The sequence below is a fragment of the Arthrobacter sp. ZBG10 genome (genome assembly GCF_001238605.1).
Taxonomy (GTDB): Bacteria; Actinomycetota; Actinomycetes; order Actinomycetales; family Micrococcaceae; genus Arthrobacter.
In genome coordinates this window covers 1-57,671 of sequence record NZ_LFQH01000039.1, presented here as the reverse complement: position 1 = coordinate 57,671, position 57,671 = coordinate 1, and the positions used below count along the sequence as shown (strand labels likewise).

44 protein-coding genes and 2 riboswitches (1 of these 46 running past the window's edge) are annotated in these 57,671 nt (G+C 68.7%); of the genes, 9 read left to right on the top strand and 35 right to left on the bottom strand.

Features of this window, described 5'->3' with window-relative positions; translation table 11 throughout:
• Both dusB and ACU18_RS10220 read right to left on the bottom strand, forming a co-directional pair.
• Positions 1-611, bottom strand: the 5' portion of a protein-coding gene (dusB, locus tag ACU18_RS10225) for a tRNA dihydrouridine synthase DusB (RefSeq protein WP_050685446.1). Its footprint begins 568 nt before the window's first position; the window shows 611 of its 1,179 coding nt (coding positions 1-611); its start codon is at positions 609-611; its stop codon lies beyond the left edge, outside the window.
• A gap of 71 nt (positions 612-682) precedes the next feature.
• Entirely contained in the window at positions 683-2,116 is a 1,434-nt protein-coding gene (locus ACU18_RS10220; protein ID WP_050685445.1) for a YibE/F family protein, read from the bottom strand.
• Between the two features lie 111 nt (positions 2,117-2,227).
• On the opposite strand from ACU18_RS10220, the gene ACU18_RS10215 reads away from it, so the two are divergent.
• Together ACU18_RS10215 and ACU18_RS10210 are read left to right on the top strand one after the other, a co-directional pair.
• Positions 2,228-3,013 (top strand): alpha/beta hydrolase, encoded by a 786-nt coding sequence (locus ACU18_RS10215; RefSeq protein ID WP_082178276.1) that lies wholly within the window; start codon positions 2,228-2,230, stop codon positions 3,011-3,013.
• 2 nt (positions 3,014-3,015) lie between these two features.
• On the top strand, positions 3,016-3,834 hold the full coding sequence (locus tag ACU18_RS10210; RefSeq protein WP_050685443.1) for a lysophospholipid acyltransferase family protein: 819 nt from the start codon (positions 3,016-3,018) through the stop codon (positions 3,832-3,834).
• A gap of 112 nt (positions 3,835-3,946) precedes the next feature.
• Here the strand turns inward: ACU18_RS10210 and ACU18_RS10205 are convergent, their stop codons facing one another.
• The 3 genes from ACU18_RS10205 to ACU18_RS10195 all read right to left on the bottom strand — a co-directional run bounded on the left by ACU18_RS10205 (position 3,947) and on the right by ACU18_RS10195 (position 7,473).
• Positions 3,947-4,966 carry a GNAT family N-acetyltransferase gene (locus tag ACU18_RS10205; RefSeq protein ID WP_050685442.1) on the bottom strand — a complete coding sequence of 340 codons (1,020 nt, stop codon included), beginning with the start codon at positions 4,964-4,966 and terminating at the stop codon, positions 3,947-3,949.
• Positions 4,967-4,968: 2 nt separating this feature from the next.
• Complete coding sequence (locus ACU18_RS10200; RefSeq protein WP_050685441.1) at positions 4,969-6,354, bottom strand: glycine--tRNA ligase; 1,386 nt, start codon at positions 6,352-6,354, stop codon at positions 4,969-4,971.
• 135 nt (positions 6,355-6,489) lie between these two features.
• Positions 6,490-7,473 (bottom strand): DMT family transporter, encoded by a 984-nt coding sequence (locus tag ACU18_RS10195; protein ID WP_050685440.1) that lies wholly within the window; start codon positions 7,471-7,473, stop codon positions 6,490-6,492.
• A gap of 32 nt (positions 7,474-7,505) precedes the next feature.
• Here ACU18_RS10195 and ACU18_RS10190 point away from each other — a divergent pair, with 32 nt between their 5' ends.
• Positions 7,506-7,739, top strand: coding sequence for an RNA-binding S4 domain-containing protein (locus ACU18_RS10190; RefSeq protein ID WP_050685439.1), 234 nt, complete (start codon positions 7,506-7,508; stop codon positions 7,737-7,739).
• A 92-nt stretch (positions 7,740-7,831) separates the two neighbouring features.
• Here the strand turns inward: ACU18_RS10190 and ACU18_RS10185 are convergent, their stop codons facing one another.
• The gene (locus ACU18_RS10185; RefSeq protein ID WP_050685438.1) at positions 7,832-8,488 is read right to left on the bottom strand and encodes an alpha/beta hydrolase; all 657 of its coding nucleotides are present in this window, start codon (positions 8,486-8,488) and stop codon (positions 7,832-7,834) included.
• A gap of 77 nt (positions 8,489-8,565) precedes the next feature.
• On the opposite strand from ACU18_RS10185, the gene ACU18_RS10180 reads away from it, so the two are divergent.
• Together ACU18_RS10180 and ACU18_RS10175 are read left to right on the top strand one after the other, a co-directional pair.
• Complete coding sequence (locus tag ACU18_RS10180; protein WP_050685437.1) at positions 8,566-9,435, top strand: SGNH/GDSL hydrolase family protein; 870 nt, start codon at positions 8,566-8,568, stop codon at positions 9,433-9,435.
• A 108-nt stretch (positions 9,436-9,543) separates the two neighbouring features.
• Positions 9,544-10,062, top strand: coding sequence for a hypothetical protein (locus tag ACU18_RS10175; protein ID WP_050685436.1), 519 nt, complete (start codon positions 9,544-9,546; stop codon positions 10,060-10,062).
• A gap of 21 nt (positions 10,063-10,083) precedes the next feature.
• Here ACU18_RS10175 and metX read toward each other — a convergent pair whose 3' ends face one another.
• Positions 10,084-11,199, bottom strand: coding sequence for a homoserine O-acetyltransferase MetX (gene metX, locus ACU18_RS10170; protein WP_050685435.1), 1,116 nt, complete (start codon positions 11,197-11,199; stop codon positions 10,084-10,086).
• 12 nt (positions 11,200-11,211) lie between these two features.
• Positions 11,212-11,327: riboswitch (SAM riboswitch) on the bottom strand.
• Between the two features lie 96 nt (positions 11,328-11,423).
• Positions 11,424-12,749 (bottom strand): bifunctional o-acetylhomoserine/o-acetylserine sulfhydrylase, encoded by a 1,326-nt coding sequence (locus tag ACU18_RS10165; RefSeq protein ID WP_050685468.1) that lies wholly within the window; start codon positions 12,747-12,749, stop codon positions 11,424-11,426.
• A gap of 44 nt (positions 12,750-12,793) precedes the next feature.
• Positions 12,794-12,909: riboswitch (SAM riboswitch) on the bottom strand.
• Positions 12,910-13,070: 161 nt separating this feature from the next.
• Here ACU18_RS10165 and ACU18_RS10160 point away from each other — a divergent pair.
• Positions 13,071-13,709, top strand: a complete 639-nt coding sequence (locus ACU18_RS10160) for a VOC family protein (RefSeq protein WP_050685434.1) — start codon at positions 13,071-13,073, stop codon at positions 13,707-13,709.
• Between the two features lie 194 nt (positions 13,710-13,903).
• Here ACU18_RS10160 and ACU18_RS10155 read toward each other — a convergent pair whose 3' ends face one another.
• The 6 genes from ACU18_RS10155 to tdh all read right to left on the bottom strand — a co-directional run bounded on the left by ACU18_RS10155 (position 13,904) and on the right by tdh (position 20,313).
• Positions 13,904-14,719: a CPBP family intramembrane glutamic endopeptidase gene (locus ACU18_RS10155; RefSeq protein ID WP_050685433.1), complete on the bottom strand. Its 816-nt coding sequence runs from the start codon at positions 14,717-14,719 to the stop codon at positions 13,904-13,906.
• 87 nt (positions 14,720-14,806) lie between these two features.
• Positions 14,807-15,595 carry a DeoR/GlpR family DNA-binding transcription regulator gene (locus ACU18_RS10150; RefSeq protein ID WP_050685432.1) on the bottom strand — a complete coding sequence of 263 codons (789 nt, stop codon included), beginning with the start codon at positions 15,593-15,595 and terminating at the stop codon, positions 14,807-14,809.
• 98 nt (positions 15,596-15,693) lie between these two features.
• Entirely contained in the window at positions 15,694-16,905 is a 1,212-nt protein-coding gene (locus ACU18_RS10145; protein WP_050685431.1) for an amidohydrolase family protein, read from the bottom strand.
• A gap of 11 nt (positions 16,906-16,916) precedes the next feature.
• Complete coding sequence (locus tag ACU18_RS10140; RefSeq protein WP_050685430.1) at positions 16,917-18,017, bottom strand: NAD(P)/FAD-dependent oxidoreductase; 1,101 nt, start codon at positions 18,015-18,017, stop codon at positions 16,917-16,919.
• A gap of 43 nt (positions 18,018-18,060) precedes the next feature.
• Positions 18,061-19,257, bottom strand: coding sequence for a glycine C-acetyltransferase (locus tag ACU18_RS10135; protein WP_050685429.1), 1,197 nt, complete (start codon positions 19,255-19,257; stop codon positions 18,061-18,063).
• 9 nt (positions 19,258-19,266) lie between these two features.
• Positions 19,267-20,313 carry an L-threonine 3-dehydrogenase gene (gene tdh / locus ACU18_RS10130; RefSeq protein WP_050685428.1) on the bottom strand — a complete coding sequence of 349 codons (1,047 nt, stop codon included), beginning with the start codon at positions 20,311-20,313 and terminating at the stop codon, positions 19,267-19,269.
• A 132-nt stretch (positions 20,314-20,445) separates the two neighbouring features.
• On the opposite strand from tdh, the gene ACU18_RS10125 reads away from it, so the two are divergent.
• Positions 20,446-21,357: a LysR family transcriptional regulator gene (locus ACU18_RS10125; RefSeq protein ID WP_050685427.1), complete on the top strand. Its 912-nt coding sequence runs from the start codon at positions 20,446-20,448 to the stop codon at positions 21,355-21,357.
• An 11-nt stretch (positions 21,358-21,368) separates the two neighbouring features.
• On the opposite strand, the gene ACU18_RS10120 is transcribed toward ACU18_RS10125, so the two are convergent.
• From ACU18_RS10120 to ACU18_RS10100, 5 genes are all read right to left on the bottom strand, one after another.
• A complete protein-coding gene (locus tag ACU18_RS10120; RefSeq protein ID WP_050685467.1) occupies positions 21,369-22,019 on the bottom strand; it encodes a hypothetical protein in 651 nt (216 codons plus the stop codon).
• Positions 22,020-22,216: 197 nt separating this feature from the next.
• Positions 22,217-23,725: an Asp-tRNA(Asn)/Glu-tRNA(Gln) amidotransferase subunit GatB gene (gene gatB / locus ACU18_RS10115; protein WP_050685426.1), complete on the bottom strand. Its 1,509-nt coding sequence runs from the start codon at positions 23,723-23,725 to the stop codon at positions 22,217-22,219.
• Positions 23,725-25,308 carry an Asp-tRNA(Asn)/Glu-tRNA(Gln) amidotransferase subunit GatA gene (gatA, locus tag ACU18_RS10110; RefSeq protein ID WP_050685425.1) on the bottom strand — a complete coding sequence of 528 codons (1,584 nt, stop codon included), beginning with the start codon at positions 25,306-25,308 and terminating at the stop codon, positions 23,725-23,727. The genes gatB and gatA overlap by 1 nt, the downstream gene beginning before the upstream one ends.
• A 3-nt stretch (positions 25,309-25,311) precedes the next feature.
• Positions 25,312-25,608: an Asp-tRNA(Asn)/Glu-tRNA(Gln) amidotransferase subunit GatC gene (gene gatC, locus ACU18_RS10105; RefSeq protein ID WP_050685424.1), complete on the bottom strand. Its 297-nt coding sequence runs from the start codon at positions 25,606-25,608 to the stop codon at positions 25,312-25,314.
• Between the two features lie 210 nt (positions 25,609-25,818).
• Complete coding sequence (locus ACU18_RS10100; protein ID WP_050685423.1) at positions 25,819-27,276, bottom strand: CitMHS family transporter; 1,458 nt, start codon at positions 27,274-27,276, stop codon at positions 25,819-25,821.
• Between the two features lie 193 nt (positions 27,277-27,469).
• On the opposite strand from ACU18_RS10100, the gene ACU18_RS10095 reads away from it, so the two are divergent.
• Complete coding sequence (locus ACU18_RS10095; protein WP_197273556.1) at positions 27,470-29,194, top strand: sensor histidine kinase; 1,725 nt, start codon at positions 27,470-27,472, stop codon at positions 29,192-29,194.
• Complete coding sequence (locus tag ACU18_RS10090; protein WP_050685422.1) at positions 29,187-29,852, top strand: response regulator; 666 nt, start codon at positions 29,187-29,189, stop codon at positions 29,850-29,852. The genes ACU18_RS10095 and ACU18_RS10090 overlap by 8 nt, the downstream gene beginning before the upstream one ends.
• A 32-nt stretch (positions 29,853-29,884) precedes the next feature.
• Here the strand turns inward: ACU18_RS10090 and ACU18_RS10085 are convergent, their stop codons facing one another.
• The 16 genes from ACU18_RS10085 to ACU18_RS10010 form a co-directional block, all read right to left on the bottom strand.
• Positions 29,885-30,268 carry a RidA family protein gene (locus tag ACU18_RS10085; RefSeq protein WP_050685421.1) on the bottom strand — a complete coding sequence of 128 codons (384 nt, stop codon included), beginning with the start codon at positions 30,266-30,268 and terminating at the stop codon, positions 29,885-29,887.
• A gap of 47 nt (positions 30,269-30,315) precedes the next feature.
• Positions 30,316-30,819, bottom strand: a complete 504-nt coding sequence (locus tag ACU18_RS10080) for a GNAT family N-acetyltransferase (RefSeq protein ID WP_050685420.1) — start codon at positions 30,817-30,819, stop codon at positions 30,316-30,318.
• A 62-nt stretch (positions 30,820-30,881) separates the two neighbouring features.
• Positions 30,882-32,090 carry an AAA family ATPase gene (locus tag ACU18_RS10075; protein WP_050685419.1) on the bottom strand — a complete coding sequence of 403 codons (1,209 nt, stop codon included), beginning with the start codon at positions 32,088-32,090 and terminating at the stop codon, positions 30,882-30,884.
• Positions 32,091-32,094: 4 nt separating this feature from the next.
• Entirely contained in the window at positions 32,095-32,946 is an 852-nt protein-coding gene (locus ACU18_RS10070) for an inositol monophosphatase family protein (RefSeq protein ID WP_050685418.1), read from the bottom strand.
• On the bottom strand, positions 32,943-35,267 hold the full coding sequence (gene ligA, locus ACU18_RS10065; protein ID WP_050685417.1) for an NAD-dependent DNA ligase LigA: 2,325 nt from the start codon (positions 35,265-35,267) through the stop codon (positions 32,943-32,945). The genes ACU18_RS10070 and ligA overlap by 4 nt, the downstream gene beginning before the upstream one ends.
• Positions 35,268-35,331: 64 nt before the next feature.
• Positions 35,332-35,901: a hypothetical protein gene (locus ACU18_RS10060; protein WP_050685416.1), complete on the bottom strand. Its 570-nt coding sequence runs from the start codon at positions 35,899-35,901 to the stop codon at positions 35,332-35,334.
• A gap of 132 nt (positions 35,902-36,033) precedes the next feature.
• Positions 36,034-40,479 (bottom strand): FtsK/SpoIIIE domain-containing protein, encoded by a 4,446-nt coding sequence (locus ACU18_RS10055; protein ID WP_050685415.1) that lies wholly within the window; start codon positions 40,477-40,479, stop codon positions 36,034-36,036.
• Entirely contained in the window at positions 40,476-41,180 is a 705-nt protein-coding gene (locus tag ACU18_RS10050) for a hypothetical protein (protein ID WP_050685414.1), read from the bottom strand. The genes ACU18_RS10055 and ACU18_RS10050 overlap by 4 nt, the downstream gene beginning before the upstream one ends.
• Positions 41,181-41,243: 63 nt before the next feature.
• Positions 41,244-42,989 (bottom strand): serine/threonine-protein kinase, encoded by a 1,746-nt coding sequence (locus ACU18_RS10045; RefSeq protein WP_050685413.1) that lies wholly within the window; start codon positions 42,987-42,989, stop codon positions 41,244-41,246.
• Complete coding sequence (locus ACU18_RS10040) at positions 42,986-45,031, bottom strand: FHA domain-containing protein (RefSeq protein ID WP_050685412.1); 2,046 nt, start codon at positions 45,029-45,031, stop codon at positions 42,986-42,988. Before ACU18_RS10040 ends, ACU18_RS10045 begins: the two co-directional genes overlap by 4 nt.
• Positions 45,018-45,947, bottom strand: a complete 930-nt coding sequence (locus ACU18_RS10035) for a PP2C family protein-serine/threonine phosphatase (RefSeq protein WP_050685411.1) — start codon at positions 45,945-45,947, stop codon at positions 45,018-45,020. Before ACU18_RS10035 ends, ACU18_RS10040 begins: the two co-directional genes overlap by 14 nt.
• A complete protein-coding gene (locus tag ACU18_RS10030; protein WP_050685410.1) occupies positions 45,944-47,254 on the bottom strand; it encodes an RDD family protein in 1,311 nt (436 codons plus the stop codon). The genes ACU18_RS10035 and ACU18_RS10030 overlap by 4 nt, the downstream gene beginning before the upstream one ends.
• 311 nt (positions 47,255-47,565) lie before the next feature.
• Complete coding sequence (locus tag ACU18_RS10025; RefSeq protein ID WP_050685409.1) at positions 47,566-50,157, bottom strand: transglutaminase family protein; 2,592 nt, start codon at positions 50,155-50,157, stop codon at positions 47,566-47,568.
• On the bottom strand, positions 50,154-51,485 hold the full coding sequence (locus ACU18_RS10020; RefSeq protein ID WP_050685408.1) for a DUF58 domain-containing protein: 1,332 nt from the start codon (positions 51,483-51,485) through the stop codon (positions 50,154-50,156). Before ACU18_RS10020 ends, ACU18_RS10025 begins: the two co-directional genes overlap by 4 nt.
• Before the next feature lie 57 nt (positions 51,486-51,542).
• Positions 51,543-52,514: an AAA family ATPase gene (locus tag ACU18_RS10015; RefSeq protein WP_050685407.1), complete on the bottom strand. Its 972-nt coding sequence runs from the start codon at positions 52,512-52,514 to the stop codon at positions 51,543-51,545.
• Between the two features lie 75 nt (positions 52,515-52,589).
• Positions 52,590-57,671: Ig-like domain-containing protein (locus tag ACU18_RS10010; protein ID WP_050685406.1), on the bottom strand; the 5,082-nt coding region annotated here is incomplete at its 5' end.

The following is a 57,671-nucleotide window of genomic DNA, read 5'->3' as shown; positions in this document are numbered from 1 at the left end:
GACCAGTCAGCCTGGCCGGAGTAGAACTGGGCGGCAGTGCGGCCGTGGAGGGCGACGGCGGCCACCCCGGAATCACGGGCGATCCGGCCGGCCTCGAGGTACGTCAGGTGGTCATCGTCGATGCCTTTGCGCATCTTGATGGTCAGCGGGACGTTGCCTTTGCCCGCTTCCCGGACGGCGGTCTGCACGATCGAGGTGAACAGGTCCGTTTTCCAGGGCAGGGCCGAGCCGCCGCCGCGGCGGGTGACCTTGGGCACCGGGCAGCCGAAGTTCAGGTCGATGTGGTCTGCGCGGTCCTCTTCCACCAGCATCCTGACGGCTGCGCCCACGGTGACGGGGTCCACGCCGTACAGCTGGACCGAGCGGACCTTTTCATCGTCGTCGTGGGAGATGATGCGCAGCGATTCGGGGGTCCGCTCCACCAGGGCGCGGGAGGTCACCATTTCGGCCACGTACATGCCGCCGCCGTACTCGCGGCAGAGGCGGCGGAACGCGGAATTGGTAATGCCGGCCATGGGCGCCAGGATCACCGGCGTGTCCACGGTGAGGGGTCCCAGCTTCAGGGGCGGGAGTTCCAGCTTGGGAGCGGGCGGGGTTGCTACAACAGTCACCTGTCCATTGTTGCAAAGCCGGGCAAATCGTGCCGGAAGGGTCAGGGCGGCCAGCGGCCCCGGGGCCTGCCTCAGCCCCGGTCTGCCCGCCGGCCCCGCCGGGTGGCCGCCGCTTCGTCCCCCGCTGCCGTTGCGGCTGCGGCGAGGCTCCCGGTATCCAGCCGCCGGCTGTCCCTGGCTGCGCCGCCGTCGGCAGTTCCGCCGTCCGTTCCGCCGCCGTCGGCCGTTCCATTGGCCGCTGTTGCGCCTGCCGAAACGCCGGCTTTTGCGCCGGAACCGCCGGCGTGGCGGATGCTGGTGGCCTTGACCACCAGGACGGCGATCAGGGTGGTCACGGGGATGGCCAGGACCAGGCCGATGGATCCGACGAGGGTCCTGATAACTTCCTCGGACAGTTCGGCGCTGGTGAGGGTCTCGCCCAGGGGCCGGTCGTACAGCATCACGATGATGAGGATGGGCAGGGCGGCGCCGGCATAGGCGAAGGCGATGGTGTAGACCGTGGAGGCGATGTGGTCCCGGCCAATCCGCATCGCGGAGGTGAAGAGCTTCCGGGCGCTGCTCTCCGGGGCCAGCTCGTAGAGCTCCCACACGGCCGAGGACTGCGTGATGGTCACGTCGTTGAGGACGCCGAGCCCGGAGATGATGAGGCCGCACAGGATCACCCCGGAGATGGAGATGTTGGCCGAGGTGTTGATAAGGGTACTGGCGTCGTGATTACCAACACCGGCAAGGTTGGCGGCGTCGGTGGCCCAGGCAGCCAGCAGTGCCGTAATGCCCAGCCCGAACATGGTGCCCAACAGCGCCGTGGACGTCCGGGCCGAGAAACCATGGGCAAAGTACAGGACCCCGATCATGATCACCGTGGATCCCACCAGCGCCAGGAGCAGCGGCGGTTTGCCCTCCACCAGGCCGGGCAGCATAAAGCCGGCCAGCACAAAGTAGGCGCCCACCAGCCCCACCAGAGCACGCAGGCCACGCCAGCGGGCCACGGCGATCACCACTGCCGCGTACAGCAGGGCCAGCAGCACAATGGGAAGGGTCCTGACGAAGTCCACAAAGATGTAGGCGGGTGATGTCTGCGTGGCGGAGGCGCCCTGGGCGTTGGACAGGTTCAGGTACCTGATCTGGTCGCCGGGTTTCACGCCGTGCGAGGCTGCAACGTCCGGGTTGATGACCACCTTGACCGGGTTGCCGCCCTTGTCCGGCTCGGTCGAGGCGAAGGTGCAGTCGGAGCCTTGATTGGCCCCCTGGGCTGCGTCCGGGCCCGCCTGCTGCCCGGCCGCCCCGGGCGCCGCCGTAGAACCCTGCATACAGCTTTCGACGCTCACACTCTGGATGGTGCCGGTATCAAACGTCACACCGGGTGCCGCAGCGTACGGATTGGCCAGCGAGATGCCCTCCTTGCTGCCGGAGGGCCAGAGCATCGCCATCCCCGCGAGCGTCAGCAGGGTGAGGGGAATCAGGATGGCCGCGAGGATGCGGTTGGCTTTGCGCCGTGCGGCCATCGCTTCCGGGGTTGGCTCCGAATGACCTTGTGAAGCGTGGGAGTGGCCGGCTCCCATCAGCAGAAAAACCTCATGCGTTGAACTCTACTTCCGGCACCTTAGGGTTGATAAATGGATGACCGGGACTGGGAGGTACCAAGCGTGGCCAACCGAAGTACTGACAGCAGTGGGCAGCAGGCCGCCCAGGGAACACCGGGCCACAGCCACCAGGCGGTCCTCACCGTCCTGCCGGCATCCGGTGCCACCAAGGGCGTGGTGCTGGTGCTGCACGGCGGCAAGTCCCGCAGCCGCGAGCCCGTGGAGGCACGCCATCTGAGCCCGGCCCGGATGATTCCCTTTGCCCGCCAGCTGCACCGTGCGGGCGGGCGCAGCGGCCTGGCCGTCTGGTCCCTGCGGAACAGCGTCCGGGGCTGGAACGGACCCGACATGTCACCCCTGCGTGATGCCCGCTGGGCGCTGGCGCAGATCACCGAAAGACATCCCGGCGTGCCCATCTACCTGCTGGGCCACTCGATGGGCGGCCTGACCGCCGTCTGCGCCGCCGACCACCCCCAGGTCGAGGCAGTGGTGGCCCTTGCGCCGTGGCTAAGCCCGGAAACGCCTGCCACAGGGGTGGCTGGCCGGAAAGTGCTGATTGTGCACGGCACCGTGGACCACTGGACCAGCGCCGCCCAGTCGCTGGCTTTCGCCCGCCGGGCCTCCAGATCCGCAGCCAGCATGCAGTACGTGACCCTGAACGGGGCCGGGCACTTTATGCTCCGCAAGCTCCGGCTCTGGCAGGGACTGGCCACCGGCTTTGTCCTGAGCGCCTTCAACGAGTCCACGCGTGCTGGCGCCCCGGTCCCCCGCTCGTATGCCCAACTGCTGCCGGAATCAGCAGTCCAGGTCACCTTGTGAGGATGCCGTGGCGCCCGGCGCCGAGTGACCGCTTCTACCGCCTGGTGGTGCGGACCGGGCTGGCGCTGCGGGCCGCGTTCAGGGTCCGCATCATCACCACGGGCCAGGAGAACCTGCCGGCACCTGCCCCGCGGCTGGGTGCGTCCCGGCCGGTCCGGCCCGGGACCGGCGCGGTGTTTGCCGTGACGCATTTCGGCTACCTGGACTTCGCGGTGGCTGAGCTGCTGCTGTGGAAGCACGCCCGGGCGCAGCTCCGGTTCCTCATCCACCAGGGCGCCGCCGACCACTGGTTCGCCGGACCGGCCATCAGCGCGTCCGGGCACGTGGTGGTGGGATACACGGAGCGTAAGGACGCCTACGACGCCGCCGTGGCCAAACTCCGCGCCGGCGAATACCTGGCGGTTTTCCCGGAGGCCGGCGTGAGCCGCAGTTTCACCGTCCGGGAGTGCAGGACGGGTGTGGTCCGGATGGCGGCGGAGGCCGGGGTTCCCGTGATCCCGGTGTCCGTGTGGGGTGCGCACCGGCTACTCACCCGCGGGCACGGTTTTTCGGCCCGGCGTACCTGGCGGGCTCCGGTCCGGGTCCAGGTGGGCGAACCCGTACGGTATGCGCCGGGGGTGGACGCCGAGGCGGCGACTGCTGCGCTCCGGGAGGAGCTGCAGGCCGGCATCGACCGCTGCACTGACGACTTTCCGTTGCCGGCCCGCCCTGGTGCGTGGTGGCAGCCCGCCCATCTTGGCGGCGGAGCACCGTCCGACGCCGAGCGGGCCCTGCTGGACGCCGAGGACGCAGCCAGGGGCCGCCGTCGTGGTCCCCGCTGACGGTCCACGCTGAGGTGCCCTGCTGACGTGCCCTGCTGATACGCAAGGGGCCGCGGAAATTTCTTTCCGCGGCCCCTTGGCTTCGACCGGTTGGCCGGGGCAGCAGGGCAGATCAGTCCGAGACCACCAGGGTTTCCGGTCCGGCCAGCCGGGCTTTTCCGCCCGCCAGGAGCGGCTCGACGGCGGCCCGCAGGGCGGTCATCGAATCGTCCAGTTCCAGCATCACGGGGTGCTGGTAGGCGATCAGCGACAGCATGTCCCGGACCGCTTCGGCAGCATCCGCGGCCTCCAGCGCCGGGTCGTGGCCAACAAAAACGTCGGTTGCCGCGCCGGTGTCGCCGAGCGGCCGGCCGTCCGGGTCCTGGGTGGGTGCCGCGTAACTGACGGCGAAGGCCCGGATTTTGCCCTTCCGGGTGGGTGCCACGCCCGGCCCGAAGGCCGAGCCCGGCTCAGCGCGCAGCACAATGGCGCCGTGCGCACCGGTGAGGTCGTCCAGGAACAGCTTCTGCACCTGGCCCACTGACAACTCGCCCGGGGAGTCCCAGCTGTGGATGGCCGTGTAGTAGCGTCCCACCACGTCGGTGAGCTCCACCGAGCCCGTGGCCAGGTCCATCACCACGTCCGAACCCGCGTTTTCGCCGGCCGCGCCGTTGTCGGATTCAGGGAACACCGGAAGCCGCAGCGCGCCGGGTTCCACCACCACCAGGCGGGACCGCTGGATGGAGGCCAGCCCGAAGGCTGCCGCGAATTCGGCACCGGGGGTGCCGGGCTCCACTTTGGCGCGCAGCTTTGAAACGCCCGACGGCGACTGCTCCGCTTCGCGGCGGAGCATGGTCAGGAGCGTGGCGCCGATGCCGGAGCGGCGATGGTCGCGCGCCACCTCGACGTACGTCCACAGCCGTTCCGGGTGCAGGGACGCTTCATAGACCACGCCGGCGGCCACGGGGATCCCGACGCCGTCCAGCACGTCCTCGGCGACGATGCAGCGCCGCCACGGGGTGCCGTTGGTCCCGGCCGAGGACTCGGCCAGGGCGCCACGGAACTGCCGGGCCTGGTGGGTCTCGGGCCCGCCCCAGAGTTCCAGGAGCGCCAGGTCGTCGCCTTCGCGCCAGCTGCGGTATTCGATGGCCATGCTCAGGCGCCGATCAGGCGGGCGGCCAGGTAGCCTTCCACCTTGTCCAGGGACACACGTTCCTGGCTCATGGTGTCCCGCTCGCGGATGGTCACGGCCTGGTCCTCGAGGGTGTCGAAGTCCACGGTGATGCAGAACGGGGTGCCGATCTCGTCCTGGCGGCGGTAGCGGCGGCCGATTGCGCCGGCGTCGTCGAAATCGATGTTCCAGTTCTTCCGCAGCTGCGCACCCAGGGCCTTGGCCTTCGGGGACAGATCCTCGTTGCGGCTCAGCGGCAGCACGGCGGCCTTGACCGGCGCCAGGCGCGGGTCGAGCTTCAGCACGGTGCGCACGTCCACGCCGCCCTTGGCGTTGGGGGCCTCGTCCTCCGTGTAGGCATCCACCAGGAACGCCATGAAGGACCGGGTCAGGCCGGCGGCCGGCTCGATCACAAACGGCGTGTAACGCTCATTGGTGGCCTGGTTGAAGTAGCTCAGGTCCGTGCCGGAGGCCTTGGCATGGGTGGACAGGTCGAAGTCGGTGCGGTTGGCGATGCCTTCAAGCTCGCCCCACTCCGAGCCCTGGAACCCGAACCGGTATTCAATGTCGGTGGTGCCCTTGGAGTAGTGGCTGAGCTTTTCCAGCGGGTGCTCGAAGAAGCGCAGGTTCTCTTCCTTGATGCCCAGGCCGGTGTACCAGGACATCCGCTCCGTCATCCAGTAGCGGTGCCATTCCTCGTCAGTGCCGGGCTCAACAAAGAACTCCATTTCCATCTGCTCGAACTCGCGGGTGCGGAAGATGAAGTTGCCGGGCGTGATCTCGTTGCGGAAGGACTTGCCGATCTGGCCGATGCCGAACGGCGGCTTCTTCCGGGCGGTGGTGAGCACGTTGTTGAAGTTCACAAAGATGCCCTGCGCGGTTTCGGGGCGCAGGTAGTGCATGCCCTCTTCGCTGGCGACGGGCCCCAGGAAGGTTTTGAGCAGGCCGGAGAATTCCTGCGGGGCGGTCCATTCCCCGCGGGTGCCGCAGTTTGCGCACGCAATGTCCTTGAGGCCGTTTTCCGCCGGCCGGCCCTTCTTCTCCTCGTACTCTTCCTCGAGGTGGTCTGCGCGGTAGCGCTTGTGGCAGGAAAGGCACTCCACCAGCGGATCGGAGAAGACGTCCACGTGGCCTGAGGCTTCCCAGACCTGGCGGGGCAGGATGACGGAGGAATCGAGTCCCACCACATCCTCGCGGCCGCGGACCATCGACTGCCACCACTGGCGCTTGATGTTTTCCTTCAGTTCGGCGCCGAGGGGCCCGTAGTCCCAGGCAGAACGCGAACCTCCGTAGATCTCACCGGCCTGGAACACGAAGCCCCTCCGTTTGGAGAGGGAAATGACCTGGTCAAGAACGGACTTTGCTGCCATGGGGAACTCCAGTTTCTACAGGGCCGCTGGGTGCGGTCCGCGGTTTTTTCGGTGCCGGCACTCCGGTGGTGGGGCACCACGGGTTTCCGGCGGATTGGATGAAGGAAAATGTTGCAGAAAGCTGCGTGTCCCAGCCTACCGGCCCTGCCTGCGGAGCGCGCCCCGCGGCCAGGGCAGGGTGGCCAGGATGATGGCCCCCAGGGTGAGGACAGTTCCCAGGACGGTGGCCGGAGCCACAACGGAGCCCGGTGCGGGCAGCGCCACGTCCAGGGCCAGGGACCCCAGCAGCTGGCCGGCGATCATGCCCAGGCCGGTGACCAGCACACCCAGGCTGCGCACCAGGAGCGCGCCCACACCGATGAAAACGCAGCCCATGGGTCCGCCCACGTAGTACCACCACTCGGCCGGCAGCGGGTTCCCGGCCCCGGCCACTGCCACCTTGATGCCGTACACGGTCCACAGCACGGCGCAGCCGGCCACGAAGTTCACCAGGGTGGCGGCGATGGGTGTTCCGTAGTGGACGGTGGCGGTGCCGTTCATGGCCTGCTGGAAGCTCATCAGGAACCCGGCAAGCAGCGGCAGCAGCAGCGGCAGGACCAGCCCGCCGGCGTCGGCCGCTCCCGGGCCGCCGGCGAACCTCGGCGAAACCGCCCAGGCCACGGCGGCGATGGTCAGCACGCAGCCCACCACGCGGATGCCGGTGATGGATTTGCGGCCTGCGGGGCCGATGCCCAGCCGGTCCACCAGCAGCCCGCTGAGGGTCTGGCCTGTCACCGTGGCCACCGTGAACAGCGCCACGCCCAGGATGCCCACCGTGAAGGACTGGGCGAAGACAAAGATGGCCCCGATCCCGCCGGCCATAACGTAGACGCGCGGGAAGGCGCGGGTGCGGACGGCCGGCAGGATCCGGGCCAGCCCGGCCCGGCCCCGGGGCAGCAGCACCGAGATGAGGAGCATCACCAGCAGGCCTGTGCTGAAGCTCACCACGGACGCGGCGACGCCGTCATCCAGGCGGGTGGCCAGCGCCCCGTTGATGCGGCCCTGGGCGGGGATGGCGAGGCCGGCCAGCACCGCAAGCGGGAGGCCCGCCAGGAGCGGCAGGCGGGAGGGTGAGGTCATTGGATCCACCTTACGTCAGGCATTATTGCTGTATGAGCAACCCCGTAGAGGACATCCCCATCCGCGACAGCATGATCCGCCTGGGCCAGCTGCTGAAGCTTGCCAACCTGGTGGAAGACGGTGTTGAGGCCGCCGAAGTGGTGAAGAACGGGCTGGTCAAGGTGAACGGCGAGATCGATGACCGCCGCGGCCGCCAGCTCCACAACGGCGACACGGTCACCGTGAACGGGCAGACCGTCCGGGTCAGCGCCCCCGCAGCGGACTGACCGGAAGCGGCCGGCTGACGGCGGGAAGCGGCGGGCTGACCGAGGGCGACACGCCCCGTTGAGGTGCTCCGTGACGTATCCGGCCGCCGTCGTCACTCCTGCTTGTTGAGCACCTCATGCGTGAGGAACTCGCCCACGTGCCCGATTTCCTGCTGATTGATGCCGTGCCACATGCCCGTGTACAGCACCTTGGTGAGCTTGACGTGTTTGCGGACCCAGCCCATGGTGAAGTCGATCTTGTCCGCGGTGATCACCGGGTCCTGCTGGTCCCGGCCCCAGAAGAACGGCACGGTGCCCTGCAGGTCGGCGTCGTGGAATGAGGGGTCTGCACCGGCGTCGACGGCAAAACCGGACAGCCCGACGACGGCCGCGTAGTCCTCCGGCCGCTGCCGCAGGAGCGTGGTTGCCATGGCCATGCCCATGGAAAAGCCCAGCAGTGTCACTGACGGGTGGTGTGGCCGGATCCCGTCGATCCACTCCTGCACATAGGCGGACGCCTCGGTGACGCGCTCCAGCGTGTACTCGATGGACGCCGTCAGCGGGAACCAGGTGTAGCCCTGGCCCATGGCGAGGGGTGCACGGACCGAGGCGATGGCGAATCCTGCCGGCAGCATGTCGGCCAGGCCCATCAGGTCCTGTTCGTTGGCGCCGTAGCCGTGGAGCAGCACCAGCAACGGCTTGCCCGCACGCTGGTCCTCGGGGTGGGACCACTGGACAACGGGGGCAGGAAATACAGAAGCATCAGTCATGGTTTCCATTCTTACAGTTACCCGAAAGTAACAACCTACGTTGGCGTAGCCAGCGCAGCAGAAGGCAGGATAGGAACGTGAGTGACACAAACGCCAGCCAGACCCCGCACCCCCGGACCGAATCGCACCCCTGGACCCGGTATGTAGCCCTGGGCGATTCCTTTACGGAGGGCATCGGCGATCCCGAGCCCTCGTCCCCCGGCGGGTTCCGCGGCTGGGCGGACCGGGTGGCGGAGGAACTTGGCCGCACGCAGAAGGACTTCGCCTACGCAAACCTCGCCGTCCGCGGCCGGCTCCTGCAGCAGATCGTGGACCAGCAGCTGGCACCGGCCCTGGCCCTCCGCCCGGACCTGGTGACCCTGTCCGCGGGCGGCAACGACCTCCTGCGGCGCGGCGGCGATCCGGATGCGCTGGCCGGGAAACTTGATTCCGTGGTGCAGATCCTGGCCATGAACGGTGCCACGGTGGTGTTGTTCAACGGCCCGGATACGGGTTCGTCGGTGCTGGGCCGGATCCGGTCCAAGGTGGCCATCTACAACGAGAACCTCCGCACCATAGCCGCCCGGCATGACGCCGTTATTGCGGATATGTGGTCCCTGCGGCAGCTCCGCGATCCGCAGATGTGGGACCAGGACCGGCTGCACTTCTCGCCGGTGGGCCACCACACCATCGCCGCGATGGTGCTGGACTCACTCAACGTCGAGCACACCCTCGAACCCCTGCACCCGAAACCGCTGCCGCCCAGCACATGGCGGGAAGCCCGGAGCGGGGACCTGGTGTGGGCCCGCGAATATTTCGTCCCGTGGGTCCTGCGCCGGCTGCGCCACCAGTCCTCCGGCGATGGCATCACCGCAAAACGCCCGACGCCGGGTCCCGCCTTTGGCCCGGGCGTCCCGTTGGGGTCCGGCGAAGGTCCGCTGGGGACCACGGCAGCCACAGCGGAGTAGCCTGCCCTTCCCGTCGGTTCTGGTTGAGGTGCGCGGATTCCTTCCGGCGCACCCTCATCCGGTGCGCCCCGGCTAAGCTGGGAGGACACACACGAGAGGCGCGGCACCGTGAGCAACCTGTTTTTCTGGATCATCATCCTGTCCTTTGTCATCCCCATGGGCATGCGGATGTACCGGAAGTCAGTGGCCCGCCGGAACCAGGACCAGAGCTTCTCCGGCCGCTATCCCAACCAGTTCCCCGGCGGCCCCGGACCGCAGAACAACCAGCCCCGCGACGGCTACACCCAGCAGGACTACTACGGCGGCGGTTTCCGCCAGATCGACGCGCCGCAGCCCATCGACCGGCCGCAGCCGCTGCCTGACCCGTTCGGCCGGCCGCAGGCCCCGCACCAGGGCGGGTACCCGGGCCAGCCCGGTTACCCCGCACAACCCGGCCAAGGCGGGTACCCGGGTCAGCCCGGCCAGCCCGCTCCGGAACAGCCGCAGGCGCCCGCCACTCCCCCGCCGCCGTCGGCCCCGCAGGGCTTCCGGGCCCGCAAACTCACCGAACTGGACCAGCAGTACAGCAACGGTGAGCTCTCCATGGAGGAGTACATGACCCGCCGCGGCGAGATCATGAAGGGCTGACCAACCGGGAGGGGTAGCCGGCTAGACGAGGAACGATGCCCGCAGCTGCGCCCCCAGCTGGCCGATCTCGGTCAGGAAGCCGTCGTGCCCGATCGGCGCCTGGATCAGGTGGACGTCCACCTCGCCCGGCAGCGCCGCCGCCAGCTCGTAGGACTGCGCCGGGAAGTACAGCCGGTCCGAGTCGACCGCTGCGACAAAAAACCGGACTCCCGGCACGTCCAGCGCCTGCGCCAGCGTGCCCCGGTTGCGGGTGACGTCATGGCTCATGAGTGCCTCGGTGAGCGCGATGTAGCTGTTGGCGTCGAACCGCTGGACCAGTTTGTTGCCTTGGTGGTCCAGGTAGCTTTCCACCTGGTAGCGGCCCCGGGCGGCCAGCGAATCCGCGCGGACCGGTGTTTCGGCGGCCTGCGCCTGCCGGCCGAACCGGCCTTCGAGTTCCGCGGCGGACCGGTAGGTGATGTGGGCGATGCGCCGGGCCAGGGCCAGACCGTCCCCGGGGAACGGGCCGCCGTAGTAGTCGCCGCCCTGGAAGTTGGCATCCTGGCGGATGGCCAGCGTCTGCGCCTGCGCAAACGCGATCTGCTCTGCGGTGCTCGCCGCACCGACGGCGATGACGGCGCACCGCTGCACCCGCTCCGGGTAGGTCACCGCCCATTCCAAGGCACGCGCACCGCCCATGGAGCCGCCCAGGACGGCGAACCAGCTGCGGATGCCCAGCTGGTCTGCGAGCCTGGCTTCGGCCACGGTGCTGTCCCGCAGGGTCACCAGCGGAAACCGGGAACCCCACGGGCTGCCGTCCGGTGCGGCTGAGGACGGTCCCGTGGACCCGTAACAGCCGCCCACAATGTTGATGGACACCACAAAAAAGCGGTCCGTGTCCACGGGTGCGCCCGGGCCGGCCAGCTGTTCCCACCAGCCGGGCTCGTCGCTGTCGCCGCGGGCAACGTGGGTGCTGCCGGTCAGGGCATGCTCGATCAGGATGGCGTTGCTGCCGTCGGCATTCAGGGTGCCCCACGTTTCGTAGGCCAGGGTGACGTCCGGCAGGTATCCGCCGGCTTCAAGTTCCAGGGCCCCTACGGAGGCGAAGCGGACAATCCCGTGTTCGGGAACGGTGGTACGGGCGACGGTAACCGTCATGGCAAGACCTCTTCTACGCGCTTGCCTGCCGTCGAATGACCGGCAGGCCAGGTCTTCACCCGGGGCACCCCACCGCGGAAGGAGGGTTGCCGGCCAGCAAGCCGGGGCTGTCACTGGCACTCATGACCTTGTTCGAGTGTACGAAGAACACCCCACCCCGGGCCAAGAGTGTGACTGGTTGTGACTTGCCCCGGCCCAAAGGCAGCCGGTCCGTTAGGGTCCGGTCAGGAACCTGCTGCCGCCTTGGCCGCGCGGAAACCTGCTTCCAGGTCGGCCAGGATGTCATCGATGTGTTCCAGTCCCACGGACAACCGGACCAGGCCCGGCGTGACCCCGGCAACGGCCTGCTGCTCAGGGGACAGCTGGCTGTGGGTGGTGGACGCGGGGTGGATCACCAGCGACCGGACATCGCCGATGTTGGCCACATGGGAGTGCAGTTCCAGCGCATCGACAAAACGCTGGCCGGCCGCGGCCCCGCCGGCGAGGTTGAAGGCCACGATCGCCCCGGTGCCCCGCGGCCCGTACTTTTGGCCGCGCTCAAACCAGGGGCTGGAGGGCAGGCCGGCGTAGGCAACGGATTCGACGTCGTCCCGCGCCTCGAGCCAACGGGCCACCTCAATGGCGTTGGAGACATGCCGCTCCACCCGCAGGCTCAGGGTTTCCAGGCCCTGGGCGATCAGGAACGCGTTGAACGGTGACACGGCGGAGCCCAGGTCACGCAGCAGCTGCACGCGGGCCTTCAGGATGTAGGACAGGTTGGCACCCAGGGCGCCGTCGGCACCCAGGTCGCGGCCGTAGACCAGGCCGTTGTAGGTGGGGTCCGGGGTGTTGAAGCCGGGGAACTTCTCCGGTTCCCTGGTGAAGTCGAACTTGCCCGAGTCCACGATCACGCCGGCGATGGCGGCGCCGTGTCCGCCCAGGTACTTCGTGGCCGAGTGCAGGACGATGTCCGCGCCCCACTCCAGCGGCCGGATCAGGTACGGAGTGGACAGGGTGTTGTCCACGATCAGCGGCACTCCCGCCTGGTGCGCCACCCCGGAAATGCCCTCGATGTCCAAAACGTCCTGGCGCGGGTTGGATACCACCTCGCCGAAGAACAGCTTGGTGTTGGGCTGCACGGCGTCGCGCCACTGGTCCAGGTTGTCCGGGTCCGCCACAAACGTCACGGTGATGCCGAACTTCTTCAGGGTGTGGGCGAAGAGGTTGTAGGTCCCGCCGTAAAGGCTGGGGCTGGCCACGATGTGGTCGCCGGCCTCGGCGATGTTCAGGACCGCGAACGTCTCGGCGGCCTGCCCGGAGCTGAGCAGGAGGGCCGCGAGGCCGCCTTCCAGGCTGGCGATCCGCTGCTCCACGGCGTCCTGGGTGGGGTTGCCGATGCGGGTGTAGATGGGCGAGAGTTCGGCCAGGGCGAACCTGTTGGCCGCGCTTTCGGCGCTGGGGAACACAAACGAGGTGGTCTGGTAGATGGGCAGGGCCCGGGCGCCGGTGGCGCTGTCCGGTTCCTGGCCTGCATGGATCTGGCGGGTTTCAAACGACCATCCGTTGGACATCTTTGGCTCCACTTCACAGGGGCCCGGCATGCAGGAAGCAGCACGGGCCGCGCTTGCCATCCGGCCGGTGCCGGACAGCCAGGTCCTCACCCGGGGCACCCCACCGCGGGTGGAGGGTTGCCGGCCAGCGAGCCGGGGCTTGATGCTGGCACTCATGACCTGTGCCCAGTGTAGGAACTGTCCGGGAGCGCGGTACAGGATTGTGACGAACATGGTCCCACGGCCCCGTTGCCGGGCCACAACAGGAACTCCGCCCAGTGGAAAAATCATGTAAGGCAAGCCTTAGCTGAGAGGCGGATCACAAAGTGCCAAGATGTTGGCATGCGCATGGATCACGTCTCTTACGCCTGTGAACAGGATGGCCTGGCGGCCACCACCGAACGAATCGCTTCCGCCCTGGGTGTGGAAGCCGTCAAGGGCGGGGTGCATCCCCGTTTCGGAACCCGGAACATGATCATTCCCCTCGCGGGCCACAAGTACCTTGAGGTGGTGGAGGTGCTGGCGCACCCCGCCTCGGACAAGGCGCCTTTCGGGCAGGCTGTCCGCGCCCGCTCCGAAGCCGGTGGCGGCTGGATGGGCTGGTGCGTCGAAGTGGACGACCTTGCGCCTTTCGAGGAGCGGCTGGGCCGGTCTTCCGTCAACGGCAACCGCAAGTTCCCTGACGGCCGCGAACTGGTCTGGAAGCAGATCGGCATCCTGGGCCTCATCGCGGATCCCCAGGTGCCCTACATGCTGAAGTGGGAGGGCGACCCCTCCCTGCACCCGTCCAACGCCTACGAAGGCAACGTCAAGATGAGCTGCCTGACCATCGCCGGTTCCGCCGAGCGGGTCACCGAATGGCTGGGTGAACCGGTGGAGAAGCCGCTCGAGGATGTTGCAGTGGATTGGGTTGCCCCGCACGGCACACCCGGAATCCTCTCGGTCACCTTCGAAACCGCCAACGGCGCAGTCACCATCTGATCCTCCGCCGCACCGGATCCGGCCTGCGCCGGGTCCGGTGCTTCCGGGCGTCCGCGCCCACCCACCCTTCGACCGCCATCAGCAGCTGACAACGGCGTCACCTGCTGATGGCGGCCGAATCATTGAGCGGCAAAAGCATCAACCGGACGACGGCGGCCGCCCGCCACCGCGGGCAGGCATGAGGCCCGGGACGGTCAGCCCAGCCCCACCGCCTTGCCAAACAGGCTGAAGCCGACAAACGCCACGATGTCGAGCAGCGCGTGCGCGATGACCAACGGCATCACGCGTTTGGTCCGGGTGTAGAGCCACGCGAAGACAACGCCCATCACCACGTTCCCGATGAAGGGCCCGAAGCCCTGGTAAAGGTGGTAGCTGCCACGCAGCAGCGCACTGGCCGCGATGGACACCGGCAGGCTCCAGCCGAACTTGCCGAAGCGGTTCATCAGGTACCCCACCACAATGACCTCTTCCACAATGCCGTGCCGGACGGCGGAGAGGATCAGCACCGGAACGGTCCACCAGTAGGCATCCAGGGCGCTGGGGATGATGGCGGTGGTGATGCCCAGCGCCCGCCCGGCGGCGTAGAGGCCCAGTGATGGGATGCCGATCAGGGCGGCCAGGCCGAGGCCCTGGAGCAGGTCGCGGCCGGGCCTGTCGAAGGTGAAGCCAAGCTGCCGGAAAGCGGAGCCCGTGTGGCGGGAGGCGTTGGCGCCGCCGATGACCGGCGGGTTGCCGGGTCCGGCAGGTGCCGCCTGGCGCTGGTCGGTCAGGAAGTAGATCACCAGGAGGACCGGCACCAGGGCAAAGGCGATGTCCAGCAGCTGGTAGGTCAGGTCGAAGTATTCCCGGGTACTTTGCGAGCGGTTCAGGGTTGAGGTGCCCTCCACCAGCGGCGCGCGGGACAGCTTGTCCAGCAGCTGCACCACGGAATAGACGGCGGATTGTCCCAGGGACAACCCCAGGACAATCCAGACTTCGAGCCGCAGCCTGCGGCGGGAGGGAACCAGCATGTACCCATTTTGCCTGCTGTTGCTGGATCCGGGCTGACCGCCCCGGCCGGCACTGGATCCCGGTGGTCCCCGTGGGCCGGCGGCCCTTTATCCGGGAGCGACGATCACTTCGGTGCCGTTGGCTTCAAACGCGGCCTTGTCCCGCGGCGAGATCCCGGCGTCCGTGATCAGGCGGGTGAAGTTGTAGCCGTCCATCGTGGCAAAGGCCCGCACGCCCACCTTCGACGAGTCGGCCAGGACATACGAAATCCGGGCCCGGCTGGCAAGCAGCGCGTTGACGGAGGCCTCCCCTTCGCCCGTGTTGGTGGGACCCACCTCCGGGTCGATGCCGTTGACGCCGATGAAGGCGATGTCCAGCACCACCTTCTGCATGATGATGTCCGTATACGGGCCCACCAGCTCATAGGAGCGCGGGTTGAGGATGCCCCCGGTCACCATGACCTTGATGTTGGGCCGCACGGCGAGCTGGCCGGCGATGTTGATGGCGTTCGTGACCACCGTCAGTGTGTGCTGGTTCGCGGGAGCATTGAGGTCTTCCCGCGTGGCCAGGATCTGCGCCAGGGCAGTGCTGGTGGTCCCGCCGCACAGGCCGATCACCGCACCGGGGCGGACCAGCGCAGATGCGGCCTGGGCGATCTGTTCCTTGGCCTGGCCGTGGTCGTCACGGTTGTACCGGCCGGGAAGGTCGTAGGCCAGGGCGCCGGTGGTGGCGCCGCCCCGCGTCCGGGTCAGCAGCCGGCGCTTCGCCAGGCTGTCCAGGTCGCGGCGGGCCGTGGCCGGGGAAACCGCAAGGGTGGTAACGATCTCGTCCACTTCCACCTGGCCGGTCCGGGCCAACAGGTCAAGGATGGCCGTCAGGCGGTCGGTACGGGTCATGCGGAAGGCCTCCAAAGTGCTTGAGCCATCGCACATGATGACGTTTTATGATCATAACAGACCCTAAACGATCATAAAACGTCAATTTCGCGGCAGTATTAGCGCTCGCGGCGTCCGGCCCGCCACACAGCGTACGTCAACGGCATCCCCGGTCGGTAGGCGAGGTGCGTGGCGGACGGCGCGTTGAGGACGTGCAGGTCCGCCCGGTGCCCCACGGCGAGGGATCCCACGGCGCGCTGGCCGTCGGCGTCGCTGCCGGTGTCCCGGTGCAGTGCGAGGGCCCCGCCGTAGGTGGCGGCGCGGACGGCTTCGTGGACGCTGAGGCCCATCTGCAGCACCGCCGTGGTGACGCAGAAGGCCATGGAGCTGGTGTAGGACGTGCCGGGGTTGGCGTTTGAGGCGAGCGCCACCTGGACGCCGGCGTCCAGGAGTCCGCGGGCGGGCGCCAGCGGCTGGCGGGTGGAGAGGTCGCAGGCGGGCAGGCAGGTGGCCACCGTTCCCCGCTGTCCCGTGCCGCTTCCAGGATCCCAGCCGGCCCAGGTTCCGGCCAGGGCCTCGATGTCGGCGCAGGCCAGGTAATTGACGTGGTCCACGCTGGCGGCGCCCATCTCGACGGCGAGCCGCACCCCGGGCCCCTCCCCCAGCTGGTTTCCGTGGACCCGCAGGCCCAGCCCGGCATCGCGGCACGCAAGCAGCACCCGGCGTGACTGCTCCGCCGTGAAGGCACCTTCCTCACAAAACACGTCCGCCCATTGCACATAGGGCAGGACGGCGGCCAGCATCGGCCCGCAGACCAGGTCCGTGTAGGCCTCCGGATCCTGGCCGGCCGGCACCAGGTGCGCGCCGAGGTAGGTCACCTGGTCCGCCACGGTGGAGGCGATCCGAGCGCTGCGGGCTTCGTGGTCGATGTCCAGCCCGTAGCCGGTCTTCGTCTCCAGGTAGGTGGTGCCCTGGGCGACGGCCTCGGCCACCCTGCCCATTGCCAGCCGCGTCAGGTCGTAGTCGCCGGTGGCCCGGGTGGCGGCCATGGTCACGGCGATGCCGCCGGCGGCATACGCTTCCCCCGCCATCCTGGCTTCGAACTCGGCTGTCCGGTCGCCGGCGAAAAGAAGATGGGTGTGGGAGTCCACCCAGCCGGGCAGCACGGCCCGGCCACCGGCGTCCACCGCCTGGTCCGCTGCAGGGGCGTGCGCGGCGGGGCCCAGCCAGGCGATCCGCTCCCCCTCGAGCACCAGGGCGGCGTCCTTGAGGACGCGGTGGTCCAGGTCCTGGGTCATCAGCTCGGCGATGTTGGTGATCAGGGTGCTCATGGAATCATTCTTCAGCGCCGCACGGACCAGCGGGTGGCTGCAAGCGCCCGTGCTGTCCGGGATTCCGGACCTGGGCGGCCGCCCAGGTGCGCCAGGATCTGCCCCGCGGCAAGTTCGGCCATGGCGGCAGATGTTTGGAACCCGTACCCGCCTTGCCCGGCGAGCCAGTAGAACCCGGCGGCCTCCGCGTCGAACCCGGCCACGGGGATGCCCTCGGCAGCCTCGGTCCGGAGCCCGGTCCACGCGCGGCGTACGCCGGTAATGCCCAGCGACGTCACCCGGTTGAGGAGGGCCACCAGGTTTTCCACATCGCCGGGGCGCGGTTGTGCGTCCTCGGGGCCGCTGGGCACTGTCTCGGACGGCGAAATCAGCACGTCGCCGCCGTCGGGCCGGAAATAGTACGAGTCATCCGCGGCGGCCACCATGGGGCTGCCGGCGGGCAGGGAACGGCCGACGGCGGCAATCGCTGCGGTGCGGCGGTAGGGCTGCAGGCCCAGCTTCTCCACGCCGCTGATGACGGCCAGCTCATCGGCCCAGGCGCCGGCCGCGTTGACCACCACAGTGGCTGCGAAGGCCTCCGTGCCGGCGCCGACCTGCCAGCCGGTTCCCAGGCGCTGGGCTGAGTGCACGCGTGCGCCGGTGATGATCTCCGCCCCCGCGGCCAAGGCTGCCTGCCGGTGGCCTGCCAGCAGCAGGGGCGCGTCGCAGCCGTAGGAGCCTGTATCCAGCCCGGCGGCTTCGAAGCTGCCGGGGACCAGGGCAGGACAAAGCTCCAGCGCCTGGTCCGGTGTCACCGGCACCATGTGTCCGCTTGCCCCGGCCGCAACCAGGGCTTCGGTGCCGACCAGCAGGAAACTGCGCGGCGTCAGGACCGGCACGGGCTGCCCGTCGTCCCGGGCGGCGATGAGTTCCAGGGTCCGCATAGTCAGTTCCTGCACCACCGGCGGGCCGTAACTGGGGATCAGCTGCCGGGCGGAGCGGGAGGACGTGTGGTACGCCAGCTCCTGCTCCGCCTCCACCAGCGCCACCGTGCAGTGATCCGCCAGCGCGGCCGCCAGGGAAAGCCCGGCGATGCCGCCGCCAACAATCAGGACATCGTAATGTGCTGCCATGGCACCATCCTTGCAGAGTTGGCGGCTGCCGGCGGCGCCGGGCTCAGCCTGCTACTGCGGCACGGCTGGCGACGAACGCACCCACGCACGCTTCGACGTCGGCCGCTGAATGCGACGCCGAGAGCTGCACGCGGATCCTTGCGGCACCGCGTGGAACCACCGGGAAGCTGAAGGCCGTGACGAAAACTCCGTGGGCCAGCATCCGGTCCGCCACCTTCGCCGCGAGGACGGCGTCACCAAACATCACCGGCACAATCGCGTGCTCGCCGGGGAGGAGCTCGAAGCCCTCCTCCGTCATCCGGCGGCGGAACAGCTCCGCATTGGCGAACAATCTGGTCCGCAGGTCAGCGGAGGTTTCCACCAGGTCAAGTGCCTTGATGGTGGCGGCCACGATCGCCGGCGCCAGGGAGTTGGAGAACAGGTAGGGGCGGGCCTTCTGCCGGAGCATGGCCACCACTTCGGCGCGGCCCGAGACGTATCCGCCGGAGGCGCCACCCAGGGCCTTGCCGAATGTGCCCGTGTAGATGTCCACCCGGTCGGAGACGCCGGCATGCTCGGGCGTACCCGCGCCGGTGCCGCCCATAAAGCCCACGGCGTGCGAGTCGTCCACCATCACCAGGGCGTCGTAGCGCTCGGCCAGGTCGCAGATGGCAGCCAGCGGGGCGAGGTAGCCGTCCATGGAGAAGACGCCGTCCGTGACGATGATCCGGCGCCTTGCGTCGCCTGCCTCCTGCAGCCGGGCTTCGAGCTCGGCCATGTCCTGGTTGGCGTAGCGGTAACGGCGGGCTTTGCAGAGCCGGATGCCGTCGATGATCGAGGCGTGGTTGAGGGCATCGGAGATGATGGCGTCCTCGGGTCCGAACAGGGACTCGAACACACCGCCGTTGGCGTCGAAGCAGCTGGAGAACAGGATGGTGTCCTCGGTGCCCAGGAAGCGGGAGACCCTGGCTTCGAGTTCCAGGTGCAGGTCCTGGGTGCCACAGATGAAGCGGACGCTGGCCATGCCGAAACCGCGCTCGTCCATGGCGGTCTTGGCGGCCGTGATGATGTCCGGGTGGTCGGCCAGGCCCAGGTAGTTGTTGGCGCAGAAGTTAAGGACGGCGGCGCCCTGTTCCCCGATCCGGGCTGCAGTGATGTGGCTGGACTGCGGCGAGTTGATGCTGCGCTCGGTCTTGAACAGCCCGGCGGTGCGGAGGCTGTCCAGCTCGGTGGCCAGCTGGTCCTTGATGGCGGAGTACATGGGGTTTCCTTAGAGTTGGGTCCAGTCGAGGACAACTTTGCCACCGGAACCGCTGCGGGCCAGGTCAAAGCCTTTTTCCCAGTCCGTGGCGGGCAGGGTGTCCGTCACCACGGCGGAGATGCCGGCGTGGAGCACGGGGTTGGAGGAGAGCATGGCGCTCATGGCGTACCAGGTCTCGTACATTTCGCGGCCGTAGATGCCCTTGAGGGTGAGCATGTGCGTGACCACCTTGGCCCAGTCAATGGTGATGTCCTGGCTGGGCAGGCCCAGCATGGCGATCCGGCCACCGTGGTTCATGTTCTCGATCATCTCCGGCAGCGCCGTGGGATGGCCGGACATTTCCATGCCGATGTCGAAGCCCTCGCGCAGGCCGAGCGCACGTTGGGCGTCGCGGACCCGGGTGGTGGAGACGTCGATGGCCAGGTCCGCGCCGAGGGTGCGGGCCAGCTCCAGGCGGGGTCCGGACACGTCCGTGATGGCGATCTTGCGGGCCCCTGCGTGCCGGGCGACGGCGATGGCCATCAGGCCGATGGACCCGGCGCCGGTGATCAGGACGTCCTCGCCCACCAGCGGGAAGCTCAGGGCGGTGTGCACGGCGTTGCCGAAGGGGTCGAAGATGGCGCCGAGCTCGGGGGTGATGGACGGATCGTGATGGACCCAGACGTTGGTTTCCGGGATCACCACGTATTCGGCAAAGGCGCCGTCGCGCTGCACGCCCACGCTGACGGTGTGAATGCACATCTGGCGGCGGCCCGCGCGGCAGTTGCGGCAGATGCCGCACACCACGTGGCCTTCGCCGGATACCCGGTCGCCCACTTTCACGTCGCGGACGTCCACGCCCACAGCCACCACTTCGCCGTAGAACTCGTGGCCGGCGATCAGGGGTGCCTCGATGATGCCCTGCGCCCAGGCGTCCCAGGACTGGATGTGGAGGTCGGTGCCGCAGATACCGGTGGTCATCACCCGGATTTTTACGTCGGCCGGACCGGCTTCCGGTTCGGGCCGGTCCACCAGCTCGAAACCGGCCTGGGGGCCTGACTTGTACAAAGCCTTCATCGGCTTCCTTCCTCTTTATCGCCACACCGCGGGCGGGTGCTTCCGTCCTCATTAGAACGGGGATAACGGCTTAGTACAACAGGGAATTTCTCAATCGACGATGTAGCTTTTGCTAATGCATAGACTTGGGGGATGGAGATCCATCAGCTTGAAATCCTGCGTGAGCTCGGCGCGCTGGGCAGCGTCAAGGCGGTGGCGGACACCCTGATGGTCACGCCGTCCGCCGTCTCGCAGCAACTGGCCATCCTGCAGCGGACGGTCGACGTGCCGCTGACGCGAAAGGAAGGCCGCAACCTGGTGCTGACGGAAGCAGGCCAGGTCCTGGCCGACGCCGGCGCCGCCGTGGTCGGTGCGCTGGCGGACGCGCGGGATGCGATCGGGATCTATCACGGGTCCGCAGCCGGCCGGGTGAGCCTGTGTGGCTTCCACAGCGCCGGCCAGGCAGTCTTTGCGCCGCTGGCCCGGATCCTGGACGGCCCGGAGAAACCACGGATCGAATTGTCCGACGAGGACGTGGCCCAGCAGGACTTCCCCGCGTTGACGGCCCGGTACGACCTGGTCCTGGCCCACCGGATGGACCACAGCCCCCGGTGGCCCACCGAACGTGTCACGGTGATCCCGCTGGCCCACGAACCGCTGGACGTGGCCCTCCCCGCCGGGCACCGGCTGGCCGGGCAGGACACCCTGAGCGTGCAGGACGTGGCGGCCGAGGCCTGGGTGACCAGCCACGCCGGCTACTCCCCCGCCGACGTGCTGTCCGCCGTCGCGGCCGTTTCCAGCAGGGAACTGAACATTGTGCACCGCATCAATGACTACTCCACCGTGGCCGCGCTGGTGGCGGCCGGCGGGGTGGTTGGCCTGCTGCCGCGGTACACCGCGGGGCCGGTGCTGAATCCGGACATTGTGCTCCGTCCCCTGTCCGGGATCAGCACGCGCCGCCGGATTGACCTGCTGGCCAGGCCGGAGAACCTCAAGCGCCGCTCGGTGCTGATGGTGTGCCAGGCACTGGAGGACATCATGGCGGGGCTGGTCAAAATCAGCTGAATCCGCCGCGCTCAGGCTTTGGGTCCGTGGCCTTGACCCTGCCCCTGACTCTGCCCAGCGCCCTTGCCGTGGCCTTGCCCGTGTCCTTTCCCGCGGCCCTGGCCCAGTCCCATTCCGGGCCCGTCGCCGGCGCCCTTGACAATCCTTTGGGCAGTGGCCGTGCCGCCATCCTTCACGCCGGCAACCAGCACGGCGTCCCCTGTGGCGAGGTCCGCACTGGTGCCGTCCGTGGGCTTGAGCCGTTTGCCGTCGTCGCCCGTTGCCGGTGAGCCGTCCGCGGCGGGGGCGGGAATCACCGTGATCCGGGTGCCAGCGGTGACGGCGTAGGTCTGGCTGTAACCGTCCTCGCTTTTCACCGTGATGGCCGTGGAGCTGACGGCGTCTACCCTGCCGCGCTGCGACAGGACCGTGCGGTAGGTGCCGTCGGCCTCCTTCACCACACTTTCACTGTGGAGGGGACGGGCGTGTGCGGCTTTGTCCTTCGCCGGATCCGTGTCCTTGCCCGAACCGGTATCCGGCGCGGCCGCACTGGGCGTGTCCGGGGTGGGCATGGGCGTCCCGGTTGCCGACCAGGCGATGGCGGCTCCCGTGCCGGTCAGCGCCAGCGCAACGGCGCCGGCCAGGAAAGCCTTGCGAAGCCTCAACGGTTCCCGGACGGTCATGGCCATACCTCCCACAGAGCGGGCAGGGCGCTGTGCCCTGGATCTTCAGTGTAGGACCGGGACGCGGCCCTGAACACGGGTAGTTCGGTGCCTGTGGATGCGAGTAGTGCTTAACGCCCAACTGGGTCGCAGTTGTTGTCGTTTTGAGGGGTCAAAACGACAACTACTGCGACCCAGTTGGGTTGGAGCGGGCGGTCTCAGCCTTCGACGCCGAGCTTCGCCAGGATCAGCTCACGGACGCGGCCGGCGTCCGCCTGGCCACGGGTGGCCTTCATCACGCCGCCAACAATCGCGCCGATGGCCTGGACCTTGCCGCCGCGGATCTTCTCCGCGACGTCCGGCTGTGCCGCCAGGGCAGCGTCGATGGCTTCGAGGAGGGGGCCGTCGTCCGAGACCACTGCCAGGCCGCGGGCCTGGACGATTTCGGCCGGGGTGCCTTCGCCGGCCAGGACGCCGTCCAGGACAGCGGTGGCCATCTTGTTGTTGATCTTGCCGTCATCCACCATTTTCGCAAGCTCCACGATGGTGGCGGGTGCAACGCCCAGCTGGCCGGGGTCGACGTCGGCGTTTTTGGCGCGCCCAACGATTTCGCCCATCCACCATTTACGGGCCACCGAAGCGGAGGCGCCGGCGGCAATGGTTTCCTCGATCTCGTCCAGGACTCCGGCGTTGACCACGTCGCGGAATTCCAGGTCGGAGTAGCCCCAGTCGGCCTGCAGGCGCTTGCGGCGGGCGGCCGGCGGCTCGGGCAAGGTGGCGCGGAGCTCCTCCACCCATTCACGGGACGCCACCACGGGCACCAGGTCCGGTTCCGGGAAGTAGCGGTAGTCGTCAGCGTCCGACTTGGGCCGGCCCGACGTGGTGGTACGGGTGTCCTCGTGCCAGTGCCGGGTTTCCTGGATGACCGGGTTGCCGTTGTCCAGGACGGCGGCGTGGCGCTGGATCTCGTAGCGGACGGCGTGTTCGACGGCGCGCAGCGAGTTCACGTTTTTGGTTTCGGACCGGATGCCGAACCGTTCCCGGCCGTGCGGGCGGAGCGAGACGTTGGCGTCGCAGCGGACGTTGCCGCGTTCCATCCGGGCATCGGAGACGCCGAGGTTCTTGACGATCTCGCGGACGGCGGCCACGTAGGCCTTGGCCAGTTCCGGCGCGCGGGAGCCGGCGCCTTCGATGGGCTTGGTGACGATTTCCACGAGCGGCACGCCTGAGCGGTTGTAGTCCACCAGGGAGAAGTCGGCGCCCTGGATGCGGCCGGCGGCGCCACCCATGTGGGTCAGCTTCCCGGCGTCCTCCTCCATGTGGGCGCGTTCAATCTCAACGCGGAACACCGTGCCGTCGGCGAGTTCGATGTCCAGGTAACCGTCGTACGCGATGGGGTCCTCGTACTGGGAGGTCTGGAAGTTCTTGGGTGTGTCCGGGTAGAAGTACTGCTTCCGGGCAAAGGTGCAGGACTCAGCGATGCTGCAGTTCAGCGCCAGGCCGATCTTGATGGAGGACTCGATGGCCGTCCGGTTGACCACGGGCAGCACGCCCGGCAGGCCGAGGTCCACCTCGTTCACGTTGGTGTTGGGCTCGTCGCCGAACACGTTGGGCGCGGAGGAGAACATCTTGGTTTTGGTGTTGAGTTCCACGTGGACCTCAAACCCCAGGACGGGGTCGTACTTCTCCATGGCCTCTTCGAAGCTCAGGGTTGCGTCGGTGCTCATTATTTCGCCTCCTGGGCTTCGAGTGCCGGTGCGCCGGCAAGGTCGGGGGCCTGGGCCAGCAGCGGGCCGCCCCACTTGGCCTCCAGCAGCGATTCCAGGACGGCGCCCACGCGGTAGAGCCGGGCGTCCTCGCGGGCCGGGGCCAGCAGCTGGATGCCGACGGGCAGTCCGTCCTCGTCAGCGAGGCCGCCCGGGAGGGAGAGCCCGGGGACGCCGGCCAGGTTGGCCGGGATGGTGGCGACGTCGTTGAGGTACATGGCCAGCGGATCGTCCAGCTTTTCGCCCAATTTGAACGCGGTGGTGGGCGCCGTGGGGGAAATCAGCACGTCCGCCTGTTCAAAGGCGGCGTTGAAGTCGCGCTGGACCAGGGTGCGGACCTTCTGGGCCGAGCCGTAGTAGGCGTCGTAGTAGCCGGCGCTCAGGGCGTAGGTGCCCAGGATGATGCGGCGCTTGACCTCGTCGCCGAACCCGGCGGCGCGGGTGGCTGCCATGACCCGTTCAATGGTGAGCGGCGGGTCGGTGGGCAGGACGCGCAGGCCGAACCGGACGCCGTCGAACTTTGCCAGGTTGGAGGACGCCTCGGAGGGCATGATCAGGTAGTAGGCGCCCAGGGCGTACTGGAAGTTGGGGCAGGAGACCTCAACGATCGTGGCGCCGGCGTCCTTGAGCAGTTCCAGCGCCTCGTTGAACCGGTTTTCGACGCCGGCCTGGTAACCCTCGCCGTGCAGTTCCTTGATGATGCCGATCCGCAGGCCCTCGACGTTGCCGGTGCGTGCCGCGGCCACGAGGTCCGCCAGCGGCTCCGGCAGGGAGGTGGAGTCCTTGGGGTCGTGCCCGCCGATGACCTGGTGCAGCAGTGCCGAGTCCAGCACGGTGCGGGTGACGGGGCCGATCTGGTCCAGCGAGGAGGCCATGGCGATGGCGCCGTAGCGGGACACACTGCCGTAGGTGGGCTTGACCCCCACGGTGCCGGTGACGGCGCCCGGCTGCCGGATGGAGCCGCCGGTGTCGGTTCCGAGGGCCAGGGGCGCCTCGAACGCGGCGACGGCGGCCGCGGAACCGCCGCCGGAGCCGCCCGGGATCCGGTCCAGGTCCCAGGGGTTGCGGGTGGGGCCGTAGGCGGAGTGCTCGGTGGAGGAACCCATGGCGAATTCGTCCAGGTTGGTTTTGCCCAGGATGGGCATCTTCGCGGCGCGCAGCCGGGCCACCACGGTGGCGTCGTACGGGCTGTGCCAGCCTTCGAGGATCTTCGAGCCGGCAGTGGTGGGCTGGCCCACCGTGACGATGAGGTCCTTGACGGCGATGGGGACGCCTGCGAGTTCATGCAGGGCGTCGGCTTCGGGGCCGCCGGCGGCGCGGATGGCGTCCACCTCTGCAGCGACGGCGAGCGCTTCCTCGGCGTTGACGTGCAGGAACGCGTTGATGCCGCGCTCACCGCCATCCACCTGGGCGATGCGGTCCAGGCAGGCCCGGGTGATCTCCACGGAGGTCACTTCACCGGCGGCCAGCTTGGCGGCCAGCTGCGCTGCGGACAGGCGGATCAGGGTGCCGGCGTCGGTTCCGGCGGGGTTCAGTTCGGTCATGGTTTATGCCTCATCCAGGATGGCCGGGACCTTGAAACGGTTATCGAGCGAATCCGGCGCGCCGGAGAGTGACTGTTCAGCGGTGAAGGTGTGCCCCACCACGTCGTCCCGGAAGACGTTGGTCAGCGGGATGGGGTGGGACGTTGCCGGGACGTCGGCCCCGGCGGCCTCACTGACGGACTTGACGGAATCAACGATGACGGCGAGCTCGCCGGCCATCCTGTCCAGCTCTTCGGCACTCATCTCGATGTGAGCGAGTCGCGCCAGATGCGCAACATCGTCACGGTTGATCGCAGCCATGGATCTCCCCTGCAGGTGTATGTGTTCATTCCGGGCGGGCCCCGGTCGCTTCGCAAACAAGTGCCACTTGTTTTTCCAACCAGTCCCGCTTGTTTTCCGGAACCAGTCTAGTGCGGAAACGCCAGTGCCCGTCTGACGACCCCCAGCGGGCGTCAGACGGGCACTTCGGTCCCGCAGGCCGGCCGAAGCCGGTCCACAGGCAGGTTTAGACTAACCGATTCCGACGGCCCCGGTCAGCACACCAATTCCCAGCATGACCAGGGAAACCACGGCGGTGCGCCACAGTACCTTTTTGTGGTGGTCGCCCAGGTCCACCTTGGCCAGGGAGACCAGCAGCAGGATAGCCGGAACCAGGGGGCTCTGCAGGTGGAACGGCTGGCCGGTGATGGAGGCCCGGGCCATGTCCGCGGCGGGGATGCCGTAGTGGCCGGCAGTTTCGGCGAGTACCGGCAGGACGCCGAAGTAGAAGGCGTCGTTGCTCATGAAGAACGTCATGGGGATGCTCAGGACACCGGTGATGACGGCCATGAACGGTCCCATGCTGGACGGGATGATCTGGACCAGCCACTCGGACATGGCTCCCACCATGCCGGTGCCGGTCAGGACCCCGGTGAGGACTGCTGCGGCCATGACCATGCTGACCACGGCAACAACTGACGGTGCGTGGGCCACCAGCTGGCGGCTCTGTTCCTTGACGTTGGGGAAGTTCACCAGCAGCGCGATGGCCGAACCGACCATAAAGACGTAGGGCAGCGGGACCAGGTCGGCCACCAGCATGGTCATCACGGCCACGGTCAGGACCAGGTTGAACCAGAACAGCTTGGGCCGCAGGGTGGCGCGGTTCGGGTCCAGTGCGGTGTCCGCCATGGCGGAGTCGAGGTCGTCCACCAGCGTTTCGGGGCGCTCCAGGACAGCGACGGAAGAGCCGCCGACGGCGGGGGCTGCTCCGCCGGGGTTGTTGCCCTTGCGTCCACGGCCGGTTCCCGACCCACCGGCGGGTGCGCCGCCGTCGGCAGTGTCAGCACCCGGGGTGGCCCAGATGCCCGGCTCGGTGGCGCGGAGCCGGTTGCGTTCCTGCAGGCCCAGGAGCCAGGCGAAGACCATAACAACCACCAGGCCACCGATCAGGGAGGGGACCATGGGGACAAAGACGTCGTTGACGTCGATGTTCAGCGCGGTGGCGGCGCGGGCCGTGGGACCGCCCCAGGGCACGATGTTCATGGTGCCGTTGGCCAGGCCGGCCACGCAGGTGAGGACCACGGGGCTCATCTTCAGGCGCAGGTAGACGGGCAGCATGGCTGCCGTGGTGAGGATGAAGGTGGTGGAGCCATCACCGTCCAGCGACACGGCGGCCGCGAGGATGGCGGTGCCCAGAACCACTTTGGCGGGGTCGTTGCCCAGCTTGCGGAGGATGAATTTGACCAGCGGGTCAAACAGTCCCACGTCGATCATCAGCCCGAAGTAGATGATGGCAAACATCAGCAGGGCTGCGGTGGAGGTCATGGCTTTCATGGACTCCAGGACCATGTCGCCGATGCCAAGGCCGGCGCCTGCGAAAAGTCCAAAAACGGTGGGGACGATGATGAGCGCCAGTACTGGCGTCAACTTTTTCGTCATGATCAGCACCATGAATACCGCGATCATTGCGAATCCAAGTATTACCAGCACGGCCGGCTCCTTACATGTGTTCGGCGGCACAGCGGTGTGACGCGTGCTACAGACTGTAGGGTGGCGGCCGTCACGGCCGTGCCTTTGGCTCAATTGATTGGCATACTGCTTATTGGGAGCATTTTGCTCATTGTGCTCACACCGTCCGGTGGAGCCGGGAACTGCCATTAATCACTGCCCGTCGAGGAGGACCATGCCGCGCCCCGCGCCCCGCACGCCCCTGCGGTTCTCGACGCAGACGCTGTTGCTCCAGCTGGGGGTGGTGCTGCTGGTGGTGCTGCTGAGCACCGCGGTGCACGCCTGGCTGACCTATGACCGGGTGGGCAGCGACGCGGAGAACCAGGCCCTGACGCTGGCCCGGACCGTGGCCTCGGACCCGTCGGTCCGCGCGGACGTGCTGGCCATCAGTGGCCAGGCGGGCACCCCGCCGCCGGCGGAGCTTGCCGCCGGTCCCCTGCAGGCCGCCGCGGAGGCCGTGCGGACCCGCACCGGTGCGCTCTTTGTGGTGATCACCGACGAAACCGGTCTGCGGCTGGCGCATCCGGACCCGGACCGGCTGGGCGAGGGTGTCAGCACCGATCCGTCCGAGGCCCTGGCCGGCCAGGAAATCACCACCCGTAACACGGGGACGCTGGGCCCGTCGGCGGGTGCAAAGGTCCCGGTCTACGCGCCGGACAGCAACACCGTGGTGGGTGAGGTCAGCGTGGGCTACTCCATGGAAACCGTGGGCCAGAGCGTGGCGCGCGACATCGGCCCGGTGGCCCTGACGGCGGCAGGCGCCCTCGGCGCCGGCGTGCTGGGCTCCTTCCTGCTGCGCCGCCGGTTGCAGCGGCTCACACTCGGCCTGGAACCGGAGGAGATCAGCACCCTGGTGCACGACCAGGTGGCGGTCCTGCAGGGAGTGGACGACGGCGTCATCGGCGTTTCCGCGGACGGCAGGATCAGTGTTTTCAACGCCGCCTCGCAGCGGCTTTTGGGATTGCCGGACCTCACCGGCACCCGGTGGGCGGACGCGCCGGTCCCGGCGCAGCTGGCCGCCCTCACCCGGCCGGGATACGCCGGCCCGGAAGCCGTGGAGGTGGTGGCCGGCGGCCAGGTCCTGGTGGCCAGCGCCCGCAAGGCCCTGCACCGGCGGGAAGATTTGGGCTGGGTGCTGATGCTCCGGGACCGGACGGAACTCCAGCAGCTCACCCGGCAGCTGGACGCCGTGGGCACCCTGTCCGATGCGCTGCGGGCGCAGCGCCACGAGTTCGCAAACCAGCTGCACACCCTCGCCGGGTTTATGGGCATCGGCCAGCACCAGCAGGCCCGCGAGTACCTGGCCGGGCTGGCTGCCACCGGGCCGTTGCGGTTCCCGGTGGACCAGGCTGAGCTCCTGCAGGACCCGTACCTGCAGGCGTTTGTGGGTGCCAAGGGGGTTGAGGCCGATGAACGGGGGGTGTCCCTCCGGATCGGCCCCGAGACCCTGGTCCGCGGACAGGTCTCCGAAGCCCAGGATGTAACAACGGTCCTGGGCAACCTGATCGACAACGCGGTAAACGCTGCCGTGGCAGGCTCCGCCGAAGACCGGTGGGTGGAGGTGGAGGTCCTCGACGAACCCGGTGCCGGTGGCGGCACCCTCCATATCGTGGTGGCCGACTCCGGAAACGGGCTGGCCCCCGGGACCGGCCCGGAAGACGTGTTTGCGTCCGGTTTCACCACCGCGTCCGGGCCGGTCCGCGCGGGCGGCGGGCAGGGCTTCGGGCTGGCCCTGGCCCGGCAGCTGGCCCGGCGGCGCGGCGGCGACGTTACCCTGCTGGCCGCCGGGACCGACGGCGGACCCGGCGCCGTGTTTATGGCCACACTCCCCGGCACCACCGCGGCGCGCGCCGCAACCCCTGGACGCGCCGCAACCCCTGGAAAGGACAACGATGCCTGACGATTTCCGTGTGCTGATCGTGGACGACGACTTCCATGTGGCGAAACTCCACGCCGCCTACGTGGACTCTGTGGCGGGGTTCCTGGCCCTGGCGCCGGTGGGGACAGCATCCCTGGCGCTGCAGTCCATCCACAGCCTGCGCCCTGACCTGGTGCTCCTGGACGTCTACCTTCCGGATGCCTCCGGGCTGGACCTGCTCCAGCAGCTCGATGTGGACACCGTGATCCTCAGCGCCGCCTCCGATGCGGCATCCGTCCGGTTGGCCCTGCGCCGCGGCGCCCTGGGGTACCTGCTCAAGCCCTTTACCGCTGATGCGCTGTCGCAGCAGCTGCGCTCCTATGCCCGGTTCCGGCGCCTCCTGGCCCAGCCCGGGGCCCTGGACCAGGACGGGGTGGAGCGCGCAAAACGTGCGCTGATCCCGGGGGATGTCACGCCGTCGGCCAAGCCCCGCTCCGCCACCGAAGCGGCGGTGCTGGAATCGCTGCTCCCCGGAGAGCAGTACTCGGCGGCCGAGGTGGCGGGCCGGGTGGGAGTCTCCAGGGCCACGGCGCAGCGGTACCTGTCCTCACTGGCCGACGACGGCGCCGTGGACATCCAGCTCCGCTACGGCACCACGGGCCGGCCGGAGCACCGCTACGGCCTGCCCGCCGTGCCCTGACCGGGTCAGCAAAGCCTGGTCAGGGAGCCGGGTCAGCTGGCGCTTTTCTGCGCAACCAGTTCGATTTCCACCAGCATCTGCGGGTCCAGGAACGGCAGCACGTGCACCAGGGCCAGGGTGGGGCGGATCTCGCCGAAGACCTCGCCATGGGCCCGGCCGGCTTCTTCCCATTTGCTGATGTCCGTCAGGTACAACTTGGACTGGACCACGTCGGCCAGCGCGAAGCCTGCGTCCGCCAGGACCGTTTCGAGCTTCTGCAGGATGAATGCGGTCTGGGTGTAGAAGTCGGTACCCACAATGCCGTCCTCGCCGCTGGCAGCGGTGGCTGAGATGTAGAGCGTGTTGTCCACCTGGACGGCGCGGGAGTAGCCGAGGGTCTGTTCCCAGACGGAGCCGGTGCCGAAGGTTTTGCGCATGGGTGGGCCTTTCATAGCTGGATGAGTTCGGCACCACTTTAGGGCGGCTACAGGTCCAGCCGGTAAACCAGCAGTTTTATGTCAGTTCCGGGAACCAGCCAGTCACGTTCGGGGACCCGCTGGAAGCCGGTTTTGCGGTACAGGCCGTGGGCGCTTTCCCAGGTCAGGCCGGTAGTGAGGGCCACGGCCTCGATGCCTGGCAGGGACCGGCCGTGCTCGATGATGGCGGCCACCATCGCTTTGCCGGCACCGCTGCGCTGGACGTCGGGGTCCACCACCAGCATCCGGAATTCGAGTTCGCCGGGCCGGGCGATGTCCGCGAACGGTTCCCCTGCCACCGCCAGGGTGACGGACCCGACGATCCGGCCCTGCCGTTCGGCCACCCAGATCACGGCGTTCGCCGCCCGGTGCGCCACTTCCTGGATACGCTGCATGTACGGGTGCGTGCTGTCGTCGAAATAGCCGGCGGCCAGGTACGAAGCGACGGTAATCCGGGCGATTTCGGAATAATCGGCGGGGACGGCGGGTCTGATCAGAATCTGCTGGTGCACCCATCAATGGTAGGGGTTAGTCCTGAAATCTGATTTCAGGAAGCTGAAGCCGGCGCAGACCTTTACCTGGACGGCCAGCTCCAGAGCGGCCCTTCCAGCGCGCCCCTCCCCCGGACCCGGGTTTCCCCGACGTCCTTCTCCAATTCGTGCTCCGTGACGTGCCCGCTTTCCCGCAACGCCGTGATGAGGGCAGTGGAGTGGGACACCACCAGCAGCTGCGACCGCTCAGCAGCCTGGCTGATGAGCCCGGCCAGGGCCGGCATGAGGTCACGGTGCAGGCTGGTTTCGGGTTCGTTCAGTACCATCAGTTCCGGCGGTTGCGGGGTGAGGAGCGCTGCGGTGAGCAGCAGGAACCGGAGGGTGCCGTCTGAAAGCTCCGGCGCCTTCAACGGCCGCAGCATCCCCTGCTGCCGCAGCTGGACACCGAACATCCCGTCGTTGATGCTGATCTCCAGCTTGCTGCCGGGGAAGGCCGCGTTGATCACTTTGTCCAGGAGGAAAGTGTCGCCGGTCTCCCGGATGGTCTGCAGCGCGGCCGGCAGGTCCGCGCCCGTGGGATCGAGGACCGGCGTCCGGGTACCCACCTGCACCTGCCGGGCGGGCGCAGCAGCGTCGGTCCGGAAGTGGTCGTAGAACCGCCAGGACCGGACCGTGTTGCGGACCTGCAGCACTTCCGGGGACCGCTCCGGGTCCGCGATCTCGGTCAGGACGCTCTGGTACGGCTGCAGGGTGATGTTTTCCGGTTGCCATTCCCCGGCGGTGCCCCGGACCCGGACGGCAGCGCCGCGGCGGTCCACCAGCCAGGACGCAGGCCGGGCCAGCGGGCCCGAGAACACCACCTCCCGTTTGATGTCCGGATCGTTGGCAAACAGGGACGCCTTGGGCTTCCGGCTCCGCTCATCCATCTCGCCGGCGACCGGGACAGGGATCCCCAAATCCACGAGGTAGCCGAAGTCGTCCCCCGAGAATCCCATTCTCAGGTTGATCGGGTTCCTGCGCAGGGTCCCCTGTACGGGCACCTCGCCGCGGCGCATGGCACCGCTGACGGTTTCCGGCCCCGCCCACAGCGTGGAGGCCAACCCGCCTTCACGCGCCAGCGACCCCACCACGTTGCCGCCGGCACCGCCTGCGCAGTCGGCGAGCAGCCGCAGCGCCCGGTACAGGGAGGACTTGCCGCTGCCGTTGGCGCCGGTGACCAGGTCCAGGCCGGTCAGGCCCAGGGACAGGTCCCGGATGGACCGGTAGTTGGCAATGGCGAGAGTCCGGATCATGGGCTCAGAGCGGGAATTTGCCGGCGAGTTCCAAGGTCCCGGCGCAGGTCCACGCGGCAAGGCGGTCGGCGTCGTCCGGTCCGCCGTCCAGCGGGCTGGTTAGCCGGGGCCGCCGGACCCAGCAGCCCGCTTCCTCCGCCACCAGCGCACCGGCGGCGAAATCGTGCTCGTTGAGGCCGCGCTCGCCGTAGGCGTCATGGGTGCCATCGGCCACCAGGCACAGGTCCAGGGCGGCCGAGCCGAGGCGCCGGACGTCCGCGAAGCCCTCCATCAGCCCGCCCAGCAGTCCGGCCTGTTCGGCCCGGACGTCAGGGTCGTAGCTGAAGCCGGTGGCCAGGATCCGGCCGGTGCGCCCGTGCTGCGGGCCGGTCAGCCGGGTGCGGGTGCCACCGGCCTCGAGCCAGGCGCCCTGGCCGCGGGAGGCGTAGTACACCCTGCCCAGTGCGGGGGCGTCCACCACTCCGGCCAGCCACTGGCCGTTGGCGTCCGCCACGGCCACCGACGTCCCGTAGTACACAATGTTGCGGATGAAGTTGGTGGTGCCGTCCAGCGGGTCGATGGACCAGCGGTAGCCGGACGGGTCCTCGGGCCGGGTGGGCCCGTGTTCCTCCCCGGTGATGGCGTCATGGGGGCGGTGGGCCGCGATAACGTCCCTGACAGCGGTTTCGGCTGCCAGGTCGTAGGCGGTCACCCAGTCGCCGGCCTCGCCCTTGTTGTTTACGGCAGCGTCGGCAGCCAGGGCGGCATCGTTGCGGCCGGCCAGGACCTTGGCGCCGGCCGCGGCTGCCAGCCGGGCCACACCCAGCAGTTCGGCCAGCAGGTCCTCGGCTCGAGGGCATTCCGGTGCGGCGTTCATGCTGGAGCCCCTTCCTGGGCAGGTTCGCCCGCGGCAGGTTCGCCGTCAGCGGATTGTTCGTCAGGAACGGGTTGCTCGTCAGGCGCAGGTTGCTCGTCAGGAGCAGGTGCCGGGCCGTTGGCCAGCAGTTCGCGGAAGCCGTCCTCGTCCAGGACGGGGATGCCCAGCTGCTCGGCCTTGTCCAGCTTGGTACCGGCACTTTCGCCGGCCACCAGGTAGCTGGTGTTTTTGGAGACGGACCCTGCGGCCTTGCCGCCGCGGATGAGGATTGCCTCTTTGGCTTCGTCGCGGCTGAAGTTTGGCAGCGAGCCGGTGACCACCACTGTCAGGCCCTCCAGGGTGCGGGGGGTTGATTCGTCGCGTTCGTCAGCCATCCGCACTCCGGACGCGGCCCAGCGGTCCACGATCTCGCGGTGCCAGTCCTCGGCAAACCATTCCTTCAGCGCGGCGGCGATGGTGGGGCCCACGCCATCAACGCCGGCCAGTTCCTCTTCCGAGGCGGCACGGATGGCGTCCATGGTGCCGAACCAGGTGGCCAGGGCGCGGGAAGCCCGCGGACCCACGTGCCGGATGGACAGCGCCACCAGGACCCGCCACAGCGGCTGCGCCTTGGCTTTTTCCAGTTCGGCGAACAGTTTGGTGGTGGTGGCCGTGGGTTTGGAGGGCACTTTCGCGGTGCCCTTGGTGAAGAAGTACGGCACCAGTTCGAATTCACCCGTAGGAACGCCCTTGGCACGTTTTTCGCGCCGGATCCGGACCCCGGCGAGCACCTCGGGCGTGAGGTCGAACAACCCGGCCTCCGAGGTCAGCGGCGGGACGTCCGGTTCGGTGGGCTGGGTGAGGGCGATCGCCGCTTCCCAGCCCAGCGCCTCGATGTCGAACCCGCCGCGGCCGGCCAAGTGGAAGACCCGTTCCCGGAGCTGGGACGGGCAGGACTTCGCGTTGGGGCAGCGGATGTCCACGTCGGCTTCCTTGGCGGGTGCCAGCGGCGTCCCGCAGGAGGGGCATTCGGTGGGCATCACAAAGTCGCGGACCGGCGGGTCCTGCTGGTCCCGGAGCGCCAGGACCGGGCCCACAATTTCGGGGATAACGTCCCCGGCTTTGCGGAGCACCACGATGTCGCCGATCTTGACGCCCTTGGCTTTGACGACGTCCTGGTTGTGCAGGGTGGCCATCTCCACCGTGGAACCGGCCACCTTGACCGGTTCCATCAGGCCGAACGGGGTCACCCGGCCGGTTCGTCCCACGTTGACGGCAATGTCCAGCAGCTTGGTGTGCACTTCCTCCGGCGGGTATTTGTACGCCACCGCCCAGCGGGGCACGCGGGACGTGTAGCCCAGGGCACGCTGGGTGCCGAAGTCGTCCACCTTGATGACGATCCCATCGATCTCGTGCAGCAGTTTGTGCCGCTTTTCGCCGTAACCCTTGATGAAGGCCAGGACGTCCTTGACGCTGCCCAGGACCTCGAAGTACGGGCTGACCGGCAGCCCCCAGCCCTCGAGGAGCTTGTAGGTTTCGGACTGGGTGGTGGACTGGAGCCCTTCACGGGCGCCGATGCCGTGCACAAACATCTTCAGGGGCCGCTTGGCGGTTTCCGCGGGATCCTTTTGGCGCAGCGACCCGGCGGCGGCGTTGCGCGGGTTGGCCAGCGGGGCCTTGCCTGCCTCGATCAGGGCTTCGTTGAAGTCGGCAAAGGCCTTGGAGGGGATAAAGACCTCGCCCCGGATCTCCACTTCACCAGGGAACCCGGTGCCGGAAAGTTCCCGCGGGATTTCCTTGATGGTCAGGACGTTGTGGGTGATGTCCTCCCCCGTGAACCCGTCGCCGCGGGTGGCGGCGCGCACCAGCTTGCCGTCCCGGTAGAGCAGGTTGACGGCCAGGCCGTCGATCTTGAGTTCGGTGAGCCACGCAACCGGTGGTGCCGAGTCGCCAAGCTTGCCGACGCCGGCCACGGCCTTGGCCAGCCAGGCCTCGAGTTCCTCGAGGGAAAAGACGTCCTCCAAGCTGTACATGCGCTGCAGGTGCTCCACGGCGGCGAAGGCGGCCGAGACTTCGCCGCCCACTTCCTGGGTGGGCGAATCGTTGGCCACGAGCTCGGGATGCAGGGCCTCGATTTCCTCCAGCCGGCGGAAGAGCGTATCAAATTCCGCGTCGGAGACCAGGGGTTCGTCCTCCTGGTAATAGGAGAACCGGTATTTCCGGACCAGGTCCGCCAGCTTCTCGTATTCGTCCCTGATGGTTCCTGCGGGAACCTCGGCGGGCTCGTCGGGGGTGCCGGTCCGGGTGGCGGCGTCTTCTGCGGGGCCTGGAACTGTGCTCACAGAACTATCTTGCCCTATGCGGCCGACACTGCCCGGGCCGCGCCGGGACCGTGGCCCGGCCGGGTCAGTGGGCCCGGAGCCGGCCCCGGCCCCACCAGGCAAAGGCGGCGCCGGCGAGTCCCAGCAGGAGCAGCCCGGCCACGAGCGGCAGGTTGGGGCCCGCGCCACCGGCTCCGTCCAGGGAGGTGACGGATGCGACGCGCGTTGGCGTCGCGGACCTGGTGATGGGCTTGTTCCAGTTGGACTCCACAGAAGGAGCGGCCGACGTCGGGCTGGCCGTGGGTGCCTCAGCCGCCGTCTCCACGGCTGCTTCGGCGGTGGCCTCGACGGCGGGCACCGGAACGTCAGTGGTGGGCTGCTCAATCGGCGCCGCGGGAACGGCCGGAGCTGCCGGCGCGGTGGACGGTGCCGCCGGGGGTGCCGTCGGCGCGGGCTCGAAGGAGGGCCCCCGCGGCTTGTCCGTCTTGACGGGCGCCGGCGCGGCGGGCACGGAGGGCGTTGCAACGGCCGTGGTGGCCGGCGCCGTGGGTGTGGGCGAGTCGGCCAGCGCCGTGCCGCCGGCCAGGAAACCGGCGGACACGGCCAGTACGGCGGCCGCCACAAGGGTGCGGGGTGCCGGGGAAGAGAAGGTCATTGCTGCCTTTCGATGCGCGCGGTCCCCCGGCCACGGCGTTCTGGAGTCGAGGGGTAGTCTGCTACACCGCGGGGAAGGGCCGCAAATCCGCAGCGGCTGCGGCCCTTCCCCCTCGTTGCCTGCCGGCCGGGCTCAGTCGCGGTTTTCCGGCGGCAGCGCCACCTGGATCTTGCGGGCCTTGCCGCGGCCCACCACAAACCCGCGGCCGGGGATGAACCCGTCACCCACCCGGCCCAGGGAGGTGTTCAGGAGGCTGTCACCCTCGATGTCGCCCGGGTTCAGGAGCAGGCCGCGCCGGCCCGACTTGAACGGCTGGGCGAGCTGCCAGGCCGCGGACCAGGTGGACGATTCGGACTCGCCTACCACCCACTGGTCGGCCTTGATGGCGGCCGTCACCAGCTGCGCAACGCCGGACTCGGCGATGCTGTCCGTGAATTCGGTGAGGCCCTCGATGAAGATGGCCAGCTTGCCCGGGTTCGCGCTGGAGTGTTCCGTCAGGTCCTCCACCATGTCGGCCACGTCGTCCGGGCCCACCACTGAGCGGTTCCAGACGGGCAGCGCCGCCACGGCGGAGCGCCGGGAGCCCAGGTAGAGAATTTCGATCTCCGGGTTGGCTCGGCGGAGGGCGTAGGCAAGGGTCACCAGCGCAACGGTGCGGCCCGAGCCCGGCGGCCCTGCCACCAGCAGCGACCCCTTGGCCGTGATCCCGGCAGGCTGCAGGGTTTCGTCGTCCACGCCGATCACGGGGACCTCCGCGTCGCCGGCGGGCAGCACGTCAAGGTCCACCTGCTCGGGCAGCTGTTCGATGCCGGGTGCCGCGGCCAGGCCCTGGCGGAGCATGGCGGCGCTGAGCTTGTGCACTTCGCGTGCCTGGACCGCCAGGTTGGAGTTTCCGCCCAGCACGGCCAGCTGGACTTCCAGCCCGTCCAGGAGTCCGCGCCCGGGCGGGGACGCGGCGCTGAGGACATCCCGCGGCACGTCCATGGACAGGTAGTCGTCCTCTGAGGACAGGCGCAGCACCAGCCGGCGCTGGATGGAGGCCAGCAGCGACGGCGGGACGGCGCTGGGCCGGTCGCCAGAGACCACCAGGTGGATGCCCAGGGTGCGCCCGTCGGTTGCGAGCTGCAGGAAAATGTCCCACAGCGACGAGAGGCGGCTGTGTTCGTAGGATTCACGGAACGCCGACATGCCGTCCACCAGAACAAAGATCCGCTTCTCGTCCGGCCGGTTCGCGAGTTTCCGGTACTCCACGATGGTGGACGCGCGGACCTCGGCGAAGCGGGCGGAGCGCTGGTCCGCGACGTCGCGGAGCATCCGCAGCAGCCTGCCCACACGCTCCACATCGTCCCCGTTGAGGATTTCGCCAACGTGGGGCAGCTCCTCGAGCATCCGCAGCCCAGAGGAGCCGCAGTCGATGCCGTAGACGTGGACCGGACCGCCGCGGGGGGTGACGGCTGCGGCGATGGCGATGCCGCGCAGTGCCGCCGATTTACCGGACCCACCGGTGCCGTAGATGGCCATGTTGCCGTCCCGGTCCGGTTCGTAGAACACCGTGGGCTGATCCTGGCGGGACGGGTGGTCGGCCACGCCGAGGAGCAACTGCTCATCCGTCCGGGGGTTGGGCAGGAGGGAGAAGTCGTAAGTCTGGGCCAGTTCGTCCAGCCATGGCTTCCGGGGCGGGGCGATGGCCAGCGAATCGGCGGCCCGGACTATGTTGGCAGTCATCCTGGAGATGTCGTTGGGCCCGGCCGGTTCCTGCCGTTCGGGTTTCTCCGGCGCCGGCGCTTCCCAGCTGGTCCCCGACCCGAAGGCCATTTCCACAATGTCGATCTGCGGCCGCTGCGGCTTCCCGGTGGTCCAGCCGCCGGCGTAGCCGGTCTGGAAACCCTGGATCCGCCCGGGACCGGTCTTTGCGGCGCCGCGGCCCGGGATGGCGGGGTCGAAGTAGGCCGCGTCGGGGACACCCAGGATGTCGGCGGCGTCGTCCTCATCCGCCATGCGCAGGGCCACACGGAGGTTGGTGTTGGCCCGCAGGCTGTCCTTGATCACACCGGCGGGGCGCTGGGTGGCCAGGATGAGGTGCAGGCCCAGGGACCGGCCACGGGCGGCCACGTCCACCACCCCATCCACAAACTCCGGCACCTCGCTGGCGAGCGCCGCGAATTCGTCCACGATGATGACCAGATAGGGCGGGGCCTCCGGATCGGCCTCCCGCTGCATGGCCAGCAGGTCCTTTGCCTTTTTCCGGTTGAACAGCTGCTCGCGGTGGTGGAGCTCGGCCCGCAGCGAGGTCAGGGCCCGGCGGACCAGGTGCGGGGACAGGTCGGTGACCAGCCCCACCGTGTGCGGAAGGTTGATGCAGTCGGCAAATGCGGCGCCGCCCTTGTAGTCAACAAACAGGAAACTGACCCGGTCGGGGCTGTAGGCGGCGGCCATGCCCATCACCCAGGACTGCAGGAACTCGGACTTGCCGGCGCCGGTGGTGCCGCCCACCAGGGCGTGCGGGCCCTCGTTCTTCAGGTCCAGGTAGAGGGGTTCAACACCCTTGGAGCCCACCAGGGCCCGGAGGGTGCCGTTGTCCTTGCGGTTGGCCACGGCGCTGGCGTGCACCGAGTTGTTTTCGGTCCACCGGTCTGCCACGGCCTGCGGGCTGTCCAGGAAGTCCTTGCCGATCAGGGTGGCGTAGGAAACGGCGCGGGGCAGGTCGGAGTCGTCGGTGACGGGCTTTCCCACGTCCACGACGGGCGAGAGCATACGGGCCAACTGGCCGGCCAGCTCCGCGTCCACGCTCTCGCAGCTCACGGGGTAGGTGTGCCGGCCCAGCCGGACCTGGCCGGTGGTGGTGCCGTGGTCGCCGTCCACCACCATAAAGTCGCGGCAGGCAGCAGGCAGGGCCTGGATGTCCGTGGCAACCCACATCACGTGGACGCCGGCGTCCGGTCCGCGTTCGGCCAGCCGGGTCAGGCGGCCGCGGTCCACGGGCGCGTCGTCCTCAACAATCACCAGCACGGCAGGCAGTACCGGCGCGGGGACTTCCAGCTTGGCCGGGTCCACCTCGGGGCGCAGCTCCGGTCCGCTGCGCTTGGCGGCGGCTTCCCGGGCTTCGACGAGGTCCTCGAGCCGCGCCAGGAGGGAGGCGCCGCCGGCTGAGCCCGCGGCCAGGTGGTCCCCGGCGAGGGGGCTGTGGCCTGAGCCCACGTGGGGAAGCCACTGCAGCCAGTTCCAGCGTTCCCGGGACTGCGCAGAGGTGATGGCGGTGAGGACCACTTCGGCCGGTGAGTGCAGGCCCACCAGCTGGAGGACCATGCCGCGGGCAACGTCGTCCACCAGCCCGCGCGGACCGGCGACGCCCAGGGCGCCGGACGTGCGGAACTGGGACACCACCGGCACGCCTTCGATCACCCGGAACTGCCGGAGGCTGTCCTGGATTTCGCGGGCGTACTGCGCTTCGGTGTCGTTGTTGTTGGGTTCTTCCAGCACCAGGCGCGACGGTGCGCTGCCCAGCCCGAACCTCAGGCCCAGGAACCAGGCGTGCTCCGGCCGGTGGGTCCACAGCAGCGGACCGAGTTTGTAGATGGCGTCCACGGTGTCGCTGACCGAGGGGGCTTCCTGCAGCCGGACGGCCCGTTCCACCTTCTGGAGTTCGGTGACGTCTTCCCGGAACGCGGCCATGGCTTCCCGGAAATGCTTGAGCCCTTCCTTCTGCTGCTTCCGGCCGCGCATCTTCTGGTCCACGTAGTGGCCCACGATGAACAAGGGCATCATCAGCATAAACAGCACCGACAGCGGGTTCCGGGTGACGGCGAAGATCACCGCGCCCATCATCAGCGGCGCGATCAGCATGATGTACGGGAACGGGTTGTCCTCAGGCCGTTTGGGCCCGGCGGGCAGGACGCGTTTGGGTTCCTCGAACCGCGGCACTACGCGCGGGGACCGGTTGAAGTCCACCAGGGGCGACGTCGGTACTGCCGCCTGGATGCGCCCCAGCGGCACCACCGTAAGGGTGGTATCCCCCAGGGTGACGGTGTCCGAGGAGTTCAGGGTGGCGCGGGTGACGGCCAGGCCGTCCATGAGCAGGCCGTTGGCGGAGTTGGTGTCCACAATCTCCACGCTTTCCCCCACGGTGATGCGGGCGTGGCGTTTGGAGGTCATGGGGTCGGTGAGGCGGACGTCCACGTCCCGGTCCCGGCCCACGTAGCTGGTGCCGGTGGGCAGCGAAAATTCGCGGCCGACGTCGGGCCCGGAAAGGACACGGAGCGTGGCGGCGGCGGGTCCGCGGCCCGCGCCGGGGACCTGGAACTGGGTGCTGACCTGCGCCAGGGACACCACCGAACCCGGCCGCAGGCCTGATTCGAGCAGGTTGTCGCTGCGGGTCAGGACATTCCCGGTCATGCCGGCGCCCACAAACGCCTCGTCGATCCGCAGGGAAAGGTTCTCCGGCGCAGGGGTTCCCTTCCTGTCGGGGTCGGCCGCCCAGAGCACAGCGGCGATGTCAGCCACCGTGGCCAGGCCGTCCACGGTGACGGCCAGGTCCTTTGTTTCCGCGGGGTCGCGGCGCAGTGTCAGCCGGATCCTCATCCTTCGTCCACTCCCCTCATCTTTTCGAGCAGGTGCAGGTCATCGGCGGTGACCAGGTGCGAGGTCACGGCGTGTTCCACGAGGCGGGCGCGCCGGTTGGTGGCCAGTTTCCCGCCGCCGCCGCGCAGGCCCACCACACCCACGCGGTCCAGCTTGTCGCAGACGTTGTCGAGTTTGCGGTTGAACCGGGTCAGGGCCCAGCCCAGGGTTTTCGCTGCCGCCGCCGAGGACGGGATGGCGCTGAAGCCGGTCCCTTCGCGGCGGAGCATGGGCTCGGCCAGGGCCACGATCAGGGCTTTCTGCGAATCCGTGAAGACCACCGGGCCGATCGTGGTGTCGCCGTTGCTGTCGTCTTCCCGGGCTTCCTGCCGGAAGGAAGGGGTTTTCAGGTGCACAGCGAACTCGTAGGTGGTGGGTCCGGCAGTGAAAATGATGTTGGTGTGGCTGAACACCAGCGGGATCCGGGCGCCCGGCGCCAGCCAGGCCTGCATGCCGCCGGAGCCGTCGGCCACGGTGGCGGAAAGCATGCTGCCCACGTTGCTGAGCCACCAGATGCCGTCGTACCGGGCCACTTGCAGGAACTGCCGGTGCAGGTACGGATTGTCGTCCACTTCCAGGTCGCCTTCACGGCCGATGTTAAAGACGTCCTCGTCTGATGGTTCGTACCATTCCCCGCAGAAATCTATTGCCAGATCCCCCATGTCCTGTGCCTCCTTCAGGGCCAAACTTCGTGGTGTTGCCGGTGCCGTGTGATGGACTGTGCGTCAGGGCCCCGTGCAGGCGATGGAGGGTGCCTCCATCGGTGAAAACGCCCCGTCGGTGCGGACGATCATGACCTGGACGCAGGTCTGTCCGGAGGGGTTTGGCGTGACCTTGACGGGGGGCGCCTTGATGGACTGGAACTCCCCGCCCCCGCCACCAATGGTGTACACCTTCCACTTGTAGGTGTCCCCCGGTTTGGGTTGCGGGTTCTCCCACGTGAAGCTGGCCTGGCCGCCGGCCAGTGTTCCGGCGAGCTTTTCGACGTCGGGAACGGTGCCGTTGTCCAGGGCATCGGCGGGTGGCTTATTGGGTTCCTGGCTGGCCACGGTTTTGGGCGTCTCGGCGGCGGCGTTGGCCATGACCACGCCCACCACGACGGCGGCGGCCAGCAGCGTTCCGCCTGCGACAGCCAGCCAGACGTTGCGTTTGCCGCGTTCCGGGGCCGGCGCGGGCTCCTGCGGCGCGGTGGCCGCAGGCCGCTGGACGGTGGCGTCTTCAGGTTCCGGACCGGTACCGGCAGCAGGCGCTGCGGGCCGCAGCACCGTGGATTCGTTGTCGTCGGCTGCGCCGGCCGCAGCGGTTCCTGCGGGGTCCGCACGGAAGAGGTGCGCAGGAACCTGCGGCGCCTGGTTGGCTGCCGCTGTTGCCGCGGCGGCGGGGTGCCAGGGCGCGGCGGGTCCCGGCGTGATGCCCGACGGCGGCGCGGCGGGGGCAGGGGCGGCAGGACCGGTGAAGGCGGCCGGGTTGGCGGTGGTGGGCCGGGTGCGGGCAGGGAAGGTGGGGGCACTTCCGGTGCGTTCGGGGTCGATGCTGGCGATGCTCCGGACCCGGGTTTCCTCCACGCCGTCGTCCGGGTGGTCCTCGTCCTGGTGTGCTTCTTCCAGGACCTCGAAGGGGGTGACGGAGAGGTTGAGTTCGGCTTGGATGCGCTGCAGGGCCAGGGCGAAGGCGTGCGCCGAGGAGTAGCGCGACTGGGGAAGTTTCGCCATGGCGGTGGCAAGGGCCAGTTCCAGGGATTCCGGCACGTCGGCCCGGCCCAGGCGTGGCAGCGCCATGCTGGAGATCCGGCTGATCAGTTCCCGCTGGGAATTGTCCGCGCCGGGCATCACAAAGGGCGACCGGCCGGCCAGCAGCGTATACAGCGTGGCGCCCAGGGCCCACACGTCCACCATAACGCCGTCCACGCCGCCATCCGCGAACTGCTCGGGCGGCGACCACGGAATGGACATGCCGGCGTCGTCATCCGAATCGTCCGCGAGGGTGCCGGAGATGCCGAAGTCCGTCAGGGCAGGCCGGTTGTAGTCAGTCACCAGGATGTTGGCGGGTTTGATGTCGCGGTGGGCGATGCCGGCCCGGTGGGCGGTTTCGACGGCGGACGCAACCTGGATGCCAACGGCCAGGACCTCGTCCACGCTGAAGCGCTGCCGCCGGTACCGCACGTCAAGGCTGGGCCGGGAGCAGTACTCCATGGCCAGGTAGGAGTGGCCGGCCTCGGTGACCTCGGCCTCGTAGATGGTGACGATGTAGGGGTGCGAGGACAGCTGGGCCATCAGGTTGGCCTCGGACTCGAACCGCCGGCGGGCGCCTTCGGTCTTCAGGTCGGAGAGCAGCACCTTGACGGCCACCTTGCGGCGGGGCCGGTCCTGTTCGTACAGGTAAACGTCGGAGAACCCACCGGAGCCCAGCAGGCTGACGTAGGTGAAGCCCGGGATGAGGGGCGGCGGCGCCACAGGCCGTTTGGAACTCAAGGAATCTCCTCAAAACGCAGCGAGATGTTATCGCCCAGTTCGGCGATGTCACCGTCAAGGAGGATGGCCATCTCGTTCTGGGCGAGGCGGCGGGGCGGCTGGCCTTCCCGGACCAGGACGGTGCCGTTGGTGGCTTTCAGGTCACAGAGCATCACGTGCCAGCCCTCCAGCCGGACCTCCACGTGGGATCGGGAAATGTCGCCGCCCGGACTGGCCACCTGCACCAGCCGGGGCATCACGCCGCCCTGTACCCGGGACACGGAAGGCTGCCGGCCGATCACCAGGGACTGGTCAAGGTCCACCAGTTCGCCGGTGGACACGCGCATCCGGCCCAGCCGGGGGCGGGCCACCTGGACGGCGTCCGGCAGCAGCGCGGCGCCGCACTCCGAGCACTGGGCGCTGGTGGGCGGATTGGCGTGGCTTTGGGCGCAGACCCGGGCCAGGACCACAGGGCCTGCCGCCGGATCCGTCCCGGCACCCGGCGCCGGAGCCGGCGCGGACCGGCCCTGCACGCTGCTTTTCATCACCGTCTGGCCGTCGTGGTCGCCGTCAGGATCGCCGCTGATGGGGTCAGCGGCGCCGGGCTGGTTGAAGGTGCCGGGCTGGTTGAAGGTGCCGGCCTGGTCCGGGGTAGCGGGCTGTTCCGCCGCAGGTTGAATGGCGGCAGGGGCGGGCTGGTGCGCCGGGACCTGGTCCGGGGCAGGGGCAGAGCCGGTTCCCGCGGTGCGCCACGGCACCGAGTCGATCAGCAGACTGGCCGGCTTGGCAGCAGGAACGGGAGCCGCAGCGGGCGCCGCGACGGGCACAGGCAGCGGGTCCTTCTCTTCCGCTTCGGCCGCCGGCGGCACAACGGGCTCTGCCTGGTTCTCTTCGGCGTCCGGGTCCTCCCGGACCGCGGCGTCCTCGATGCTCCGCATGACGGTCCGCTCCCACAGGTGGTCGTAGGAGCCGGTGGGTTCGCTTTCCACGGCCACGGCAGTAGGAGCGGCAGGTGGCGTTGCGCCGCTGGAGGCGTCGCCGGGGGCATCATGGCCGGAAGCAGGCTCGCCGGGGGCGTCGCCTAAGATATGCCCGCCGGGGGCTTCGTCGCCGGCGGCATCGTCCGGAAGGTCATCGTCAGGGATGCCGTAGACCGTCTCACCGGAGGCACCATGCTCCGGCAGGATGGTCAGCGCCGAGGCTTCAAGCTCGGCTGCTTCGGACTCTGCTGTTTCGGACTTTGCCGTTTCGAGGTCGGCCAGGTCAGGAGCAGCCGTTTCGGGGTCAGCCAGTTCAGGAGCAGCGGTTCCAGGCTCAGCCGTTCGTGGCTCGACCGCTTCAGATTCAGCTGTTCCGGGCTCCCCTGCCTGACGATTGGCTCCGACAGGGGTTTCTGTTTCGGGGATTTCTGTTTGGCGGCTCTCCGCGCCCGGTTCAAGGGCATCGGCCCGGCCCGCAGCCGGCGCCTGCTCCGCTGCGTCTTTGGCGTCACGGGCATCACGGGCGTCACGGTCCGCTGCACCTGTTTCCGGATCCGGCCGCGCGGCGGGTTCAACGGCGATCGCACTACCTCCGATCGCAGCACCGACAGCCTGGCCCGCCGCAATGGCGGGGGTCCCGGCGTCGAGGGTCAACGCAAGCGACTGCAGCAGGACCACTCCTTCGTGCAGGGGCAGGTCGGGCAGCTCCGGACCGGCCCCGTCAGGGATGGCAAGCCGGCATTTAACGGCGGCGTCGAACCGTCGTTCATTCCAGGTGGTCACGTCCAGGCCGTCCACCTCGACCGTCCCGGCGGGCAGCTCCACAGTGAGGTCCAGGCCACCGCGGAGGAACACGCGCAGCGGGCCGGTGAAATCCAGGATGCCGAAGGCGGGGATCTGCGCCAGTGAACCACCGGAGCTGCTGGTGACAGCGTGCAGCACCTCATGGACCTGCGGCTGGCCTGACAGGAGGTTCCACAGGGTGCCGGCCAGTGCCGGCGGCGAGTCCGGGCCCAGCAGGACGGCGGTACGCGAGCGGACAACAGCCACCCAGGTGCCGGGCCGGTAACTAGCGGCGGTCATCGTGGGCCTCTCCGTTGCCAGCGGCCCCGTCAGGAGCCTGCTGCGGGATGGGCTGCGTGGTTGCCTGCCGGGTGGCCTGCGAGCGCGGCAGCGTATCCTGCTCCTCAGTGTCGGGGTTGTGGCGGGGTGCGGTGGTAGCGGCGCCGGCGTCGTTCAGGACGTTGCGGGCGTCCACCACGATAACCGTGATGTTGTCGCGGCCGCCGCCGCGCAGTGCCGCCTGGATGAGGGCATCCGCGGTGTCCTGCGGAGTCCCCCCGGAGCTGAGGACGCGCAGGATCTGCGGGTCCGTCAGTTCGGCGTTAAGCCCGTCGGAGCAGACAAGGACACGGTCGCCCTCCTCCACGGGGAGCAGCCAGAAGTCAGCTTCGGTTTCGTCGCCGGTGCCCAGGGCACGGGTCACCACGTGCCGGCGCGGATGGACGGTGGCCTGTTGCGCGGTGATCTGGCCGGCGTCCACCAGTTCCTGGACTTCGGAGTGGTCCACGCTGATCTGCTCGAACTGTCCCTGGCTGAGCCGGTAGGTGCGGGAATCCCCGATATTCATGACCAGCCAATACGGCATGCCCATCTGTTCCACCACCACCGCCCCGGTGAGGGTGGTCCCGGCGCGGGCGCCGGTGGCTTCGCGGATGGAAGTGTCCGCACGGACCAGGTACTGCTGCAGGACCGCTGCGGTGACGGTGCGTTCGCCGGTGGCAAGCTGCGGGATGGCGGCAAGGGCCCGGACGCACATGCCGCTGGCAATCTCGCCGGCCTCATGGCCACCCATACCGTCTGCTACGGCAAAGACGGGGTCCGAGGCGATGTAGGAGTCCTCGTTCAGCTCCCTGCGGAGCCCCCGGTCCGTGCCATGGCCATAGTCCAGGCTGAGGCCCGGCCGGAGGGAGGAAACGCTGGCGGGCTGTTCGTTCATGCTTGTCCTAGGTAAAAGGTCCGGTCACCGAAGTGGATGCCGGATCCGGGTGTAACGAACGTGGGAACGCCGGGCGCCAAGGGTGTGCGCCGGCCGTCCGGTGCGGTCACGGCGCTGCCGTTGGTGGAATTCCGGTCCGTCACCCAGACACCTGCACCGTCGGTCAGGAGGTGCAGGTGGGTTTTGGAAATGGAGCGGCCGGGATCGTCCACGGCCAGCAGCTGTGCATGCTGTTCGCCGGCCGAACCTACCGGGTTGCGTCCCACAAGGACGTTCCGGTCCAGCTGGAAGTCCCGGCCGTCGTCGAGCCGGACCCGCAGGACCGCCGCGGGTGCGGGGGCTGCGGTACCGGCGGCCGCGGTGCCTAGCCGGATTTGGGTGCGTTCGACGTCGTCGTCCGGGTGGCCCTGGAAGCCGCTCCCGGCTGGGCCGTGGCTGCCCGCCGGGGCTGCGGCGGCGTGGGGGCCGGCCGGCGCGAAGGGTGCCGGCTGGACGGGCGCAGCAGGCTGGCTGGCTGCGGGCTGGATAGGCGCAGCAGGCTGGCTGGCTGCGGGCTGCGCAGGCCGGCTGGCTGCCGGCTGGGCCAGCGGAGGCTGCGGCTGGGCCGTGGGTGCGGCCGGCGCCTGGACAACGGCTCCGCTGGCAGGCCGGACACCGGCTACGGGTGACTGGACCTGCTGGACGGGCGGCAGGTCAAGAGGAGCGAAGCTGTACGGGCCCTGGATCCCGCCGCTGGTAATGGGGTTCCGGCCCGCCTTGACGTCGAACACCAGGGTCTTGGCAGCCGCGTCATGCCAGCCACGCACCCCGCCGTTTTTGTCCCACCTGTTGGAGATAACCACCAGGACGGCCCACACGGCGGCCAGCAGCTGCAGCGGCCCAAGGATCAGCAGCGCAGCATCAAACCATTTGAAGACCACCACCAGGACGGCGGCGATCAGGACCAGCACGGCTCCTGCCCCGGTGATGATGCTTCGCAGGAACACTGGGCCGGCGCCTGGCGCATACCCGTCATTGTCGGCGCTGCGGATTCCCAGCAACAGATTGCCCGGCGTTTTTCCGGTGCGGGCTTCCAGGCCCAGGAGGACAAAAAGGTACACCAGCGCCAGCCCGGTTCCGATGCCGCCGAACAGCACCACCGATCCGGTGTCGTAGGTGATGAACCCGCCGCTGCGGGTCCGGGTCACGCCGGCGAAGCCGATGCTGAACAGCACGGCCGGCACAACGAGGGGGAAGAGCCAGTCCGTCACGGCAGCACCGAGCCGCTTGCCCGCCGTGGCCGGTACAAGCTGAAGGTTTACTGCCATCCGGGTTCCTCCCCCTGGAACGTTGCTGGTTGTGGCGCCGGGCAGGTTTCTGCCCGGTTGCCCGGGGCCGGGACGTGCCATGCCGCCGGCGTGGGCCGGGAGCCTTTCCACTACCGGGATAGTACCGGGAATCCCTGGCCCATGCGCCGCGGACGGACCCTGCGGGACATCAGCACCGGCGGCCTGGCCGTACTCCTGGTTACGGGTGCTGCGTGCTGCCCGGTTGGGCAGCGGCGCCCCGCAGGCCGTGCAGAACGCAGCGCCGGTGCGCTGCAGCTGCTGGCAGCGGGGGCACCGCTCGGCTTCAGCCGTCACTGCGCCACCGGTCCCTGTGGCTGGGGTTCGATGCCGGCTCCGGGCTGTTGGGCGTCCGGTGACGGCGGCTGGTTTCGGGCTGCAGGTTCGCCGCCTGCGGGTTTGCCGCCTGAAGGCGTCCCGCCGGCCGGTGCCGGCTGTTTCCGGCCCCGGCCGCCCAGTGCAGTCCGCGCGTCGGCCAGGAGGGAGCGCGGCGAGAACCTGGCCTGCTGCCGGCGCCAGAAACCCACTGTTGAGGTGATCTCCTTCAACGATCCGTCCACAATGCTCCAGTACTCCCGGACGTCCTCCTCGCTGGGTTCGCCCGCACCGAAGATGGACGCATCGGCGCGCCGGGCCAGCATGGTGGTGGTGCTGCCGCTGGCGGGGAACGCGTCCGCCAGGACGGCGGCGCTTTCCCGCCGCGTGGACTTGGTGTCGACGGCGGCACCCATGTCGGTGGCCAGGCTCATCACCTCACTCCATCCGCCGCCCACCCGCTGCGCGGGGTGACCGGCCCTGAAACGCGACTTCCGGCGTCGTGATTTCAACAGGGCGATCAGCAGCAGCGGGAGTGCCAGGACGGCAATCGGGATGGCGGCGATGCCCAGCGCACCGAGCAGCGCACCCCAGAACAGCCACGGGTTGTCCTTTTTCTCGTCCGCGTCGAGCGCGTCCGGGGAGGAATCCGGGGGCAGGTCCGCGGGCTCCTGCGGCGGGGGCGGCGGCTGGAGCACCTGCGGCTTGGGCTTGGACTTGTTCTCCGGGTCCGGCGGGATGGGGACGTTGTCCTTGGGCGGGGTGGGGTCGAAGCTGACCCAGCCCACGCGTTCAAACGCCACTTCAACCCAGGCGTGCGCGTTTTTGCCGGTGATCTTCACTTCGCCGGCACCGTTTTCCGGGCTGGTGGGATCCGGGTAGAAGCCCATCACCACCCGGGACGGGATCCCCAGGTGCCGCAGCATCAGGGACATGGCCACTGCGTACTGCTCGTCGTCGCCCAGCATCTGCTTGGCGGTCAGCAGGGTCCGGATCCTCGCGGCGCCGTGCCCCGAAACGCTGGGCAGCTGGCCCTCGCTGACCAGCCCGTTGCTGAACGCACCCGTCTTCTGGAAGTGCGCCTCGATCTGGCGGACCCGGTCGATCGCGGTGGGTGCATCGGCGGACAGGTCGTTGGCCTGCGAGCCCACCACGGGCGGGACCTCCAGGACGTCGGGAAGCGAAAGCCGGGCAAAGTCGTACTGGGTCAACTGGCCGTGCTCCAGCTTCACGGGTTCCGAGACCTGCACCCGGTAGGAATCGCCGCGGGAGAGTTGGTTGGTGGTCACGGCGGTATCGGTGCCGGCGTTGAAATAGAGCCCGGATGCCGCGGCGGAGGCATTCTGGTCAAAACTCAGGCCGGTGGTTTTCCGGCCGCCGGGGACAAAAAAGCCCTGGTAGTCCTCGACGCTGATGTTGATGGCGTAGTCGTTGGTGGGCACCACGCCGCCGGAATCGGCGAGGGTATTGATGGACTCGGTGTCCCCCACCTTGCTGAAGTTGCCGGACCCGTTGGGGTCCATGGTGTAGTTGGTGCCGTTGAAGGAGTCCAGGGCACCCAACCGGACGCGGCCGTCGCGGGGCAGGCCCTTGACCACAAACAGGGTGTCGTCCTTCTTGTCCTTCACATAGGTGCGGAAGCTGGCCAGGGGCGTGATGTAGTCCTTGGGGTCAAACGGCGGGACTACGACGTTCCGGAGGACCCGGCGCTCGTCGTTGGCGGTGACCAGCGGCGCGGCAAGGGCGGTGACGCCCACGCTGACGGCGATGACGCCGGCGGCCATCCCCAGCCGGCGGAGCTGCGCACGGCGGGCGGTCCCGGCGTCGGTCTGCGGGTTGTTCACTGCCACCTTGCGGGTGCTGTTCCGCCGGAGCGCGTCGCGGCGGAACGTGGCCCAGGCGATGCCCAGGACCGTGAGGCCGATGCCGCGCTCCAATGTGAGGAAGGCGGCGTTGGTGCTGAACGCGATCCCGGTGACAAACAGCACCAGGACAGGCAGCAGCGGGAAGTACGGGCTGCGGGTCCGCCAGGTCAGGATGCCCGCTACCAGCGCGGTGATGAGGGAGCTGAGGAACGGGACGATCAGCACGCCGCCGCCGGTGCCCACCGGCACGCCCACCGTAAGCATGTCTTTCCAGGCAAACACAACTCCGGGCAGAAGGATCCGGAGCGAGTCCAGGGTGGGGACAAAACCGGCGATCGCGGAGTCCGGGACGGCGAAAAGGGTACCAAACACCAAGTAGGCGCCCAGGGCGAGGGCCGTGGTGATCAGCAGCCCCAGCCGCAGGTGCGCGTTCAGGGCCGCGATGGCCAGGCCCAGGACAATGCCGCCGAAACCGGAGACCAGGTAGTAGGCGTCGCCGCCGAAGCTCAGGCCGAAGCCCAGCAGGCCCAGTCCCAGCAGGACGGCCAAAGCGCCGGCGTCGAGCAGGAAATGCCAGGCCGGCTGGCCGGTGGCGAAACCGGATTCCGGCCCGTTGGTTGCCCTGCGGCTCCGGGCGCGCTCCTGCGGGATGGTGCGGGCGGCTTTTCTGTTGGTGCGGGGGCGTTGGCCCGGTGCGGTGCTCATGCTGCCGCCTTTCTCAACACGATGGCCAGGTCGGACAGGTCGCCCAGGGTCAGGACCGTCAGTTCGGCGATATTGGCGCGGGTGGGTGCGGCGCCGGCTTCGATCCTGACGGCCAGGCTCCGGACGCCGGGCGGCACGGAGGCGGCCGCTTGCCGGAGCTGGCCGGCGGTGACGTTGCTGCCCACCACAAAAAACACCACGGAGGCGTTGGGTACGGTGTCCGCCAGGGTCCTGGCCAGGTCGACGGCGGTGCGCCGCATCGGTGTCCCGACGATCCGGGTCATGTCATCGAGCATGTTGCGGCCGGTTTCGCAGCGCAGCGGCCCCTTCTGCGTCAGGACATCGAGCTCGCGCTGTTCCCGGATGGCCTGCCGGCCAATGGATGCAGCCGCCGAGATGGCCATCTCGAATTCGGCCTCGCCAGCGTATTCGTCGGTGTTGATGGAGAGCGAGATGGCCAGGTGCGCCCGGCGGGTCTCCTCGAACTGGCGGACCATCAGCTTGTTGGTCCGGGCCGTGGTCTTCCAGTGGATGTGCCGGCGGTCATCCCCCGGCACGTAGTCCCGCAGGGCGTGGAAGGAAACGTCTGCGCTGGAAAGGTCGGTGGTGGGCATGCCCTCCAGGTCGCGGATGAACCCTGCGGCGGAGCCTGCCAGGGCCACGGTCCGGGGATGGACAAAGAGGTCCTCCGGCGCGGTCCACAGGACCTGGCGGCGCAGCAGGTGCAGTGGATCGGCCCGGACGGACCGGACCGGGCCCACCACAATCACGGCGCGTCTGGTGGTGGGAATGGTGAAGAGGTCCTCGTGGACCTGCTGCGGCTTCATGCGGGGCAGATGGAACACGGCCGTCGCGCTGCCGACGGGCAGTTCCAGTGCCGCCGGCAGGAGCGGGCGGGCGGACGTGTTGGACACGGCGATGCTGCCCACGGCGCTGTCGCCCACGGCTACCCGGGTGCGGGCCAGGTCCAGCACCACACCATAGGAGGAGCGGCCCAGGATGAAGGCCACGGCCACCACAAAGAGGACAAACGCGGCGATGGCTGCTGCTTTGGCTTCCTGCCAGCCGAACGCCTGCCCGGTCCACCAAAGGAGCACCGCGGCGGCCAGCACGGACCACCCCAGAACGCTCACCACGGACAGCACCGGCCAGGGGTACTTCAGCCACAGTTGCCGGACGGTGCGCCAGGCCGGGGCAAGGACCAGCCCTGCGGTGTTGGTGGCTTCCGCCCAGACGGCGGAAGGATGCAGGGCGGTGGGGCGGCCGTTCCGCAGGAAGGGCCGCTTCAGGCGCTCCGCGAGCCTGGTCACCGGGGTACCGCTGGACATATGTGTGCCTTCGTTTGGTGCGCTGGTTGAAAATGGTGCCGGGGGTACGACGGCGGGTCAGGCGTGGGTGCGCTGCTGCGGGGCGGCGACGTCGGCCAGGATGCGCGTCAGTACGGCTTCCGGAGTGGCGCCGGAGAACTCGGCTTCGGCGTCCATCACAAACCGGTGGGTCCACACAACGGAGGCCAGTTCCTTGATGTCGTCAGGCAGCACAAAGTTCCGTCCCTGCGCAGCGGCCCAGACCTTCGCGGCGCGGACCATGGCCAGGGCACCGCGGACGGAGACACCCAGCCGGGTTTCGGGCGCGGAGCGGGTTTCCTCGCAGAGCCGGGAGATGTACTCCAGTACTGCGGTGTCCACGTGGACCGTGGCGGCGAGGTCCGCCATGTCGGCCACGGCGGAGGTGGTGATCACGGCGGACAGGTCCTGCGAGCGGTCCTTGAGGTTGGCCCCGCCCAGCAGCCGGACGGTGGAGGCGTGGTCCGGGTAGCCGATGGAGGTTTTGATCAGGAACCGGTCCAGCTGGGCCTCGGGCAGCCGGTAGGTGCCTGCCTGCTCGATCGGGTTCTGGGTGGCCATAACCATGAACGGCCGGCCTGCGGAGTGGGTGATGCCGTCCACGGTGACCCGGGACTCTTCCATGACCTCGAGCAACGCCGACTGGGTTTTCGGGGATGCACGGTTGATTTCGTCGGCCAGGACGATGTTGTTGAAGATCGGGCCCTTGTGGAACTCGAACTTCTGCGTCTTCTGGTCGTAGATGGTCACGCCGGTGACGTCGGAGGGCAGCAAGTCTGGCGTGAACTGGATCCGGTTGTTGGAACCCTGGACCGTGGCGGCCAGGGCCCGGGCCAGGGAGGTCTTGCCGGTCCCGGGGGCGTCCTCGAACAGGACGTGGCCTTCAGCCAGCATGGCGGTGAAGGTGAGCCGGATGACGTGTTCCTTGCCCAGGACAGCCTGGCCAACGTTGGTAACGAGCTTTTCAAAAGTGTCGGCAAACCATTCGGCCTGTTCGGTGGTCATGGTCATGATGGGTTCCTTTTTGTCTGGGTTCGTAGGCGGGGACCGGTGTGCCGGTCCCTGGGTGCAGGGCGGTGGTGCTGGCTAGCCGTTCGGCATGCCATTGGGCGGGTTGCAGCCGCGGCTGGAGGTGTCGCAGCGGATCCAGTTCCCGGCGGCCATGCCGCTGGTGAGGTGGTACCAGATGCCGGACGGGTTGTTGGAGGTCTTGTACCAGACCTGGTACCTGTCCGTATCCGCTGACGCGCCTGCGTCCAGCCATTTGCCTGCCCCGTTGCACTGGGACGGGTTGCCGGCCACGAAGCTGTCGGTCCCCTTCCGCGGTTCGGTGCAGCTGCGGGTCGGGGTGGCGGTGATGCTCCAGGACGTTGGCGGTGGCGGGGTGGGATTGTCTCCGGACTTGGCGTTTGCCTGTCCCGGAGCCCCGGGCACCACGGTGACGGCCCGGACCTGGAGGGTGCGGCTCTGGTTCCAACCGCCGCCGGAGCGGTCAAACTTGTTGGTTTTGCCCACGTTGGTCCAACCGCCGCCTTCGTAATTGACCTCGTAGTGGCTGAGCGCGCGTCCGTTGGTGGCCGGGTTGTTCCAGGTCCAGTGCACGTCGCCGTCGCCCTTGGCGGACGTGCCGCCGTTGACGTTGGGGGCGTTGGGCGGGCCATAGGGGTTGGCGGCGCCCACCGGCTTGGCGTCCCCGGAAATGTTGTTTTTGGTGGACGTGGCGATGATGGTGACGGTGATGTCCCGGCCGTCGGTCATGCCAGTGATGGTGGTGCCGCCGGCCGGGATGGGACCGCTCCGGCCGTCGGCGTTGTAGCTGTAGCTGATCTCACCGTCGGTGGAGCCGTTGCGCTGTGCCTGCGTGAGCGGTTCGAAAGTCACCTGGAGCTGCCCGCTGGTGCCGGTTTCCTTAACCGATCCACTGCTGACCTGGCCCGGTTTTCCTGCCGCCCGGATGGCCGCGGACTGTGCACTGGGATCGCTGGTACCGGCCTTGTTGGTGGCCGTGACCGTGAAGGTGTAGTTGCTTTCCGAGTTGTCCACCGTGACGTTCTGCGTGGTGCCGGTGACCTTCTGGCTGGACACGGCGGCGCCGCCGCGGAAAGTAGTAAGGGTGTAGCTGGAGACGGCGTCACCGTTGTTGTTCGGCGCCGCCCACGCCACCTTCAGCTGGCTCTGCGCCCCCACGGACCCTGCCTGGGCCGCGGTGGGCGCGGCAGGCACGGCCGGCGGACCGGCCGGGACTTCCGCAGCGGAGTAGGGGCTCCATTCGGAGGGGTCCTTGGCGTCGTTGCGGGCCAGGACCCGCACCTTGTAGGAGACGCCGTTCTTGAGGCCCTTCCAGACGTAGCTCACGGCGGTGAGGTTCTGGATCTGCGCGTTTTGTCCCGGCGGCGCAGGCGAGATCTCCAGGTCGTAGGACTTCACCGGTGAGCCCTTGCTGGCGGGCGCCGCCCAGGCGACGGAGAGCTGCTTGTCGCCGAACTTGAGCGACGGCGCCAGCGGGGTGTCCGGCTTGACGTCCGGGCGTACCTCCGCGGAGGCCGGCGACCGGTCCGACTCGCCGAACTCGTTGGTGGCGGTGACCTCGAAGTTGTACTTGGTGTTGTTGGTCAGCCCGTTCAGGGTGCACGTGTTGGCCGGGCAATCCTGGCGGAAACCGCCGGCGCCGTACACGGTGTACTTGGTGATGGCGGCGCCGCGGTCGGCCGGGGCCGTCCAGGCCAGCAGCGCTGTCCGGTCCCCCACGCTTTGCGCCTGGGGCGTGGCCGGGGCCAACGGCTTGTCCTTGACGGTAAGCCGGATCCGGGCGGTGGCCTGGCGCGACGGGTCGTTGGTTTTGTCCGCCACGGTGTAGCTGACCACCATGGTTCCGGTGAAGCCCGGGGCGGGGGTCACCACCACGGAGCCGCCGTCGACATCCACATTGCCGCTGCCGGTCTCCGCGCCGGCGGCCGTGATCTTCAGGGCCGTCTCGGGGAAGGGGTTGGAGTCGTTGGCCAGGACGTTGACGGTGACGGGCTTGCCCGCTGCTGCGTTGGGTTCCAGGTCGTCGTTGGCCACCGGCTTGGGCCGGTTGGAGGCGGTGACGGCCAGTTGGTAGGTGGCGGTGGCTTCGAGGCCGCGCGGGTCCTTGGCTTTGACCTGGACGGCCGCGGTGGTTCCGGTGGCGCTGGATCCCGCCGACGCCTTCAGGACGCTGCCGTCCAGGGACGCGCTGAACCCTGCGGGCGCGCCGCCCTGGATCTCGTAGCTCATGTTGTCCGCGTCATCGCCATCCGGGTCGGAGGTCAGGCTGCGCAGGTCCAGGCTGGCGGAATCCCCCATGGGAACGTCAAGGGCCGAGCCCAGGAGTTCGGGCGGGTTGTTCCGGTTGGGGTCCGGCAGCACCCTGGTCCGGATGCTGAGGGTGGACTTGAGCCCATCGGGGTCATCGGGTCCGCTGCCGTCGGTAACTTCAAAGGTCATGGAGCCCGGGCCCACGTAGTCGATTCCGGCGGTGTACTTCAGGGACGTGGCGCTGCCGGCGGTGGGGTCGGCGCCGTCGGCCCCGATGAACTTGATCCGGTCAGCCTGCGTCAGCCGGGGTGACCGGCCGTCGCGGACCTTGACCCATTCGGTGAGGTCCACCGTGGCGGACTGGCCGGCGATGACCTCCACCACGTCATCCTTGGCCAGGGTGGGCACCTGCTGGCCGAGGCCCGGAACCCAGATGACCGCCGTCGACTGCTGTCCATCCACGTCTTCAACGGTGTAGGGAATGAGCTGCGGCGCTTCGGTGAGTTCAACGATCACGTTGCCGTCACTGCCGGGCCGGGCGGTGGGGGCTTCGGTGGCGACCACCAGGTTTTCGCCTACCCCGTCCGGGTCCTCGTCATTTTTCAGGACCGGAACGTCCACTGCGGTGCGGCCCATGGTCTGGGCGGAGGTCACCCGGTCATCGCGCGCAATCGGGGCCTTGAGCGGGACGTCATTGTCCACCACCACGCGGATGGTGGCCTGGGCGGTGGCGTCCCGGTCATCGGAGACGGTGTAGCGGACGTTGACGGTGCCGGCTTCCTCCGGGGCCAGGAGGATCACGCGGCCGCTGGTTTTGCTGACGGTGGCCTGGAATGCGGGATCGGCCTCGATGCCATCGGTCCGGATCCGGACAATGTCGCCGTCCGGGTCGGTGTCGTTCCTGACGGCATCGACGGCGATCTGCCGCCCCGGGCGGACCCGGACCTCGTCGTCCACGGGGGTGGGCTTCTGGTTCACTTCGCCGCGCGGAGCGATGCCAACTGTCACGGTTCCGGTGTTGACGGCGCCCTGGCGGTCCACCACTTTGTAGCGGAACGTGTCAGTGCCGGCGCCGTCGCCGGCGGCCGTGAAGTCGATGAAGTTGCTGCCCACGGTGGCGGTGCCCATGGCCGGCGTGCTGTCGATCCCGGTCAGCTGGACGGAGTCGCCGTCGGGGTCGATGCCGTCCAGCGGGACGGGGATCCTGACGGTTCCGGCGGCCACCACGCGGGCGGTCAGGTTTTGCGGCTGCGGCCGGGAGTTTTCGGCGCCTTCCAGCGGCAGGATGTGGATGGTGACCGCGGCAGCGCTCTTTTGGCCCTGCGGGTCCACGGCGTTGTAGATGGCGCGGACGGTCTTGGGCTGGCTGCCGGCAATGAACCGGAGCGTGTTTTCCGAGACGAAACCCTTGCCGTCCGCCGCGTCTACTGCCTGCGGCAGAACGGGGTCAACGGTCAGTTCCTGGCCTTGCGGGTGGGTGTCGTTGTCCAGCACGGGGATGGTCACCACGTCGTTGACGCGGACGTTCACCTCATCCGGTTTGGGCTGCGGCGCTTCCACCACGGCCGGGGCCGGTACGGGTACCACCGAGACGCTGCCGGTGGCGGATTTGGTGCCGTTGGACATGGTGTATTCGAACAGGAGCGGGTCTTTGGTTCCCCGGATGTCGGTGATGCGCAGGACGCTGTGGTCGATCACGGAGACGGAGACGGGCGCGTTGTCCGGCAGTTTGACGGATTGCAGCACCAGGACGCCGCCGGAGGGGTCGGAGTCGTTGGCCAGCGGGTCCAGCAGGACGTTGCCGCCGGTGGGCATCAGGGCAACGTCGTGCACGGCGACCGGGTTGCCGGGGTCGTTGCCGGATTCCACATCCACGCGGACCAGGCCCTGGCTGCTTTGCGGGCCGTTGCTGGCGATGTAGGTCAGGTAGACGGGCCCAGGGGTGGTGCTGCGGAAGACGAAGGTACCGCCGTCCGTGACCGGGCCCAGCTCGGCCGGCCCGTTGGCTTCCACCTGGGCCAGCCGCAGGGCGCCGCCGTTGGGGTCCACGTCGTTTTTCAGCGGGGCGATGACCAGGTCCTGGCCCACCACGGCCGTGACGTGGTCGGCGTTGACCACCGGGGCCAGGGCACCCGGCGGCTGGACGTTGACCACCACCTTGCCGGTGACGGTGTCGCGGCCGTCCCAGATACTGACTTCCACGCTCTTTTTTCCTGCGGTGGCGCCGGAGTCCTGGAACGTCAGCAGGCCGTCGCGGCGGACCTTCACCTGGTCCTGGTCGTTGTCCGCCTTGGCGTCGAGGAGGACCAGGTCGTCGCCGTCGGGGTCGATCCAGTCGGTGAGGATGTTCTGGCTGACGGTCTTGCCCTGCTCCACCAGGATGGTGGTGTCTTCGCCGCGTTTAAACTGTGGCGGCTTGTTCTCGTTGGGCCCCACCACGGTGAGGCTGACCTGCCCGGCCGCTGACAGGCCGCGACCGTCCGAGGCGTTGTAGCCGAACGTTTCGGTGCCCGGTTTGGCGTCGGCCGGGACGGCGACCTGGAAGGCGGTGCCGCCGTAAATGCTGTCGAGGGTGCCGGCCTGCGGTCCCGAGCCTGCCAGGGCAGCGGTGAGCACGTCGCCGTCGGGATCCGAATCATTGTCCAGGACGCTGAGGATGGTGGTCCGGCCGGGGCGGACGCCGATGGCGTCGGGTTTGGTCTCCGGCGGCCGGTTGGGTTTGGTGCGGTCCGGCAGGACGTTGATGGTGTTGTTGTCCGCGGACTCCTGGTCCTGTTCGTCGGATTCGTTTTTGGGCGGGACCACGTCGTCCCAGTTGTTGACCAGGAGCATGTTCTGGTTCACCAGCCACACATTGCCCGAATTCACATCATTGAGGACCACCAGGTC

Bases quoted from the DNA above. Each gene is read 5' to 3' on its own strand.
- gatC (WP_050685424.1), bottom strand. From the start codon at position 25,608: ATGGCTGCGATCAACCGTGACGATGTTGCGCATCTGGCGCGACTCGCT.
- ACU18_RS10215 (WP_082178276.1), top strand. From the start codon at position 2,228: ATGGATGACCGGGACTGGGAGGTACCAAGCGTGGCCAACCGAAGTACT.
- ACU18_RS10165 (WP_050685468.1), bottom strand. From the start codon at position 12,749: ATGTCCAACGGATGGTCGTTTGAAACCCGCCAGATCCATGCAGGCCAG.
- ACU18_RS10050 (WP_050685414.1), bottom strand. From the start codon at position 41,180: ATGGGGGATCTGGCAATAGATTTCTGCGGGGAATGGTACGAACCATCA.
- ACU18_RS10085 (WP_050685421.1), bottom strand. From the start codon at position 30,268: ATGCGCAAAACCTTCGGCACCGGCTCCGTCTGGGAACAGACCCTCGGC.
- ACU18_RS10015 (WP_050685407.1), bottom strand. From the start codon at position 52,514: ATGACCATGACCACCGAACAGGCCGAATGGTTTGCCGACACTTTTGAA.
- ACU18_RS10160 (WP_050685434.1), top strand. From the start codon at position 13,071: ATGCGCATGGATCACGTCTCTTACGCCTGTGAACAGGATGGCCTGGCG.
- gatA (WP_050685425.1), bottom strand. From the start codon at position 25,308: ATGACCGAACTGAACCCCGCCGGAACCGACGCCGGCACCCTGATCCGC.
- ACU18_RS10020 (WP_050685408.1), bottom strand. From the start codon at position 51,485: ATGTCCAGCGGTACCCCGGTGACCAGGCTCGCGGAGCGCCTGAAGCGG.
- ACU18_RS10125 (WP_050685427.1), top strand. From the start codon at position 20,446: ATGGAGATCCATCAGCTTGAAATCCTGCGTGAGCTCGGCGCGCTGGGC.
- ACU18_RS10035 (WP_050685411.1), bottom strand. From the start codon at position 45,947: ATGAACGAACAGCCCGCCAGCGTTTCCTCCCTCCGGCCGGGCCTCAGC.
- ACU18_RS10135 (WP_050685429.1), bottom strand. From the start codon at position 19,257: ATGTACTCCGCCATCAAGGACCAGCTGGCCACCGAGCTGGACAGCCTC.
- ACU18_RS10200 (WP_050685441.1), bottom strand. From the start codon at position 6,354: ATGGCAGCAAAGTCCGTTCTTGACCAGGTCATTTCCCTCTCCAAACGG.
- ACU18_RS10025 (WP_050685409.1), bottom strand. From the start codon at position 50,157: ATGAGCACCGCACCGGGCCAACGCCCCCGCACCAACAGAAAAGCCGCC.
- ACU18_RS10120 (WP_050685467.1), bottom strand. From the start codon at position 22,019: ATGACCGTCCGGGAACCGTTGAGGCTTCGCAAGGCTTTCCTGGCCGGC.
- ACU18_RS10030 (WP_050685410.1), bottom strand. From the start codon at position 47,254: ATGGCAGTAAACCTTCAGCTTGTACCGGCCACGGCGGGCAAGCGGCTC.
- ACU18_RS10060 (WP_050685416.1), bottom strand. From the start codon at position 35,901: ATGACCTTCTCTTCCCCGGCACCCCGCACCCTTGTGGCGGCCGCCGTA.
- ACU18_RS10220 (WP_050685445.1), bottom strand. From the start codon at position 2,116: ATGGCCGCACGGCGCAAAGCCAACCGCATCCTCGCGGCCATCCTGATT.
- gatB (WP_050685426.1), bottom strand. From the start codon at position 23,725: ATGAGCACCGACGCAACCCTGAGCTTCGAAGAGGCCATGGAGAAGTAC.
- ACU18_RS10040 (WP_050685412.1), bottom strand. From the start codon at position 45,031: ATGACCGCCGCTAGTTACCGGCCCGGCACCTGGGTGGCTGTTGTCCGC.
- ACU18_RS10185 (WP_050685438.1), bottom strand. From the start codon at position 8,488: ATGACTGATGCTTCTGTATTTCCTGCCCCCGTTGTCCAGTGGTCCCAC.
- ACU18_RS10155 (WP_050685433.1), bottom strand. From the start codon at position 14,719: ATGCTGGTTCCCTCCCGCCGCAGGCTGCGGCTCGAAGTCTGGATTGTC.
- ACU18_RS10190 (WP_050685439.1), top strand. From the start codon at position 7,506: ATGAGCAACCCCGTAGAGGACATCCCCATCCGCGACAGCATGATCCGC.
- ACU18_RS10145 (WP_050685431.1), bottom strand. From the start codon at position 16,905: ATGAGCACCCTGATCACCAACATCGCCGAGCTGATGACCCAGGACCTG.
- ACU18_RS10195 (WP_050685440.1), bottom strand. From the start codon at position 7,473: ATGACCTCACCCTCCCGCCTGCCGCTCCTGGCGGGCCTCCCGCTTGCG.
- ACU18_RS10090 (WP_050685422.1), top strand. From the start codon at position 29,187: ATGCCTGACGATTTCCGTGTGCTGATCGTGGACGACGACTTCCATGTG.
- ACU18_RS10150 (WP_050685432.1), bottom strand. From the start codon at position 15,595: ATGACCCGTACCGACCGCCTGACGGCCATCCTTGACCTGTTGGCCCGG.
- ACU18_RS10210 (WP_050685443.1), top strand. From the start codon at position 3,016: ATGCCGTGGCGCCCGGCGCCGAGTGACCGCTTCTACCGCCTGGTGGTG.
- ACU18_RS10205 (WP_050685442.1), bottom strand. From the start codon at position 4,966: ATGGCCATCGAATACCGCAGCTGGCGCGAAGGCGACGACCTGGCGCTC.
- ACU18_RS10140 (WP_050685430.1), bottom strand. From the start codon at position 18,017: ATGGCAGCACATTACGATGTCCTGATTGTTGGCGGCGGCATCGCCGGG.
- ACU18_RS10095 (WP_197273556.1), top strand. From the start codon at position 27,470: ATGCCGCGCCCCGCGCCCCGCACGCCCCTGCGGTTCTCGACGCAGACG.
- tdh (WP_050685428.1), bottom strand. From the start codon at position 20,313: ATGAAGGCTTTGTACAAGTCAGGCCCCCAGGCCGGTTTCGAGCTGGTG.
- ACU18_RS10075 (WP_050685419.1), bottom strand. From the start codon at position 32,090: ATGATCCGGACTCTCGCCATTGCCAACTACCGGTCCATCCGGGACCTG.
- ACU18_RS10055 (WP_050685415.1), bottom strand. From the start codon at position 40,479: ATGAGGATCCGGCTGACACTGCGCCGCGACCCCGCGGAAACAAAGGAC.
- metX (WP_050685435.1), bottom strand. From the start codon at position 11,199: ATGACGGTTACCGTCGCCCGTACCACCGTTCCCGAACACGGGATTGTC.
- ACU18_RS10070 (WP_050685418.1), bottom strand. From the start codon at position 32,946: ATGAACGCCGCACCGGAATGCCCTCGAGCCGAGGACCTGCTGGCCGAA.